Here is a 57,671-nt window from a genome sequence, read left to right as displayed (position 1 = left end):
CCAAGTCCGTTTCGCCGATTTCGGCCTGTCGCCGGCCATCCTGCGCGCGCTGGACGACCAGGGCTATGTGCATCCGACGCCGATCCAGGCGCAAGCGATTCCCGTGCTGCTGCAGGGGCGCGACGTCATGGGCGCGGCCCAGACCGGCACCGGCAAGACCGCCGGCTTCTCGCTGCCGATCATCCAGATGCTGCTGGCCCACGCCAGCGCCAGCACCTCGCCGGCGCGGCATCCGGTGCGCGCGCTGATCCTGACCCCGACCCGCGAACTGGCGGTGCAGGTGGCCGAGAACGTCAAGGCCTACGCCCAGCATACGCCGCTGCGGTCGACCGTGGTGTTCGGCGGCATGGACATGAAGGGCCAGACCATCATCCTCAAGGCCGGCGTCGAGATCGTCATCGCCACCCCGGGCCGTTTGCTGGACCATATCGAACAAAAGAACATCAGCCTCGGCCAGGTGCAGATGCTGGTCATGGATGAAGCCGACCGCATGCTGGACATGGGCTTCCTGCCTGACCTGCAGCGCATCATCAACCTGCTGCCGAAGCAGCGCCAGAACCTGATGTTCTCGGCCACGTTCTCGCCGGAGATCAAGAAGCTGGCCAACACCTTCCTCAACGATCCGATCACGATCGAAGTCGCGCGCAGCAACCAGACCGCCGACAAGGTCACGCAGATCGTCTACAAGGTGGCGGAGAATCAAAAACATGCGCTGACCGCGCACCTGCTGCGCCAGCGCGAGCTGAAGCAGGTGATCATCTTCTCCAACACCAAGATCGGCGCCTCGCGCCTGGCCAAGGGGCTGGAGCAGGAGGGCATGAAGGCGGTCGCGATCCACGGCGACAAGACGCAGCAGGAACGCATGGCCGCACTGGACGCGTTCAAGAAGGGCGAGATCGACATCCTGGTCGCCACCGACGTCGCCGCGCGCGGCCTCGACATCACCGACCTGCCGTGCGTGATCAACTACGACCTGCCGTACAACGCCGAAGATTATGTGCACCGCATCGGCCGCACCGGCCGCGCCGGCGCCTCCGGCGACGCGCTGTCGATCTACTCCGACAAGGACGAGCGGCTGCTGGTCGACATCGAGAAGCTGATCAAGCAAACCATCACCCGTGGCGAGCTGGGCAACTTCAACCCGGCGCCGAGCTTCGCCGACGAGCGCGGCGAACGCCGTCCGCGCCGCACCGAAGACGCGGCGCCCGGCCGCTCCGCGCCGCCGGCCCGTTCCGGCGAACGCGATCGCAGCGAACGCGGCGAACGTCCGCCGCGCGCGGCCGGCGCACCGTCGTCGTACGGCGGCGGCCGTCGCGAAAAAGTCGACCCGTGGTTCCTCAAGCCGTACGAGCCGGCCAAGGCCGCCGCGCCGGCGCCGGCCGCGCTGGGCGCCGCTTCCACCAAGCCGAAGCAGAAAATCGCCTTCCTGCTGGGCGGCGCGCCTAAATCTTGAGTCCGGACGCGGGCCGGACGGTCGACGCCGACCGCCTGCTGTTCCTTGATGGCCTGAGGGCGCTCGCCGCGCTGTGGGTGCTGTTCGGCCACATCTACCTGTTCGCGATCGGCTGGCAAGCCCAGACCGCATGGGCCGCCTTGCCGCTCAACCTGCTGATGTATATGCACCTGGGGGTCGATGCCTTCCTGGTGCTGTCCGGCTATTGCCTGGCGCTGCCGGTGGTCCGCAATGGCGACCGCATCGGCGCCGGCCTGCCATCGTTCTTCGTGGCGCGCGCCTTGCGCATCCTGCCGCCCTACCTGGCCACGCTGTTCCTGATCCTGCTGGTCAACTGCTTCGTGCCGCTGGCGGCCTGGGGACGCAACGACCTGGGCCTGACCGCCACCATCTCCAGCCAGGTCTGGTGGAGCAATCTGCTGCTGCTGCAAGACCTGTACGGCCAGTACAACACCATCAACGGCCCGTTCTGGAGCATCGCCTGCGAATGGCATTTGTATTTCGTCTTCCCCTTGCTGATCTGGCTGCTGCGCCGCTTCGGCCTGGGCGCGCTGATGGCCTTGAGCCTGGCCGCCGCCTGGGGCTTGACGGAGCTGTCGTCGCGCTTCCCTCGGCTGCCGCTGGACGCCTCGGTGCCGCAACCGCCGTTCTTCATCGCGCTGTTCGCGATGGGCATCGCGGCCGCCGCGCTGGCGCATGGTGCGGCGTTCGCCGCGCTGCGCGCGCGCTGCCGGCGCGGCGCCTGGCTGATCGCGGCGCTGTTGCTGGCGCTGCTGGGCGGCGTGCTGCACCACTACCGCATCGTCGATGTGGCGGGGGCGATCCGCTTCGGCCAACATTATCCGCTGATCGATCCGCTGGCCGGCGCCTTCACGGCGGCGCTGCTGGTGGTGCTGAGCGGACTGGCGCCGGGCCGGCGTCCGCGCGCCGTGCTCGAGCGGCGCTGGCTGGTCGGCATCGGCGGCTTCTCGTATTCGCTGTACCTGATCCACGTGCCCATCGTCGCCGCGGTGTACACCGGCCTGCAGCAATTGCCGGCCTACGCCGGCCTGGGCGCGCTGCGGCAATTCGCCGCGCTGGCCTTGCTGGCGGCGCCTGCCTGCATCGCCTCCGCCTACGCCTTCGCCCGCGTGTTCGAGCGCCGCATTCGCTGGCGGCCGGCATCGATGGTGGCGCGGCGGGCCTGAGCCCACATCGGCGCCGGCGATGCTGTATTATGCGATTCGCTAACATTTATTTATTAACCATGAAACTGGCGCCCACCTACCTGCTGCTGGCCCTGATCGCCACGCTGTTCAACATCGCGGTGCAGGATCTGTGCATCCGCGTCTACGACGGCCCCTACGGCGTGCTGCTGGCGGCCTGCGGCGGCACCGGCGCCGGCCTGGTGCTCAAGTATCTGTTGGACAAGCGCTACATCTTCCGCTTCCGCGCCGACAGCGTCAGCCACGAAGGCCGGGTGTTCCTGCTGTACACCGTGGCCGGCCTGGCCACCACCGTGATCTTCTGGAGCTTCGAGTTCGGCTTCGACTACCTGTTCGACAGCCGCACGGCGCGCTACACCGGCGCCGTGCTGGGCCTGGCCATCGGCTATCTGTGCAAATACCAGCTGGACCGGCGTTACGTGTTTCTCGCGGCGGCCTGATGCGCATTCACGGCTGGGGACGCTATCCGGTGGCCGAAGCGCGCGTGCTGGCGCCGGCCACCGCGACGCAACTGGCCGGCGCGCTGGCGGGCGCCGGCGAGCCGCTGATCGCGCGCGGCCTCGGCCGCAGCTACGGCGACAGCGCGCTGGCGCCGCTGGTGCTCGACAGCGCGCCGCGCCACCTGCTGCTGGGCTTTGACGAGCACAGCGGCGTGCTGCGCTGCGAAGCCGGCGCCACGCTGGCCGACCTGATCGCGGTGCTGCTGCCGCGCGGCTGGTTCCCGCCGGTGACGCCGGGCACCCGCTTCGTCACCGTCGGCGGCGCCGTCGCCAGCGACGTGCACGGCAAGAACCACCACATCGACGGCTGCTTCAGCCGGCACGTGCAGGAACTGGAGCTGATGCTGGCCGACGGCCGGGTGCTGCGCTGCTCGCCGCTCGAACATCCGGAACTGTTCCGCGCCACCTGCGGCGGCATGGGCCTGACCGGCGTCATCCTCACCGTCACGCTGCGCATGCGGCGCGTCGCCAGCGCCTATATCGAGCAGACCACCTTGCGCGCCGGTTCGCTGGCCGAGGTGCTGGAACTGTTCGAGCGGCATCGCGGCGCCAGCTATTCGGTGGCCTGGATCGATTGCCTGGCGCGCGGCGCCAGCCTGGGCCGCTCGCTGCTGATGCTGGGCGAGCACGCGGCCGATGGCGGGCTGGCGCCGCTGCCCGGGCGCAGCCGCACGCTGCCGGTCGACCTGCCGCCGCAACTGCTGAACCGTCATTCGATCGGCGCCTTCAACGCGCTGTACTATTACCTGCCGCGCCAGGCGCGCCAGCGGGTGCATTACGCGCCGTACTTCTATCCGCTCGACGGCCTGCTGCACTGGAACCGGCTGTACGGCAAGGCCGGCTTCGTGCAATATCAGTTCGTCATTCCGCGCGCGGCCGGCGCCGCGCCGCTGGCGGCGATCCTGGAACGCATCGCGGCGGCCGGGCGCGGCTCGTTCCTGGCGGTGCTGAAAAGCTTCGGGCCGGCCAACGACAACTACCTGTCCTTCCCGCTCGAAGGCTATACGCTGGCGCTGGACTTCAAGCTGGAGCCCGGCCTGTTCGCCATGCTCGACGAGCTCGACGCCATGGTGCTGGCCGCCGGCGGCCGGCTCTACCTGGCCAAGGACGCGCGCATGAGCGGCGCCACCTTCCAACGCAGCTATCCGCTGCACACCGCATTCCAGCACGTGCGGCGCCAGTACGGCGCCCTGGGGGCGTTCGCCTCCCACCAATCCAACCGACTCGGACTCTGACTTCATGCAAAAAATCCTCATCATCGGCGCCACCTCCGCCATCGCCGAAGCGACCGCGCGCCGCTTCGCCCAGCGCGGCGACAGCCTGTACCTGCTGGCCCGCAACGGCGAGCGGCTGGACGCGCTGCTGGCCGACCTCAAGCTGCGCGGCGCCGCCGCCACCGCCGGCGCGCGCTTCGACGCCAACGACCATGAACGTCACGCCGCCGTCATCGAGCAGGCCGCCGCCGCCATGGGCGGGCTGGACGCGGTGCTAATCGCGCACGGCACGCTGCCCGACCAGCAAGCCTGCCAGGCCGACGCCGCGCTGGCGCTGCGCGAGATCGGCACCAACGCGCTCAGCGTGATCGGCCTGCTGACGCACGTCGCCAACCGCTTCGAGGCGCAGCGCGCCGGCGTCATCGCCGTGATCGGCTCGGTGGCGGGCGATCGCGGCCGCCAGTCCAACTATGTGTACGGCAGCGCCAAGGGCATGCTGGCGATCTTCCTGCAGGGCCTGCGCAACCGGCTGCAAAAAAGCGGCGTGCACGTGCTGACCATCAAGCCCGGCTTCGTCGACACGCCGATGACGGCGGCCTTTCCCAAGGGGCCGCTGTGGGCCACGCCGGAGCAGGTGGCGCAGGCCATCGTCAAGGCCATGGACCAGCGCCGCAACGTGCTGTACACGCCGTTCTTTTGGTGGGGCATCATGGCCATCATCCGCGCCGTCCCCGAGGCCATCTTCAAAAAACTGAGCCTGTGATGCGGCCGGGCATGCAATCGGCGCTGGCCGTGCTGCTGGCGCTGCTGGGTGTCGCCGGCATGACCGTGGTCTATCTGCAACTGGCGGTCGACACCGAATTTTTCTTCAGCTCGGACGCGCTGTACCTGCCGACACTGTACGACAACGTGATCGAGCAGGGCGGCCGGCTGAAGCGCTGGTACCTGACGCCGGCGCCGTACTTCTTCCCGGACTGGCCGCTGTACTTCGGCCTGCGCTGGCTGGCCGGCACCACCTTCCACGCGATGGCGGCGCTGATGGCGGTGCAGGCGCTGGCGTTGTGGGGACTGGCGGCGCTGCTGGCGCGCCGCGCCATGGCGTGGACGCCGGCGCTGGCCGGCGCCACGCTGGCCACGGTCGCGGTATGCGCCGCCGCCGCCGGCGGCGCCTTCCCGTACGCCTACGTCATGCTGGGCTCCTATCACTTCGGCACTTTCCTGCTGGTGCTGGCCGGGTTGCTGATGCTGTTGCCGCTGTTGGCCGAGCGCCCCGTGACGCGCGGCGCGCAGGCCGGACTGGCGCTGCTGGTCGCGGTCACGGTGCTATCGGACCGCCTGTACGGCTTGCAGTTCGTGCTGCCATCGCTGGGTCTGCTGGTGCTGATGCGCGCGCGCGTGCCGCACTGGCGCCGGCTGTGCGCGGCGCTGCTGGCCGGTTGCGTGGCCGGCGTGCTGCTGTACAAATTCAAGCTGCTGGTGCCGAACAGCGTCAGCATGCCGTGGAAGCTGGCGCCGGCGCGGCTGGGCGTCAACCTGGGCGACCTGCTGGCCATGTTCGACACGCTGCGCGCGCAGTGCGCGCCGCTGGCCTGGTATTGCGCGTTGTATTACGCGCTGCTGCTGACGCTGGCGCCGGGTACGCTGCTGAACCGAGGCCGCTGGCGCCTGGCCGGCCTTGAAGCGGCGTGGCTCGGCATGTTCAGCCTGTGCGGCACCGCCGGCCTGCTGCTGGTGATGGCGATCTCGTCGGCGCCGGCCACCACCCGCTACCTGATCCCGGCGGCGCTGCTGCCGCTGGTGCTGGGGCCGCTGCTGCTGGCGGCGCAATGGCCGCGCCGCGCCGCCGCGCACGGCTATCTTCCGCTGACGCTGGCCGCGCTGCTGGCGCTGTGGCCGCTGGCCGGCAAGGTGGCCGCGTCCGGCCCGCTGCGCCAGGCCTACTATCCGGAGACCGTGGCCTGCGTCGACCGGGTGCTGGCGCTGTATTCGCTGCAGCACGGCTACGGTGGTTACTGGGACGCCGGCTGGCTGGCGATGCACAGCCGGCAGCGGCCGACGGTGGCGCCGGTCAAGGCCGACCTGGCGCCGTTGAAGTGGATCACCACCCTGGACAACTTCCGCGACAACTACGATTTCGCGCTGGTGGCCGCCGACGCGGCCGACGGCGAGCGGCCGCAACCGTCCCTCGTCACCGCACGCAGCGGCGCGCCGCAGGCGGCGGTCACCTGCGGACCGTTGCAGGTGCTGGCCTATCCGAGCGGCGGCCTGCGGCTGCAGGGCGGCGCGCCATGACGCCGGCGCGCCCGCTGCGCATCGCCGGCGCCGCGCTGGCGGCGCTATGCCTCGGGCTGACGCTGCTGGCGTCGGCGCTGTGGTATCTGCAGCTGAAGGGCGACCTGGCGCTGCTGTTCCACTCCGACACCGACTTCCTGCCGGCGCTGTACCGCGACCTGGTGGAGCAGGGCGGCAAGCTGTCGCACTGGAACCTGACGCCGGCGCCGTCGTTCTTCCCGGACTGGCCGCTGTTCTTTCTGGCGAACTATGTCGGCGGCGACTTCTTCCATGCGCTGCCGCTGTTCTTCGTGCTGCAAGGCCTGTTGTTGTTCCTGCTGTCGCTGGCGCTGCTGCGCCGTGGCATGGCGACGCACCAGGCGATGGTGGCGGCCGGCTGGGCCTGCGTGCTGCTGTTCAGCTGGGCGATGGACGGCATGGTGCCGTACAACTATTTTTATCTGAGCGGCTTCCATTGCGGCGTGTTCCTGCTGCTGTTGCTGTCGCTGCGCCTGCTCGACCAGGACCACGGCCACGACCGCGCGCGCCGCGTGCACTGGCCGCTGGCGCTGGTGGCGCTGCTGGCCACCGTATCGGACCGGCTGTACCTGCTGCAGTTCGCGCTGCCCGCGCTGGCCACGCTGTGGCTGCTGGACCGGCGCGGCGGCCGGCCGTGGAAGGCGGCGTGCGCCGCCATCGTGCTTGGCGCGCTGGCGGGAATCCTGCTGTACAAGGTCAAGTGGCTGGTGGCGCATCCGCTGCGGCTGCCTTGGGGCGTGTCGCCGGCGGCGCTGGCGCAGAACCTGCCGGCGCTGGCGCAGATGCTGGGCGAATCCTGGCGCGAGTCGCGCGCCGGCACGCTGGGGCTGGCGGCCTACTACACGGCGCTGACGCTGCTGTTGCCGGGCACGCTGCTGGGGCGCGGCTGGCGTATCGCCGATCCGGCGGCGGCGCGCCTGGCGCTGTTCAGCTGGCTGTCGGCCGCCGCCTGCCTGGCGGCGACGCTGGTGTCGACCAATCTGTTCACGGTGCGCTATTTCATTCCGGCCTACGTGTTGCCGTTGCTGGCCGGCCCGGCGCTGCTGTACCTGCTGCTGCCCGAGCGCCGGCGGGTTTGGCTGACGCTGGCGTTGCTGGCGGCCACGGTATGGCCGACGCAGGCGATGCTGCGGCCGGCGCTGCGCGATGTCGCGCTGGTGCAGCCGGCGTATTATCCGCCTGAGGTGGCGTGCATGGACCAGGTGATCGCGCACTACGGCTTGCGGCATGGTGTGGCGAGCTATTGGGACGCCAAGCGGGTCGGCATGTTGAGCCGCCATCGCCCGCAGATCGCGCCGTACGACCAGCAACTGCGGGCGTTCCACTGGATCACCAGCGAGAAGGTGTTCCGCGCCAACTACGACTTCGCGCTGGTGCGCCACGCCGAAGGGCTGGACCTCGACACGCTGATCCGGCTTAACGGCACGCCGGCGGCACGCGTCGATTGCGGCATCTTCGAGGTGGCGGTGTTTCCCGGCGGTGGCTTGCGGCGCGGTTTCATGCCCTGAGCGGCGTCAGGTCGCGGCCCAGAAAATGGCCGCGAACAGCGCGCCGACCACCAGGCTGGCGCGGTCCTTGAGCGCGAACACCACCGGATCGTCATGCATCTGGCCGCGATGGGTCAGCATCCAGGTGCGGGTGACCCAGAACAGCAGCAGCGGGCAGGCCAGCCAGATCAGCTGCGGCTGGCGGTACAGCGACACCGTGGCGCGGTCCTGGGTGTACAGCGCCAGCACCAGCACCGCCAGATAGCCGGACGCCGCGCCCAGCGAGGCGATCATCTCCAGGTCGCCGGGGAAATAGCCGCGGCCGCGCGCCTGGCCCTGGTCGCCGCGATGGCGCGCCTCGCGCAGTTCGGCGTAGCGCTTGACCAGCGCCAGGCTGAGGAACATGAACATCGAGAACGCCAGCATCCAGAACGTCAGCGGCACCGCGAAGGCGGCGGCGCCGGCGATCAGGCGCAGCGTGTACAGCCCCGCCAGCGTGATCGCGTCGAGCGCCATCACCCGCTTCAGCGTCAGCGAATACGCCAGCGTCAGCGCGTAGTAGCCGAGCAGCACGGCGCTGAATTTCCACGGCAGCAGCCACAGCGCGATGGCGAACGCGACCGCCAGCAGCAGCGGCGCCAGCGCCACCCCGGCCAGCAGCGGCAGCGTGCCGGCGGCGAACGGACGCCGCCGCTTGCTGCGATGGTGGCGGTCGTCGCCGACGTCGAGCAGATCGTTGAGCAGATAGACGCTGGAGGCGCACAGGCTGAAGCACAGGAACGCCAGCGCGCCGGCCGCCAGCCTGGCCGGATGGTCGAGCACGTGGGCCGCCAGCAGCGGCAGGAACAGCAGCAGGTTCTTGGCCCACTGGTGGGCGCGCAGCGCCTGGAACAGCGCGCGCAGGCGTGCGCCGCCGGACGGGGGCGGCAATAGCTCGGCGACGTTGCCGTGCGCCTCGGCGCGCCGTTGCAGCGCGGCGCCGGCGTTCACCACGTAGGCGCGGCGCGCCGTGGCCCACACCGCCAGGTCGTCGGCCGAATTGCCGGCATAGTCGTAGCCCTGGTGGCCGTAGCGCTGCAGCAGGCTGTCGCGCTTGCGTCCGGCCGACAGGTTGACGCCGTTCTCGGTGGCCAGCACTTCATCGAATAGTTGCAAATGCGCGGCGACCCGCTCGGCGTACAGCCGGTGGCTGGCGGTGGCCAGCACGATGCGCCGGCCCAGCGCGCGTTCGCGCGCGATCAGCTCCAGCACGCGGCCATCGTAAGGCAGGGCGGCGACGTCGATGTCGGCCGCCTCGGCCAGACGCTGCTTCAGCGCGGCCTTGCCGCCGCCCAGCCAGGCCAGCGGCGCCAGCGCCCGCAACGGCTTGGCGCGGGCGTGGGCCAGCGCCGATTCCACCAGCAGGTCGGAGCGCAGCAGCGTGCCGTCGAGGTCGACGACCAGCGGCACCGGATCCGGCACCGGAGCCGGCTCGATCACAGCGCTGCGCGCAGCGCGTTCAGCACGCGCTCCTGTTCCTCTTCCAGCCCGACCCACAGCGGCAGGCGCAGCAGGCGGTCCGACAGCGTGTTGGTGTGCGTCATGTCGCCGACGTGGCGGCTGTGCTTGACCCCGTACGGCGCGCTGTGCAGCGGCACGTAGTGGAACACGCAGCTGACACCCTGTTGCTTCATGGCGGCGATCACCTTGGTGCGCTGCTCCAGCGAGTCGAGCAGGATGTAGTACATGTGCGCGTTGTGGCTGCAGTCGGCCGGCACCACCGGACAGCGCAGCAGACCGTCGGCCTCCAGCGGCGCCAGCGCCGCGTGATAACGGTCCCACAGCGCCAGCCGGCGCGCGGTGATGTTGTCGGCCTCCTCCATCTGCGCCCACAGGAAGGCGGCGATCACTTCGCCCGGCAGGTAGGACGAGCCGATGTCGACCCAGGTGTACTTGTCGACCTGGCCGCGGAAGAACTGACTGCGGTTGGTGCCCTTTTCGCGGATGATCTCGGCGCGCTCGGCCAGCGCCGGGTCGTTGACCAGCAGCGCGCCGCCTTCGCCGGCGATGATGTTCTTGGTCTCGTGGAAGGAATACGCGCCCATGTGGCCGATGGTGCCCAGCGCCCGGCCCTTGTAGGTCGACATGATGCCCTGCGCCGCGTCCTCGATGACGATCAGCTGGTGGCGCGCGGCGATCTCCATGATGGTGTCCATCTCGCAGGCCACGCCGGCGTAGTGCACCGGCAGGATCACCTTGGTGCGCGGCGTAATCGCGGCTTCGATCTTGCTCTCGTCGATGTTGAGCGTGTCCGGGCGGATGTCGACGAACACCGGCACCGCGCCGCGCATAACGAAGGCGTTGGCGGTGGAGACGAAGGTGTACGACGGCATGATCACCTCGTCGCCCGGCTGCAGCTCGGCCAGCAGCGCCGACATCTCCAGCGCGGCGGTGCAGGAGTGGGTCAGCAGCGCGCGCCGGGTGCCGGTGCTGCGCTCGATCCAGGCGTGACATTTCTTGGTGAACTGGCCGTCGCCGGACAGGTGGCCGTTGGTGTGCGCCTGGGCGATGTACCACAGCTCGCGGCCGGTCATGAAGGGTTTGTTGAACGGAATGGGATTCATGCGGGATCTCCTTAGCCTTGGGCGGCGACGATGGTGCCGATACAGATCAGCGCCACCCCGGCCATGCGGGTGACGGACAGCGGTTCATTGAACAGCCACGCGCTCAGCAGCAGCACGATGACGAAATTCAGCGCCATGAACGGATAGGCGTGGCTCAGTTCGAATTTGGTCATCGCGCCCATCCACGAAATCGAGGCCAGGAAGGCGGCGGCGAAGGCGGCCACGATCCACGGGTTGAGCAGCAGGCGCACCAGGAACATCAGCTTGTCGCCGCCGGCGTCCGGCAGCGCGCCGGCCTTGGCCACCTGCATCTTGATGGCGATCTGGCCGAACACGGTGAGGAAAATGGTCATGGCGATGTACAGGTAATTCATGGTGCGCTCACTTTACGATGCGGTGATAGATATCTTGCGGATGGCGGAACGAGAAGCCCTGGGTGGCGTACAAGTTCAGCACCGCCATGTTGCCGGCCGAGATGGAACTGGTGACCGTCGGGTGGCCGGCGTTGAACAGCTCGACGATCACCTGGCGCCACCAGTACTTGGCCAGGCCGCGGCCGCGGTAGGCCGGCGCCACCGCGTGCAGCACCAGCGCGTTGCCGTGGTAGCCGATGAAGCCGGCCAGCGCGCCCTCGGCGAACAGGCCGTAGACCTGGCCGGCGGCGGCCAGCTGGCGCAGCCAGTTGTCGTAGCGCAGCGTGGCGCCGGCCGGATCGATCTGGAAGTCGCGGTGGAAACGGCCGTGCGCGAAGGCGCCGTGGCAGATCGCCAGCGCGGCGTCGAGCTCGAACTCGCGGCCGATGGCGACGATTTTGGCGGCGGTCGACATATTGTGGCCGTCCAGCGGCTTGAGCGGACGCAGCTGCTCGCGTCCGGCCACGGTTTCCAGCAGCGTGTCGGTGTAGTAGAAGCCGCGCTCGTGCAGCGCGCGCTTGTCGGCCAGCGGATCGAGCTTGATGGTCTGGTGGCCGGGCGTGGCGTCGGCCGCGTCCAGCGCCGCCGTGCTGTATTCGGTCAATTCCCAGGCCGGCATGCCGAAGGCGGCCTGGTCCCATGGCGCGGCCTTCAGCAAATCACTCATCGGCCATCTCCTGCGCGTTCGGCGTCAGCCGGCGCACGATGTACAGCGGACGCTTCTTGGTCTCGTCGAAGGCCTTGCCCAGGTAGACGCCCATGATGCCGAGGATGCCGATGATCAGGCCGCCGATGAAGTACAGCGAGACGATCAGGCTGGACCAGCCGGGAATCGGCGAGCTGTGGATCATGGAACGGATCAGGAGGAAGGCGCCGAAGCCGAGCGACACCGCCGCCATCGACAGGCCCAGCCGCGCCGCGATGCGCAACGGCTTGTCGGAGTAGGCGATGATGGTGTCGGCCGCCAGCTTCCACAGCTTGGCGAAGGTGTAGGTCGACTTGCCTTCGGCGCGCTCGGCGTGCTGCACCTGCAGCCCGGTGGTGGGGAAGCCCATCCACTGCACATGGCCGCCGAAGAAGCGCAGCTGCTCGCGCATGCGGTTGAAGTTCTTCACCACCTGGCGCGACATGATGCGGAAGTTGCCGCTGTCGCCGCTGAAGTCGATGTCGGCCAGATAGCTGAACAGGCGGTAGAACAGCCACGAGGTGAAGCGCTTCAGCGGCGGATCCTGGCGCTGGCCGCGCAGCGCCAGCACCACGTCGTAGCCTTCCTGGGCCTTGTGGTACAGGCGCGGGATTTCCTCCGGCGCGTCCTGCAGGTCGCAGTCCATGACCACCACCCAGTCGCCGCGACACTGGTCGAGGCCGGCGGTGATGCCGTAGTGCTGGCCGAAGTTGCGCGAGAACTGCAGCCCGACCACGCGCGGATCGGCCTCGGCCAGGCGCTCGATCACCTGCCACGAGCGGTCGCCGCCGCAGTCCTCGACCAGCACGATTTCGAAGTTGGTGCTGACCGTCTCCAGCGCGTCGCGCAAGCGGGTGTACAGCTCGTCGAGCATTTTTTCGGCCTTGTAGACCGGGATCACGACCGAGATCAAAGGTGTTGCCTGCATTTCTATTTCTCCTGCGCGGCCGGGGCCGCGGCGATGCTGTTGGGTGGGGTGCGCGCGATGTCGATGCCGCGCAGCGTCAAGCGCCCCTGGCCGCTGCTGAAGACGCGGAACTCGACCGTCGACAGCGGTTGGTCGCTGCGGAAGCGCAGCGCGATGCGTTGCGGGCCGGCGTCGGTGAGCTGGCGGCGCGCCAGGATGGTGACGCCGCCGCCGTCGACGATGTCGACGAAGCCGAAATCATGCACGCCGTCGCCGCCGGCGTCGAGCGCGAACTGGACCGTGTAGTCGCCGCCGTTGAGCGCGCGCATCGGTCCGAAGTGCAGGGCGCCCGATTCGCCGGGCTGTGCGGTCAGCGCGCCCGGCTGCTCCGGCCCGCCCTCGAGCCGGCCGATCAGGTGCATCGATTGCGCGTCGATGCGGTAGTGCACCGGATTGTCGACGGCGAGGTCCCACGACGGCAGGCTGGCGGCCAGGTTGGCCGGGAACACCAGGATGGTGTAGTCCTGGAAGCGCAGGCGGCGCTGCGCGCCGGCGTAGCTGTCGAGCAGCGGCTGGTTCAGCGCCTGCAGTTCATCGTCGCGCAGCATCAGGAAGGTTTCGCCCTGCCAGTACGACGGTTGGTACCAGCGGTTGGAGCTCAGCTTGCGCACCGGCTGCGGCAGGCCGCGCTCGATGCTGACCTGGCGCACCCGCAACGCGCCGCCGCTGAGCACCGACAGCTTGCCGGCGTTCCAGAAGCTGGCGTAGCCGTAGCGCAGGCCCTGCTGTTGCAGGAAATGACTCAGCTGCTGGTCCGGCGTCTGCAGCATCACGCCCTGGCGCGGCAGATGCAGGAAGCTGCTGTAGGGATACAAGTAGGAGGCCGGCGCGCTGGAGGCCAGCAACAGCACACCGGCCAGGCCGGCCGCGCGCAACAGCGGCGGCAGCGCGCGCCGGTCGACCACCACGCCGATCAGGATCAGCAGCATGATCAGCAGCGACGGCACCAGGTAGCGTACGCCGCCGGGCGCATAGCCCATGTCGGCCAGGTCGGTGGTGAGCACGATCAGCAGGTTCAGGCCGAGCGAGACGGCGGCGAACACCACCACCAGCTGGCGCGAGGTGCGGCGCGGCTGGACCGCCTTGTACAGCGCCCACGGCAACATCAGCAACAGCACGAAGGCGCCCACCAGGCGCAGCATCTGGTAGGCGCCGAACAGCGACACCACCGTCGAGTTGGCGCGCGGCACGCCGTCGAACAGGCCGACCACGCCGGCCACCACGCCGGCCCCCTGCTTGCTCATGTGGTCGAAATCCAGCCACTGCATCGCGGTCAGGCCGGCGGTGTTGTGCACCTTCTGCAGCGTGTATTTGCTCAGCAGCACACCGAGCGCGATGCCGGCCACGGTCAGCGCCAGCGCCAGCAGCTGGCGCCGCGACGCCGGACGCCGCTCGCCACGCGCGGCCTGGTATTCCAGCCACTGCTGGCAGGCGCCGGCGCACAACAGCGGCAGGCCGTAGAACAACAGCGCCCGTTGCGGATTGGCCCAGAACACCAGCGCCGTCAGCGCCACGGTGGCGGCGGCCGACAGCAGCAGCCGGCGGCCGCCCTTGGCCTGGCTCAGATGCCAGTAGGCGCAGATCAGGTAGCAGGCCATGTAATACATCGAGCCGTAGGCGGCCTGGCCGTAGATGTGCTCGGCCATGATCAGCGACATGCCCGCCGACAGCACCAGCATGCCCAGCAGCCGCGCCAGCCGGCTTTGCTCCAGCAGCCCGGTCAGCAACCAGGTGCCGTGCAGGATCAGCGCCGCCGACACCAGGTCGGAACCGGCGTGCGCCAGGAAGCCGTTGTGCATGAACAGCAGCAGCGGGAGCACGAAGGTCTGGGTGTAGAACACCCACAAATCGTTGTTGGCGTAGTTCCAGTCGGGCGGGAAGTAACGGCCGGTTTCGATGATTTCCTGCGCCAGCAGGTTCTTGACGGCGGAGTCGGAGTGGAACATCAGCTGGTAGTCCACCAGCAGGTAGAACGCCAGCAATAGAATATTGATGCAGAGGAAAATCGGTAACCAGCGTCTGGTCAGCATCCCAGATTGGAATAGGCGTGGGAGCATAGCAGCGTGTAAATAAAGGTAAAAGTGTCGTTTAGTATATCGGGCTATTGCGAAATCAGCAATGCGGCGCGGCCCGGCCGGGAGTCCGGCGCGGGCGCTAAATTGTGATAATTTGTAAGCCTAGGGTAATTTGACGGTCGCAGCGCGGTACCAGCGGCGGCGCAGCACGCAATCGCCGAGCCGCTCGGCGCTGGTCGCCCAATCCAGATAGGGCATGGCGGCCGACGCCGGCGCCTCGCCGGCCGTGTGCAGGGCCAGCCAGCGCGTCAACGCGGCGGCCAATTCGGCGTCGTCGTCGGCGCTGAAATACCAGACGTGTTCGCCGCCCACTTCGCGGAACACCGGCAGGTCGCGGGCGATCACCGGCAGCCCATGCTGGGCCGCCTCGATCAGCGGCAGGCCGAAACCCTCGCCCATCGACGGCGCCAGCAGCGCGGTGCTGTCCTGGTACAGGCGCAGCAACATTTCGTCGCTGGCGCGCTCCAGCCAGAACAGGCGTTTGCCGGCTTCGGCGTGGGCGCGCAAGGACGGGCCCAGCTGGTCCAGCAGCCAGCCGGCCTTGCCGGCGATGACCAGGTTGACGTCGACGCCGTCGCGCCACAGCCGCTCCAGCGCGCGCAGCGCCTGGGTGTGCATCTTGCGCGGCTCCAGCGTGCCGACCATCAGCAGCGTCGGCCGCTGTCGCAGCAGCGCCAGCAGCGCCAGTTCGTCGGCGCCGATGCCGCCGCTCGGGGCGCTGGCCGCGATGTCCGCGCCCAGGTGGGCGTAGCCGACCTGTAATGGCGCGGTGCGCGTCGGCGGATGCAGGTCCAGCCAGTCGAGCAGTTCGTCGGCGGTGGCGCGCGAGATGCACACCAGGCCGTCCGCCAGCGCGGCGATGGTCTCCAGCCAGGCGCCGAAGGCGGCCGCCACCGGCGCGTGGAACCATTCGGGATGGCGCAGCGGCAGCAGGTCGTACACCACGAAGTGCAGCAGCACGCCGTGCCGCCGCAGGTCGTCGAGCATGGCGCGGTTGCGCACCGCCGCCTCCAGCGTCAGGTCGAGGCCGAGGAAGACGTCGCCCTCGGCCACCCGCAGCGGCTCCTCCTCGCCGGCCGGCGCCGGCTGCTGGCGCGGCGCGCCGTCCTGGTCGCCGCCGGCGACGGCATAGGCGTAGTAGCCGCCGGCGTCGTACACCGGCCGCACCCGGAAGCCGGCCGGCGGCGCCGCCAGCAGCGCGGTCAGAATGCCGCGCGTGACGCGCTGCACGCCGGAGCGGGCGTCGTGCCGGACCAGCTCAGACAGGTCGAGCAGCAGTTGCGGCGTGGCGTCAGGCTGCATGCAGGCTTCCTTCGGCGCCGTCGAACAGGGTGACGCCGCGGTTGTGCAGCGCGGCGGCGGCGGTCGCCGGGGCGCCGCTGCCGGCCGCGCCCAGCACCAGCAGCGCGTCGCGCGGGCTGACGTCGGCCACGGCGTCGGCCAGCGTCAGTTCCTCGCGGCCGATCAGCGCCAGCGTGTAGCGGCGCGCGTAGTGGTAGCCGTCTTCTTCATGACGCACCGGTTCGACCCGGTAGCCTTCGGGCGGCGCGGCCAGCAGCCGCAGCAGCCGGGCGCGTGCCGCCGGGTCGCTCTCGGTGCCGCCGATGTCGACCAGTAGTTGCGGTACGTTGCGCGGCGGCGCGTTGGCCGCCAGGCTGGCCGCCACCTGCACCCAATCCTGTTCGTCCGGCTCGGCCACGGCGGTGATCTCGCCCAGCGCCGCCAGCACCTGTTGGTATTGGGCGCGCGGGCTGTGGCGCGCGAAGTCCTCGATGGCGGCATGGTAGGCGGCGCCGACGGCGGCCGGGTGGTGCACCCGGTGCATGTACTCGGCGCTGTCGGCGATCAGCCGCTCGGCCAGGCCGGCCTCGTCGCGCAGGCGCAGGATCGCGCCGCTCAGTTCGGCGTCGGTGAACTCGTCCGGCAGTTTGATGGCCACGTGGTCGGGAATTTCCACCGCCGAGCCGTGCGCGTTGATGATGGTCGGCAGGCCGTAGGCCAGGCTGTCGAGGATGGTGAGCGAGGTTTCGCCGCGCGAGCGGCTGCGCAGCTGCACGCCGCAATCGGCGGCCGCCAGGTAGGTACGGAAAGTCTCCTGCGAAACGAAACCGGTGATCTTGACGTTGGCGTGGCCGGCCATGCGCGCCGCCAGCGCGTTGCCGAACGGACCGACATGGTTTTCGCCGACGAACACCAGATGGCAGTTCTTGGCCTTGGCCAGGTCCGAGTTCAGCCACGCTTCAAGGATCTTGTCGTTGCACTTGGTGACCGCCAGCAGGCCGAACGAACACACCAGGAAATCGTCGTCGCCCAGGCCCAGCGCGGCGCGCGCGGCGGCGCGGTCGAGCGTGCCCGGTTGCGAGCGCAGCAGCGGGATGTAGCGCCAGTCGCGGTACTGGTCGGCGCCGTACCAGCGCTTGGCCAGTTGCTGCGAATAGCTGGAGTGGACGATCACGCCGGCGGCCTGGTCCAGCACCGGCTTGTTGCACGGGTAGTGGTAATACGAGGCTTCACGGCCCTCGGCCTTTTCATGCATCAGCGCGGCGTAGCCGTGCGATTGATACAGCATGCGGGCGTAGGCGTTGCTTTCGCGGTTCAGCGACGACAGGTAGTGCGCCGCGCCGCTGAGGTAGAAGTCGTGCAGCACCACCACGCCCGGATGGCGCGCCAGCAGGCCGAACATATGGGCGTGGAAGCCGGAGTTGCCGAAGTGGTACAGCACGCGGTCGTAACGCTCGGCGTTGGCGTCGAACCAGGCGCTGTCGCGCACCGGGAAGTTGGCCGCGATCCAGCGCTCGCCGACCTCGTGCTGGTTGACCACCACTTCGATGTCGTAATAGCGCGCCAGTTCCGGCAGCAGCTCGACGCTCTGGTCGGCGATGCCGCTGCGTTCCGGCGGCAGCGGCGACACATAGGCCAGGCGCGGCCGGCGCGTGCCGGGCGTCTGCGTCAGCGTGCCGCCGACGGTCACGGCGACGCGGCGGCTGTCCAGGCGGCGCTGGTGCACCTGCTCGAAGGCGCCCAACGCGGTCTTGGCGCTGGCGTCCCACGAGAACAGCTTGGCCTGCTCCAGGCCGTGCGCGCGCAGCGCAGCGCCGAAGGCCGGCGTGCTCAGCACCTCCTGCATCTTGGCGGTGATCTGCTCGATGTGGTTGGGATCGAACAGCGCGTCGGCGCGGCCGATCACTTCCGGAATGCTGCTGTTGTTGGAGCCGATCACCGGCACGCCGCAGGACATGGCCTCCAGCGCCGGCAGGCCGAAGCCTTCCTGCAGCGACGGGAACACGAACAGCGAGGTCAGGTTGTACAGCGACACCAGCTCGTCGTCGGAGACGAAGCCGGTCAGCACCACATCGCCTTCCGGCACGCCGTGCCTGGCGGCGATCGCCAGCAGCCGCAGCCGGTCCTCCTGCTTGACGCTGCACACCACCGCCAGCTGGTACTGGCGGCGTTGCTCGGCCGGCAGCTTGGCGTAGGCGGCGATCAGGCCGTCGATGTTCTTGCGGTAGTCGATGCCGCCGGTGTACATGATGAACGGGCGGGTCAGCTTGTATTTTCCGCGCAGCGCCAGTTCCGCCTCGGCGCTCATGGCGCGCGGCACGAAGATGGTGTCGACCGCCGACGAGATGTTGACCACTTGCTCGTCCGGCAGCTGCAGCGCCTCCATCGCCTCTTGCCGCGAGTAGCCGGAGATCGCCAGCAGCAGTTCGGCGTTCTTCAGGCTTTGCAGCTTGCGGTAGTACCAGTTGGCGACGTTGGGGTCGGTCAGGTAGGTTTCCTTGCGGATCAGCGGAATCAGGTCGTACAGCGTGACGGCGGTATCGAAGTCGCCGCGGCTGTGCAGCGCCGAGGTGCAAGCGTCCTCGCCCAGGCCTTCGAACAGGCTCGACATGTGCACCACGTCCGGCTTCAGCCCGGCCAGGTAATGCTCGCGCAATTGCTCGGCGGCGCGCACGCGCCAGCTGTTGAGCGGCTGGTGCTCCCAGATCTGCGCCGGCAGCGTGTAGCCGCCGATCTGGCTTTGCGGCAGGAATTCGCCCAGCGTGCGGCGCAGGTCGGCCACGGCGTCCGGGAAGTGGTTGTTGACGGCGACGTGCAGCTCATGGCCGCCGGCCTGGCGCAGCATGCCTTGCAGCAGGGCCATCGAATAGCGGCCGATGCCGCGGTTGGTGCTGGAGCCCTGGCAAGCTTGCAGGTCGATTACGATACGCATAATGGGTCGGTGGTCCGGTCAGGAATGGGGGGACTGGCGGCGGGCGCGGCGCAGGTCGTCGAACACCTGGCGCGCCGCTTCCGGCAGGCCGTCCAGGTTGGTGGGGGCGGGGGGCGGCGCGGCCTCCGGCGACGGCGCGTGGGCGTTGTTGAGTTGGAGCCGCAGCTTGAGCGCGCGCATCACCGGCACCATGAACGGCAGCCGCGAGATGTTCCGGCGCAGGAAGAACGACAGCCTCGGCCGCGCGGTGACATAGCGCAGCGCGGCGCCGGCCAGGCCCTTGACGCGGCGGCGCGTGGCGCGCACCGCGCGGCCCGGCAGCGCGCGCGCGAAGGCGCGCAGGCGCGACAGCGTCAACTTGCCCCAGCGCAGTGGATAGGTCAGGCGCCACGACAGGCTGGCGTAGACGCCGTGCAGCGTCTGCTCCATATACGTGGCGTGCTGGCGCAGCGGCGGCAGCTGGGCTTCGGCGGCGTCGGCGCGCGCACGCTGCTGCTCCGTCTGTTGCTGTTGCTGCTGCAGCGCTTGCTCGCGTTGCTGCAGCGTTTGCTCCAGTTCGTGCCGCTGTTGCTGCAGCACGTGCTCGCGCTCGTGCTGCTGTTGCTGTTGCAGCGGCAGCTCGGCCTCGGCCGCGTAGGCGCGCAGCGCCATCTCCTCCAGTTGCCGCTCGGCGGTGTCGCCGCGCCGCTGTTCGGTTTCGAGGCGGTCGAATTTTTCGCGCCATTCGCGCACGTGGGCCTGGGCCCAGTCGCGCGCGCTCGCCGCTTCCTGTTCGGCGGCGGCGACCGCCTGCCGCCACTTGGCCAGCGGCTGGGCGTAGGGATGGTCTTCGCACAACAGGAACGCGTCGGCCGGATGCGGCGGCAGCGCCAGCGCGGCGGCCAGCGTCGCGTGCTCGGCGGCGACGTAGAACTGGTGCAGGCCGCCGGCGTGCGCCAGGCGGTAGCCCTGCGCCTCCAGCGCCGGCAGCGCCGTCGTGCCGGCGTCGCGCAGCAGGATGATCCACGGCCGACGGCGTTGCAGGTCCAGCCCGTCCAGCGCGGCGCGCTCGCCCAGCTTGAGAAAATGGATTTGCGCCGGCGCGTGTTGCGCGCAGACGGCGTCCAGCGTTTGCAGTTCGACGCTGCGCCGCACTACCTCGCGGCCGGCGGCGCGCCGCTGAAGCGCCAGGTCGGCGTCGAAGGTGCCGTCCTCGCCCTCGATGTCGTACCAGTCGCGCCGGTCCGGCGCGGCGGCGGCCGCCAGCGCCAGGTTGACGTCGGCCGGGCGGGCGATCCGCAGGTCGCGCAGCGGCGCCGGCGCCGGCTCCAGGTTGACGCCGCGCCAACCGTGCTGATAGAACGCCTGGGTGGCGTTGCCCTGCAGCGGCGCGCCGGCGGCGGCGTCGATGTAGAAGCCGCGCTCGACATGGCGCAGCGCGCGCATCAGCAGCACGTCTTCGAAATTGGGGGCGTAGGACGTCAGGCTCATGGTTGCGCAACTCCGTATTCGATCTCGATGTCGGGGTTCAGCCAGGTGCTGCCCTCGAAGTAGGCGTGCTTGAGGTTCATCACCTCGAACACCAGCGCCAGGTCGCGCCATTCGTAGTTCTGGCCCAGGTGGTTGTCGCTGCTGTGCAGCGCGGTCGCCACCGAGTAGCTGCCCGGTCCCAGGTTGAGCGGGAAGCGCCAGTGCGCGCGCAGGCGCTGGCCGGCCTTCAGCCCGCTCATCGGCTTGAGCTTGTGGTAGGTGTTGGTGCCGAAGATGTTCTGGCCCAGCCGGTCCTTGATGCGGAAGCCCAGCGTCAGTTCCGGGATGTCGGCGTGGATGTCGATCTCGACGCACAGGTCGACGTCGCCGCCGACGCCGTGCACCTCGGCCGGCGTGCCGTCGTCCTTCAGCAGCGCCACCGAGCGCACGCTGGCCTCGCCGGTGCCGGAGATGGTCTGCACCTTGCCGTTGTCGAGGGTTTCCTGGCGCACCGAATCGGCGGCGGTTTCACGCTCGGCCAGCATGGCGTTGTACAGGTCCATGATCTCTTCCGGCGTGCCTTCCTTGCTGACGCGGCCCTTGTCGAGCAGGATGGCGCGGTCGCAGATCGACTGGATCGCGCCCTTGTCGTGCGAGACGATCAGCAACGTGGTGCCCTCGGCGCGGAAGGCGCGGATGCGTTCGAAGCTCTTGTGCTGGAAGTAGGCGTCGCCGACCGACAGCGCCTCGTCGACGATCAGCACGTCGGGGCGGCGCGCGGTGGCCACCGCGAACGCCAGCCGCATCTGCATGCCGCTGGAGTACACGCGCACCGGCTGGTCGATGTATTCGCCGATTTCGGCGAACGCTTCGATCTCCGGCATCAGCGTGGTGATGTCGTCGGCGCTCAGGCCGATCAGCTGGCCGGCCATGTAGGCGTTCTGGCGGCCGCTGAAGTCGGGGTGGAAGCCCATGCCCAGCTCCAGCATCGCCGCCACCCGGCCGTGCATGGCGACGCTGCCGACCGACGGCGCGGCGGTGCCGGTGATCAGCTTCAGCAGCGTGCTCTTGCCGGCGCCGTTGATGCCGATGATGCCCAGCGCCTGGCCGGGGCGGACGCTGAAGTTGATGTCCTTCAGCACCCAGATCTGCTGGTGCCTGGGCTTGGACGGCAGCAGCCATTCGAGCAGGCGGGCGCGGTGGGTCGGATAGCGCTTGTAGGCCTTGCCCAGGTTCGTTACGTGTATGCTGCCGTTCACAGTTCGTCCACCATTTCACCCGCGCGGCGGCGGAAAAGTTGCATGCCCAGCAGGCACAGGAGCGCCGCCAGCGCGGCGGCCGGCAGCAGGCTGGCCCAGTTCGGCGCGACCGCCGCCACCAGGATGTCCTGGTAGGCCTGGATCACCGGCGCCATCGGGTTGAAGGCCAGCAGCCGCTGCGCCTCGGGCGGCAGCACCGCGACCGGGTACACCACCGGCGTGAACCAGAACCAGAACTGCAGCGCGATGCTGAAGGCCTGGCCGACGTCGCGGAAAAACACGTTGAGCACGCCGAGGATCATGCCCAGGCCGAGCGCCAGCATGATCTGCAGCGCCAGCACCGGGAACACGGCCAGGAACACCCAGCCGGGGAAGTTGCCGGAGACCAGCAGGAAGGCGGTGAACAGGCCGAAGATGATGCCGAAGTTGACGCCGGCGTTGCACAGCACGATGATCGGCAGGCACAGGCGCGGGAAGTTGATCTTCTTGATCAGGCCGGCGTTGTCGAGGAACACCGTCTGCGCCTTGGTCGTGATTTCCGCGAAGAAATTCCAGGTCAGCACGCCGGCGCACAGGTAGATGCTGTAGGCGAAGGTCGAGCTGACGCCGGGCAGGCGGTTGTGCATCACCTGCGAAAAGATCACGGTGTAGACCACGATCATCGCCAGCGGATTGAGCACGGTCCAGGCGGCGCCGAGGATGGAGTTGCGGTACTTGGACTGGAATTCGCGCTGCACGCTGCCCAGGATGAAGCCGCGGTAGCTGGCGAGGTTGCGCAGGCGGCCCAGGATGATCATGGGCGGGCTCCCGGCGCGCGGTGGTGGGGAATGGCTGGTGTCATAGTGTCGGTGATGATGCGCCGCATCGGCGGCATGGGAAAAAAACGCGCAATTATACCTTGCGCCTCAAGGGCCTTCGACCAGCTTTTGCAGGCCTTGCGGATCGACGATCAGCAGCCCCTTGCTGTCCTTCTGGATGATGCCCTGCTGCACCAGCGCGGTCAGCGCCCGGGTCACCGTCTCGCGGCTGGTGTTGATCATGTTGGCGATGTCCTGGTGGGTCGGCAGGTTCTTCACCATCTCCGGCTGGCCCGGCGCCTCGGACGGCGATTTCATCTGCACCAGGAAGGTGTAGATGCGGCGCGTGGTGTTGTTGATGCTCAGCAGCGAGCGGAATTCGGAGTCGCGCTGGATCTTGGCCGCCAGGTGGCGCAGCATCAGCTTGGCCACCGACGGCGAGTGCGAAAACAGGTGCAGCGCGGCGGGCGCCGGCAGGAACGCCACCAGCACAGGGCTCATCGCCACCACCGAGGCGGTGCGCTGGGAATCGTTGATGACCGCGATCTCGCCGAAGAAGTCGCCCGGCGCCAGCATGCGCAGGCCGATCGCGCGCCCGTCCTCGGTGACGTCGATCACCTGCAGCTGGCCCGACAGCAGAAACAGCAGGCCGTCGCCGGCCGCGCCCTTCTGCAGCACCACGTCGCGCTTGGCGTGCTGGCGGAAACGCAGCTCGGCCTTGAGGCGCTGCACTTCTTCGTCGCTGAGGCCGGCGAGCAGGGGAATGCGCCGCAGGTGCACCTGCACGTTTTGCGCAGACGCCTCGTTGCCGGCGGCGGGGGCCGGAGCCGGCTGTTCGGTGTCGGTCGGGTGGGTCGGGTTGGTCATCGGTACGCCTAAAACGTTACTTATACTTAATTTTGGGGCGGTTGCGGCGAATTGTTGCAGTTTGTTGCAGCTGTCACAGATTGGACCAGCGCCAGCTGAACTGGATCTGGCGCGCATCGTACTGGAAGATCGAGATGTTTTCCCGGTTGCGCACCTCGCGCCATTCCAGTTGCAGGGCCTGGTCGCGTTGCAGCGGATAACTCAGCACCGCGCGCAGCACCAGGTTGTTTTGCCGCCGCGTCAGGTCGATCACGCCCGGCGAGTACGCGTTCTGGCCGCGCCAGCGCTGGCCCACGAACTCCAGCTCGCCCTGCAGCGACGGCAGCAGCATACGCCGGCCGTACAGCCGCGCCGACCAGCCGCTGCGGTCGCCGCCCGGGCGTTCCGCGCTGCCGAGGTCGCGCTGGTAGCCGAGCGCCGCCTGCGCCTGGCTGTTGGCGTTGTGATAGCCCAGCACGTTGCGCAGCTCGTAGGTGGTCGAATCGAAATTGGCCAGCGTCTTGTAGCTGGTGCGCGAGACGCTGCCGAGCAGGCTCAGATCGTAGCCCTTCGGCAGTTTCCACGGCGGCGCCGCGCGCATCTGCAGCTGCGCCTGTTCCTGGTACAGCACGCCGCCGAGGGTCAGCGCGCCGAGCAGGCCGGAGCTGCGCATCTGCCAGTCCGCCAGCCGCCACGGATGCTCGGCGCCGACGAACAGCGATGCCGAATTATAGTCCGACTGGCGGTCGTACTGGCGCAGGTGGACCTGGGCATAGGCCAGGTCGCCGTCGGCGCTGAGGTCGCGCAGGTAGTCGCCGGAGACCACACTGTAGTGGTCGCTGCGCGGCTTGTACTGCGGCAGCAGTTCCAGCGGCACGCCGTTGCTGTCGGTGAAGAAGGGGACGCTGGCGCCCTGGTTGACGTTGCTGTCGTAGCCGCGCGCGGCGTTGACGCCCCACAGCGCCTGCGCCTTCCAGCTGTAGCAGCCCTGCAGCCGCTGCTGGGCGATGATGTCGCGGATGCCCTGCGGCGGCTGGAATTCGCGCTCGATGCGCTGGAACAGCGATTCGGCGTCGGCGTCCTGGCCCAGCGCGCACTGGATCATCGCCAGGTCGAGCCACTCGCCGGCGTGCTGCGGGCCGCGCGCGATCAGGCGTTCCAGCACCAGGCTGGCGTCGGCGCGGCGGCCGTCGGCGATCGACTGCATGGCCGCCATGTACAGGTCCTCGTCGACCGGCGTCTCTTGGGCGACGGCGGCGCTCAGCGCCAGTCCCGCCAGCAGGGCGAACAGGTATTTCTTCACAATACTCCTTGTTGCGGCGCGTGCGCCAGCAGGGTGTACAGGGTAGTCGGATGCTCTTTGCCGCGCAAGGTCAGCGCGCCGATGTTCAGCAGCCGGTGGCGGCGGCACAACGCGGCGGTGCCGGGGCCGACGATCACGTCGTGCGGCAGGTCGCGCGCCGCCGTCTCCAGCCGCGACGCCACGTTGACGCTGTCGCCGACCGCGGTGTAAATGCTGCGCGCGGCCGAGCCGAAATCGCCGGCCATGGCGCGCCCGCTCTCGATGCCGATGCGCACCCGGATCCGCGCCAGGCCGCGGCGCGCGCGCTCGGCGTTGAACACCAGCATCGCCGCCTGGATCGCCTCGGCGGCGTCAAGCGCCTGGTCGGCGTGGTCCGGCACCGGCAGCGGCGCGCCCCAGAACGCCACCAGGCCGTCGCCGGTGAACTTGTCCAGCGTGCCATGCGCGGCCAGCACCGGCCCGGTCAGGCAGTCGAGGAAGGCGCGGGTCAGCTCGGCCGCCTGTTCCAGCGGCAGCGCCGCGACGTGGGTGGTGTAGCCCTGCATGTCGGCGATCAGCGTGGTGACCTCGCAATGGCTGGGTTTGAGCGGATCGACCAGGTTGCTGCGCAACAGCTCGTCGACCACGGCGTCGGCCACGTACTGGCGCAGCGTGTCGAGCAGGCGGCGCGACTGGCGCTGCGACAGCTGCCAGGCGAACGGCACGCCGACCGCCAGCATGAACAGGTTGCCCAGCAGCGGGCCGCTGATGCCGAACAGGGCGTCGTGCGGCGCCATGTGCCAGGCCAGTGTCAGCCACAGCGCCGAGGCGGCGGCCAGCACGGCGACGTTGACCAGCGCCGACTTGCGCGGCAGCGTCCAGGCGCACAAGGCGATGGTGGCGGCGGCGAACAGCACCGCGATCGGGCGGCCCGGCCACGGCGCCGGCGCCAGGCCGGCGCGCGCGTCGAGCTGGGCGGTGAGGGCGGCGGCGTGCACCAGCAGGCCGCTGGTCGAGGCCGACAGCGGCGTGGCGACCCGGTCGGCCAGTCCCAGCGAGGAGGAGCCGATCAGCACCAGCTTGTCGCGCAACAGCTCGTCCGGGGCCGACTGGTCGAGGATCATGCTGGCCGGGATGACCTTGTAAGCGTCCCATTGCAGGCGGTAGGGCAGGCGGCGCAAGCCGCCGCCGTGCTGCATGCCACCGGTCGGGCCGTCGGCGGCGCCGCTGGCGGTCCCGCCGCAACAGTCGAGCAGGGCCAGCGACAGCGTGGGATAGTCGCGGCCGGCGAAGCCGGTTTGCATCGGCAGGCGCCGGATCACACCGTCCGGGTCGGGCACGAAGCCGATGTTGCCGATGTGGGCGGCGCGCGCCAGGCCGGCGTGGTTGGCGATGTAGCCGCTGGCCGCGACCGCGTCGTCGCTGCGGCGCGCCGCGTTGCCGCCGCTGAGCCGGCCGACCCGCAGCGGCATGTTGCCGTTGTAGTCGAAGGCCTGCGGCAGCACCAGCGGGCCGTGCTGGCTCAGCATCGCCAGACGCGCGTCGCCGCCGGCGTCGGCCGGTTCGGGCAACACCAGGTCGAGCGCGACGCCGCGCGCGCCGTACGCGCCCAGCAGCTGTTCGATCATGCTGGCGATGCGCTCGCGCGGCCACGGCCACGGGCCGGCGGCCGCCAGGCTGGTCTCGTCGATGTCGATCACGGCCAGCCGTTGTTCTGTTTGGACGGATGCTTGCCGCCGTATCAACTGGTCGCGCAGCCATTCGTCTGCCCCGGTCCAGGCCAGGCCGCTCTGCGGCCACTGGCCACAGACGGCCAGCAGCAACGCCGCGCACGCGATCACTCGGCGCAGCGCGGCGGGGGAGACGGCTCGTGGCACGAAAAACGACTTCATCGAGGCAAAGACAGCATACGGAATCGAGGATGCGTGTTATGGGTCAGGCGGCGAACATGCCGTGACGCGGTGTGCGGCGAACGGCGGCGGAAGTGTAACAAAAGGTGAGAAACGGTAACAGCGGTGGCTGGTTGGTTGCGTACAGGCTACAGTGTAGCTCAGAGAAATGTGTCTGCGTGAAATTGTGACGGGCATCACAGGAAATATTTGAAGACGCACGCACAATGCGTTAAAAGGAGTAATGGCTATGGGGTCTCAATTTTCGTCGAACAATAAGCTGAGCAACTGGCGTCGCCTGGTCGCGGCTGCGGCATTGCTGGGTTGCGGCGCGTTCGCGCATGCCGGCGAAGCGGGCCGCATCGTCTTCGTCGCCGGCGAAGTGTTCGCCGACAGCCGCCGCGCCGCGCTCAACGACGCGGTGCAGGAAGGCCAGGAGCTGAGCACCGGCAAGGACGGCTATGTCTATCTGAAGACCGTCGACGACGGCCTGCTGATTCTGCGCCCGGCCAGCCGCGCCCGCATCGTCGCCTACCATGTGGATCGCCAGACTCCGTCCAATACCCATGTCAAGCTGGAATTGCTGTCGGGCGTGGCGCGCAGCGTCTCCGGCACCGCCGTCAAGCAAGCGCGCCAGAATTTCCGTTTCAATACCCCGGTCGCGGCGATCGGCGTGCGCGGTACCGACTTCACGGTGTTCACCGACCAGGAAAGCTCCAGTGTAACGGTGCTGTCCGGCGCCATTGTGGTCAGCGGCTTCGGCGGCGCCTGCCTGCCGACCGGCGGCGGCCCATGCGAACACAACGCCAGCCGTGAACTGGCGGCCGGCCAGACGGGCCAGATGTTGCGCGTCAAGCGCGGCGACGCGACCCCGCAACTGTTGAATAGTAATAGCTCGGCGCCCGACGCGGCGTCGCCACCGCGCAGCGATGAGCCTTCCGGCAAGAGCGGCGGCGGCCAGGCGCTGAACGAGCCTGGTTTGGATGCGCAAAAAGCCACGGCGGTGATCCAGCAAGTGCGGAACGTACAGAAAAATGACATATCACCTCCGGCGGTGTCGCCGCCGATAGTCGTGTCGCCGCCGGTGACGCTGCCGCCGCCTGACGTGGTGGTCAGTCCGCCGACGACGCCGACGCTGCCACCGCCGGAAGTGATCATTCCGGCAGCGCCGGCTAGTCAGCTTGTATGGGGGCGCTGGGCTGCATTGGCCGAACAGGCTGCAACCATCGACGCGACGCCGTTGCTGGCGGCGGGCGGTAAGCGGGTGGCATATAACTCTTATTACACGATTGTTCGCACTAAAGGCGCGGATTGGGAAATCCCGCTTCAGGGCTCGGTTGGATTCGTGTTGCGCGACAGCGAAGCGTTCGTGATGAATAGTGCCACGCAGTTGGCCACGGCGGCGACGCTACAGAATGGGCAGTTGCAAGTCGACTTTGACAAGCGCACTTTTAGCACCGGATTCGATTTACTTAGCAGCGGTGAGACATTTAAATTGCAAGCGACAGGTTATGTCGGGACCAAGGGTGATTTAAGTGGCAATAACCAGTTTGTCCGCCCGACCAATATGGCGGTGAGCGGTTCGCTGGGCGCCAGCGATAACGCGGCTTATATATTCTCCTCTCGGCTGGACGACAAGCGCACCGCCAACGGGGTTACCTACTGGACCAAGTAGTAACTCTGCCAATCAGGTCGAAGATAGGAATGCCGCAATCGCGGCATTTTTTTCGCCGGTCCATCGGAGCGCCGCCATATTCTATTTTTGAATATACTAAAATTCTTATTCGCCTTTCGATACAAATATGCTACTGCTTAAATATTAAGCAGTGAGCACTATTGATTTCCCCATAAGCTTCTCCCATAATGCATCTCGGACTTTTATAGGAAAAAACTTATAAAAAAAGGGAGGTTTCGCTGTTTCGTGTGATGACCGTCACATGTTCCTGTTCAACCTTCTGCCATGATGGCTGCCGTAGTACTGCAAGCTGATCCAGCTGATTGCTGCACGGCAGACAATTTATCAATCTTTAGGAGTTTAATTAATGGCTACCATTACCGCTGCAACCGCTACCGAAATCCAAACCCTGTACGTTGCATACTTCAACCGTCCAGCAGATCCACTGGGCTTGCAATCGTGGCTGGCAACCGGCGCATCCGTCGACCAAATCGCCGCCGGATTCTCCGCTTCGGCCGAATACACCACCACCTACGCTGGCAAAACGCCTTTCGATTTGGTTAACTCGATCTACCTGAACCTGTTCGGTCGTCCAGCAGAAGCCGCTGGCCTGACCCACTGGGCGTTGCTGCTGACCTCCGGTGCTGAGACCTTCGCCACCATCGTTGCAACCATCGCTAATTCGGCACAAAACGACGACCTGACCGCGATCAACAATAAAGTAGCCGCTGCTGAAGCATTCACCACCAGCCTGGATACCGCTGCTGACCTGCTGGGTTACGACGGCGCCGCCGCCAACGCAGTTGTCAAAGCTTGGCTGGCTGGCATCACCACCACCGCTTCGTTCACCGCCGCGACCACCCCAGCCGCGCTGCAAACCGTTGCTGACGCAGCTGCTGTAGCTCACACTGGTTCGATCAATCTGCCGACCAACTTCAACCTGACCAACGGTACCGATACCCTGACCGGCACCAGCGGCAACGACATCTTCACCGCTGCTCCAACCGTGTTCATCGATAACACCGGCGCAACCAAAATCGTTGACTCGTTGCAAGTCGTTGACACCATCAACGGCGGCGCCGGTCAAGACATCCTGGCTGTTACCATCGCCAACGCAGCCACCGACGTTACCCCAGCACTGACCAACATTGAGACCATCAATGCTACCTTCACCGCCGCCGGCAAGCTGAATCTGTCGAACGCAACCGGTGTTACCGCTATTAACGTCAAAGGCAGCACCGCTGCTTCGGTCATCAACGGCGTAGGCGCAGTTGGCACTCTGGGCGTATCGAACGTTGCTACTGCTGCTGCTACTGTTAGCTTTGACGGTTCGACCGCTACGACCCTGGGTCTGAACGTTGATACCGTAGGCGCTACCTCGCAAGTCGTTATCGATATCGGCGCAGTCGCTGCTTCGAAAGCCACCACCATCAACATCGCCACCACCGGTTCGAGCTTCGAACTGAAAGACACTGGCGGCACCAACGTTGTGACCGCACTGACCATCGCTGCAACCGGTAAAAACACCGTTAAACTGAGCGACGGCGCAGCGATTGGCACCCTGGCCGTGACCGGCGCTGGTTCGGTTAACGTTTCGTCGGTTGACCTGGTTAAAGTCAACACCCTGACCGTTGGCGACGGCGGCATCACCTTCACCACCGGTGACTCGACCGCTACTTCGTTCACCGCCACCACTGGCGCTGGCGTGGACAAGCTGACCGTTGACGGCGCTGTTGTTAAATCGATCAGCACTGGTGCAGGTAACGACGTAGTGAACATCGGTACTGCTGCTCTGGTTGGCACGGCTACCATTGATCTGGGCGCAGGCGACGACACCATTAACTTCAGCGCTGCTCCAGCGACCGGCGCCACCATCACCGGCGGCGCAGGTAAAGACACCCTGGGTCTGAGCGTTACCAACTACAACACTGTTGCTGGTTATGTTCCTGCTGATCTGGCCAAGATCACCGGCTTCGAAATCCTGAGTGTTACCGATACTGCAATCGCCGACACCACCGTTATCGATCTGTCGAAAATTGCTGGCCTGACCGGCTTCCAGTCGGCTGGCGTAGCTGCTGGCGTGGGTTCCTCTGCTTCCGTGATTAACGTTGGCGCAGCTTCGGACATTATCCTGAAGGGCGACTTGGCCACCAATACCGGCGCGCTGAATGTGACGCTGAAAGATGCAACTGGCGCGGCTGACGTGGTCAACCTGACCATCGACACGCTGATCACCCAGAGCAACAACGGCACCGTCAACACCACTGCGGCAACTGTGACCTCCACGATCTCGGGCGTTGAAACCCTGAACGTGAAGAGCACCGGTACCCTGAGCGCTGACGTTGCTGCTGGCGACAAGACCGACATCGGTGCAAACACCCTGGTTCTGACCGACACCGCACTGGTTAACCTGAACGTGACCGGCGACCAAAGCTTCACTTTCGCTTCGAAAGCTGGCTCGATCAAGCTGGCTTCGGTCGATGCATCGGCTAACACCGGTGGCGCAAGCATCAACGTTTCGGCTGCTGCTATCGATGGCACCGCTTCGGCGATCACCATCAAAGGTTCGCTGACCGCTGCTAACGTTCTGGTTGGTTCGGGCAATGCCGACACCATCACCGGCGGCGCTAAAGGCGACACCATCACCGGCGGCGCTGGCGCCGACCTGCTGAACGGTGGTGCTGGTAACGACACCTTCGTGTACTTGGCTGCTACCGATTCGACTCTGGTCAAGCTGGACATCATCACCGGCTTCGCGGCTAACACCTACGGCAGCGGCACCGATGGCGCAACCGGCGTGAAAGCTGGCGCTGATGCAACCAAGTGGACCGGCGACGTTCTGGACTTCAATGCTGCTACCGCGTTGACCTCGGTTGTTGTTGGCGTGTACACCAATTCGTCCGATGCACAGATCTTCCTGCAGAACAACAATGGTTCGACCAGTGTTGGCGCAGCGCTGGATTCGACCACCGGCAAGCTGTACATCGACTTGGATGCAAACGGCACCGTTGACTCGGTGATCCAGCTGACAGGCGTGACCACGCTGACCGCAGCTGCATTCGTAGTGTAATTAGGCTTTCTGGCGGCAGCGCTTCGCTGCTGTCAGATCTCTAAAACCGCCGTTGTAAAACGGCGGTTTTTTTTCATTACGTAAATTTAATGTGACGTGCATCACATATTTCGTATTATTTGGGCGATAATGTGTGTTCTCGGCGAAAACCAGTCCTCTCCGCCATCAACGTATTTACCTTGCACTGTGATGCATCCATGAAAAATTCCATGAAACCGAAGAACGAGATTGAACTGGCGTTAAGCAAGTTCAAGGGCGCGTTCTTTACCGTCGGCGCCTTCAGCGCAGTCACTAATCTGCTGATGCTGGTCCCGTCTGTGTATATGTTGCAGGTCTACGACCGCGTGCTGCCAAGCCGCAACGAGACCACCCTGCTGATGCTGACCGTGATGATGCTGGGCGCCTATTTGTTGATGAGCATGCTTGAACTTGTGCGCAGTTTCGTGCTGGTGCGTGTGGGAGCCAAGTTCGACATGGAAATGAACAAGCGCGTCTACACCGCCGCGTTCGAACAGAATCTGAAGAAAGGCGGCGGCAACGCTGGCCAGGCGTTGATGGATCTCACCAACATCCGCCAGTTCTTGACCGGTAACGCGCTGTTTGCGTTTTTCGACGCTCCATGGTTCCCTATCTATTTGATAGTTATTTTTCTTTTCGAACCGTCACTCGGCGTGTTCGCGCTATGCGGCACCGCGGTGCTAATCACGCTTGCCTATGTCAACGAGCGGGTCACACACAAGCCTCTGGCTGAAGCAAATACCACAGCAATCGCGTCGACCAATCTGGCAACGAACAACTTGCGTAACGCTGAAGTAATCGAGTCGATGGGCATGCTGCCTAATCTGATGGGGCGCTGGCTCAAACTTCATGGAAACTTCCTGCGTCTTCAGGCGGAAGCGAGCGAGAAGGCTGGCAAGGTCGCTGCTGTGACCAAATTCGTCCAGGTATCGTTGCAATCGCTGGTGCTTGGCTACGGTGCTTTGTTGGCCGTTGAAGGAAAAATTACACCCGGCATGATGATTGCTGCCTCGATCCTGGTCGGTCGTGCTCTGCAGCCGGTTCAGCAGGTTATCGGCGTCTGGAAAACATATAGCAGCACCCGTAGCGCCCACGAACGCTTGACCAAGCTTTTAGCAGATAATCCCGCTCGTTCGGCCGGCATGGAATTGCCCAAGCCGGTCGGTGCCATCACGGTCGAAACTGTTACCGCAGCACCACCTGGGGCGACTGTGCCTGTGCTTCGAGGGTTATCCTTCGCCATTGCGGCAGGGGATGTTTTAGGTGTCGTTGGCCCTAGCGGTTCCGGCAAGTCGACACTGGCGCGGCTGCTGGTCGGTATCTGGCCAGCGGCTGTGGGGAAAGTGCGCTTGGATGGCGCGGATATTTACCAGTGGAACAAAGCCGAACTTGGTCCGCATATTGGCTACCTTCCTCAGGATATCGAATTGTTCGGTGGCACCGTTAGTGAAAATATCGCCCGCTTTGGCGACATTGATGCTGAAAAAGTAGTGCTGGCTGCGAAACGCGCAGGGGTGCATGACATGGTTCTGCAACTGCCCAAAGGCTACGACACAGTACTGGGCGACGGTGGTCTGGGATTGTCGGGCGGTCAGCGCCAACGTCTAGGTTTGGCTCGTACGCTGTACGGCGACCCATCAGTAATCGTGCTCGATGAACCAAATTCGAACTTGGATGATATCGGTGAACACGCTTTGGTCCAAGCAATTATGGATTTGCGCCAACGTGGTAAGACCATTGTATTGGTAACCCATCGCACCAACATTATCGGCGCTACAAACAAACTGCTGGTCCTGCGTGATGGTACTGCTGCAATGTACGGCCCTACCAAAGACGTTTTGGCGGCAATTAATGAATCTAACCAAAAAGCTTTGCAAGCACAGCAGCAAGCCAAGGCGCAGCCACAAGCCGCACCACAGCCACCACAGCCACCGGAGCCACCGCAGCCACAGGCTGCTATGGCAGATACAGAACAGGAGTAATCATGGCAAATATGCTGAGTAAAAACACCACTGCAACGGAAGTGATTGCGCATGATGTCACACCGCTGGAAGTGAAGACTGATTCAAGCGGTTATGCCCGTTTTGGCTGGCTTTTAATATTAGTAGGTGTCGGTGGTTTCGGCCTGTGGGCCTCATTCGCGCCCCTCGACAAGGGGGTGCCGATGCAGGCGACGGTCACCAAGGAGAGTAATCGCCAATCGATCCAGCACTTGTCCGGCGGTACGATCAAAGAGATTCTCGCCCGCGATGGCGATGTCGTCAAAAAAGGCCAAGTGCTGGTGCGCATGAACAATGTCGCGGTCACCAGCCAAGCCGAGACCACGCGTGCTCAGTACATCACTAGCCGCCTTGCGGAAGCACGCTTACTGGCGGAGCGCGACGGTAAGAAGGAGCTGACATTCCCGCCGACGCTTAATGAATTCAAGACTGACCCGCGTGTCATTGACGGGTTTAGTTTGCAGAAGCAGTTGTTCACGTCGCGCCACTCATCGCTGGAGAGTGAGCTTGGTGCTATTGAGGAAAATATCGCCGGCTTAAAGCTGCAAATCAAAGGATTGCAAGAGTCGCGCGACAGTAAGAAGGTTCAGCTCGACATCCTCAAGGAACAACTCGTCAATATGCGCGAGCTCTCCAAAGAGGGCTATGTCGCACGTGCGCGCCTGCTGGACCTGGAGCGTACCTATGCTCAAATCAACGGCCAAATTTCGGAGGACCTCGGTACTATTGGGCGTTCGCAGCGCCAAGTAACCGAGCTGACCCTGCGCCGCATGCAGCGCACCCAAGATTTCCAGAAGGAAGTGCGCTCTCTGCTGGCCGATACGCAGCGCGAAGCGGAAGCGCTCAGTAGCCGTATTACCGGTCAAGATTACGATATGGCCAATGCCGACGTAAAGGCTCCTGTCGACGGCACGGTGGTCGGTCTTGCTGTGTTCACGCCAGGGGGGGTGGTAGGTCCTGGCGCTAAAATGATGGACTTGGTTCCCACCGATGACCCGTTGGTGGTGGAAGGGCAATTGCCCGTCAACTTGATTGATCGCGTTCACACAGGTATGCCGGTTGAACTTATGTTCTCGGCGTTCAACTCCAATCGTACGCCCCACATTCCTGGGGTAGTTACGCAAGTTTCCGCTGACCGAACAGTTGAGGAGCGCACGGGGGCCGCCTTTTATAAAGTACGCGCCAGAGTTACACCTGAAGGGCTGAAAATCATCGAGGCCAAAAAGCTGGGGATTCAGTCTGGCATGCCAGTTGAAATGTTCGTCAAGACGGGTGAGCGTACGCTGATGAGCTATCTGCTCAAGCCTATCTATGACCGCGCGAAGACGTCGTTGTCGGAGGATTGAGCATGAATTTCACTAAGAAGTCAAAGGTGCGTGTCATTGCTCTGGTGGTCGCGGTTGCCAGCACACTGCCGGTCGGCAGTGCTCATGCTCTGACTTTGATGCAGGCATTCCAAGCTGCGCTCGCGAATGACCCTACTTATCAGCAAGCGGAACAGGATGCCATTGGTGGTAAGGAATATAAAGTGCTAGGTCGGGCGGGCCTGTTACCTAACGTACAAGCCAGTTATAGCGCTAACCGCAATCGCGTCGATCTCGAAGCACCGAACTTCTTGGGGCAGAGGACCACCACCCATCCAGAGTACGTCAGCCGTTCGGCTGCGGTTACGCTGCGGCAGACATTATTCAACATGGATGCATGGGCACGTTACAAGCAAGGCATTGCTCAGGTTGGCTATAGCGATGCGAATTTTGCCGGTCGCGGCCAAGACTTGATCACCCGCGTAATCGGCGCTTATATCGATGCATTGTTTGCTAGTGAGCAGGTACGCATTGCAACAGCGCAGCGTGACATGTATGTGGAGCAGAAGTCCGTTAATGATTTGCTGTTCGCTAAAGGCGAGGGCACCAAGACGGACATGCTGGAAACACAATCGCGGTTAGATTTGTCGGAGGCCCAGTTGTTGGAGGCAAGTGACAATCAGCAGACCCAATTGGCAGCGCTGTCGACCATCGTCGGGCAAGAAGTGACGACGCTCGACGAACTGGCGCCCAACTTCCGCATTGCGGAGATGCCAGAAGGCGGCTTCGAAGCTTGGCGTAAGATCGCATTGGAGGAAAATCCTGACCTGCGCGCGCAAAAGTTTGCGATTGAGGCGTCGCGTCAGGAGGTGACCAAGTCGCGCGCCGGTCACCTTCCTCGTCTCGACTTCGTCGCTAGCTACAGCAAAGCCGATGCCGAGACCATCAATACCTACAACCAGAATACGGTTAACCGCACTATTGGTATCCAATTGGTTGTGCCGCTGTATTCAGGTGGTTCGGTCAGCGCGAGCTCGCGTCAGTCGGTGGCGGGGTTAGAGAAAGCTAAGTCCGAACTGCAGGTCCGCACCGATCGTATTTTAATCGACTTGCGTAAACAATATTCCTCGGCGATCAGCAGCGTTGCTAAAATTCGCGCGCTGGAAAAGGCGGTTAGTTCGGGAGAGTTGCTGGTAACTGCGACCGAGCAAAGTATCAAAGGCGGCGTACGCATTAATCTCGATTTGCTGAACGCACGCCAGCAGTTGTATTCCAGCATGCGCGACTTGGCGCAAGCACGCTACACATATTTAGTCGCACGAATGAAATTGCGTGCCGATGCGGGTATCGCCGGCCCGGACGATGTTCAGGAAATGTCGTCATATTTTCGCTAATTTGAATGGCAGCTTTGGCTGCCATTTTCATTCGTTCTGATGGGAAAAGTAATCGTTTTTTACGCGGTAGCCGCCTGTGGTCGACCGTGCGACAGTAACTCACCCCATCGCCGGCCCAGGGAGTTGCTCCAGCTTTCGACGGTTTTGTGGACAGCCCATGCCAGCGCTATGGTGCACGGCAGTGTGATCAGCATCGCCACGCCATACCGGCATCCCTGATCGATCAAAATCTTAAGCGCACAGTAACCGAACAAGGCATGAACGCAATACAGTGGATAGCTTATTGCCGCAAGTAAGTCCAGCAAGCGCAGCGGGCGAAAACGCTCGCGTAGAGCATAGCACAGCGCAAATAAGGCGAATGCGCAGTAGTACCAGACTGTCACCGATGGAAATTGTCCTTGCTGTGGGCCGCTGGCCCAAGTCCAGCTGAATACGCCGATGGTCAACAGCGTTCGTGATACCAGCGCGCGGGTTGAGATCAGTCCACTAGCATGCTGATAAAACACGCAGCCGGCCAACATGAAAACGATATAGTTCAATTCCATCAGAAGCGGGACAGCGAGGGCGACACCTTGAGTGCCGTTCCAAGTGAGGGCAGCTGCGGCGGCCAGAAATCCCAGTAACCAATGCACAGCAGGACGAAACAGCGCGGCACCGCCGAGAGCCATCAGTAGGTAGAATTTGACCTCGATTGCCAGCGTCCAGTTGACCGCGTCCATAGAAGGTAAGCCGGTCAGGTTAAAAACCAGCAGTGCGTTTGCAATCAGCACCTTTAAGTCATAGCTGAACGGCTGCCCCCAATAGCGCGAGCTCAGGTAAATCATCAACGTGCCCAGTCCCAGGCAGCAGGCATAAGTGGGAAAAATTCTCAGCAAGCGATTTACCAAGAAGCCTGCCACACTTAATTTGCGCAAGCTGAATGGGATGACGAAGCCACTGATTAGAAAGAACAGAGCCACACCAAACGGCCCTTGGTATTCGAGTTCAAAAATGTGCACCCAAGGCGCCTTGAAGAGATGCAGATTCGGCGAGAAGGTGCGAGCCGCTAACAGGTCCTGTTCGGCAAAAAAGGTGCCAAAGTAATGGGTCATCACAACTAGCAATGCTGCAATCCCACGCAACTGATTGGCGAATATAAATTTTTTCATAGATGTTGGGTAAGCGCATCGACAAGGCGCCTGCGACAGGGAATTTATGGCGCAAAGCGAGATAATTTAGTACAGTCAACATTGCCATTATAAAGCACGCGCTTTGCTGACCCCCACGTTGTTACCTCGGAAGAAATGCATGCGATCGTTGAATTTGCCGTACAACCCTCGCATTGACCAATTACGTTGGTTGGCTGCGACCATCGTCTTCCTTTACCATTTTTATGTCGAGTATTGTGGTGCCGGCGGTGCTGCATTCGATAGTGTTTGGGCTGGTATCATTACAGAAGGGCATACGGGAGTCGGACTTTTCTTTACGTTGTCGGGGTTTCTGTTTATGCAGATCGCGTTGGCCCACGGACAATTGGAGTACCGTGATTTTGTTCGCAATCGCACGTTACGAATTGTGCCATTGTTTTTCACGATATTTTTACTAGCGACATCCATCGGACGGGATAAATTCCAAGGCCAAGACATTTTTTATCTACTCGCGACTAATCTAGGCAGTTCTCCTACCAGCGTTAGCGTGGTCACGGGCGCAGCATGGTGCATCTCGCTCGAGTTCCTGTTTTATCTTGTGTTTCCATTCTTAAGTCGGTTCGCCATTGAGCAAGGGCCACGTTACCTACTCAAACTGCTAGTCCTGATGATGTTTTTCAAGTTGGTCTCTTACAATGAAAACGAACATAGTACGATCATGTACTTCAGCACCTTCGTAGGACGTTTCGACCAGTTCATCATCGGTATGCTTGCCGCGATGCTGTATCAGCAGCGACAAGTACTGCTGCGGCGACTTAGCCTGTGGTTGGCGCCGTTGGCGCTCATGCTGGCTTGCGCTAATAGCGCTTTGCAAGCGCACCTCGCACCATTCAACGTGCAGCCGAAGTCAATATTCTGGATCAGCTGGTCGATGCAGGAAAGTTTAGTGTGGGCCTGCATGATTGTTGCGTGGGTCAGCTTCCCCCGTCTCTTGCCGGCTTGGCTAGAGTGCATGTTATGCCATGGGGGCAAGATCAGCTTTTCATTCTACTTACTCCACATGGCCGTTATTCATTTCATGTTCCGCGCGGTGGGACCATTGCACATTAGCGGGCAGCCACTGTTCGACACGTTGCTGTTCGGCGTGATGTTGTACGCAGCCACTTGGGCGCTTGGAACGCTTAGCTACCACGTTGTCGAAGAGCCTTTCTTAAACATGCGACGGCGTTACGGCGCGGCGCGGAATGCTTAGGCTTAGCTTTGCCGATTCGCTAAAACAATGGCATACTGCTCTCGCCTTTTTTAACTTAACCCAGGAGAGCAGATGGACTGGACCGCTGGATACGCGTCGGATATTGAATACACGGCAGGATTTTACGCAGAGCAAGGCCCAGGCTACATCAATTTGGTTTGCGCCTTGAATGGCTACGAACCTCCCTCGCTTGGGACGCCATTTACGTATTTTGAATTGGGATTCGGGCGGGGGTTGACTGCAAGCGTGCTTGCCGCCAGCAATCCTAATGGCAGTTTTTACGCAGCGGATTTTAATCCTGCACACGTTGCCGGCGCGAATGCACTTGCTGCATCTGCTCAGCTCAAGAACTTGACATTACTGGAAAATAGTTTTGAAGAACTAGCGAAGGGCAAAGTCGGCGATCTTCCGCAGTTCGATTACATCACTCTTCACGGCATCTACACTTGGGTCACTGCCGAGAATCGCCAACATATCATTGACTTCGTCAATCGTTATCTGAAACCTGGCGGTGCCGTATACGTCAGCTACAATGCCATGCCGGGCTGGGCTAGTGGACAGCCGCTGCAGCGCTTGCTTGTGGAGTATGGTGACGCCTTCCCAAATAAGAGCAATGCGGAAATGGACGGCGCTGCTGCGTTTGTCGAGCGTTTGGTCGAGGCATCATCGGGTTACGTCGAGAACAACCCTTCAATCAAGCCTAGGCTTGACACACTGAAAACCGGCAGTCGAAATTATCTTGTGCATGAGTACATGCACAAGCATTGGCAACCTCTGTACCATGCCGATGTGGCGCGTGATTTTGCCCAGGCCAAAATGGAATTCGCAGGATCGGCTTTACTCCCGATGGCTTATCCCGCTTTGTATTTGTCGCCAGCTCGAAAAGCGGTAATGGAGACTTTCCCAGATTCTGTCATGCAAGAAACGCTGAAGGACTATATCCTGAACACGGGCTTCCGCAAGGACGTATTCGTGCGTGGCTTGCGTAAAATGAGTCCGGTACGCCATGCCGAGGTGCTGGCACAGGTCGGTGTTGCGTTGACCGTGCCACGTAGCGAGGTCAAGTTTGAGATGAAAACCGCGATCGGTACCTTCAACGGCATGTCTGAAGTATACGCCGCAGTTTGCGACGCCTTGGCCGTGCGCCCGCATTTTGTGGGAGAGCTGTTGTCATTGCCGAGCTTGAAAGGACAGAGTGTAGTCAACCTAATACAGGTAGCGGTCTTGCTGACATCCAGCGGTCAAGCGATGACATATCTGACCGGCGTAGGGAAGGCTGAACCAGCCGTCACGCAGAAGATGAATGCGGCACTGGTCAAACAGGTACGCTATAGCGACGAGTATCAAGTATTGTGTTCGCCCTTGACAGGAAACGGCGTCCTTGCAGATCTCTTTGAGCGAGTTGCCTTCGGCTTGCTATCGCAAACAAAAGGTACCGTGACGCTTGACGATTTTACGCGGCAAGTATGGCAGCATGTCAGTGCTTTGGGGCGTCGAATGATGCGGGACGGTGTCGCGCTCGACGACGAGGCAGAGAACCTTACTGAATTGCGTCCGCGTGTCGAAGCTATATTGCGCGACAAACTACCTGTCTGGAAACAGCTAAAGATGCTGTAATAGACTACTGGCGTCGAGGTTGTTAGCTTTATATAATCTGCGCTGATATTTTTGAGGGCGCGATAATGAATGAAGAGCTGGAAGTCACGGTGGACGGGATCAGCTACAAGGTGAGCGAGCTGAGCGCGGAAGCGCAGGGCCAGGTGACCAATCTGCAATTTGTCGATGCGCAGATCGTTGAGCTAAACGCCAAGCTGGCCGTGTACCAGACCGCGCGCAACGCCTACCAGGCGGCGCTGCAGCAGTTGGTGCCGCGCGCGCCGCAGTGACCACGCCTGAGGTTACTCTTTGCCGTAGCAATGCGGGCAGGATTTCTCGTACACGTATTCCGGCGCCAGTTGCTGGCGCGGGGTGACCACGGCGCGGCAGACGAAGCATTGCACGGTCTCGGTCGGTTCCAGTTTCGGATTGAGCGCGGTGCGGTAGTCGAACACGAAGCAGTCGCCGGTGTAGTGCGCGCCGCCGACTTCCTCGAAATACTTGAGGATGCCGCCTTCGAGCTGGTAGACGTTTTCATAGCCGATGTTCTGCATGTGGATCGCGGCCTTTTCGCAGCGGATGCCGCCGGTGCAGAAGGTGACCACGGTCTTGCCGTCGAAGTCGGCCTTGTGCTCGGCGATCACTTGCGGGAATTCGGTGAACTTGGCGATGCGGTAGTCGACGGTGTTGTCGAAGGTGCCGACGTCGACCTCGAAATCGTTGCGGGTGTCGACCATCACCACCGGCTTGCCGGCGTCGTCGACGCCGTTGTCGAGCCAGCGCTTGAGCGTGACGGCGTCGACGAACGGCGCGCGGCCTTCCTCCGGCTTGATCAGCGGCATGCGCATGGTGATGATTTCTTTTTTGATCTTGACCAGCATGCGCTTGTGCGACTGCTCGGCGGAATAGCTTTCCTTCACTTCCAGGTCGGCGAAGCGGACGTCGGCGCGCACCCAGGCCAGGAACTCGTCGATCTTCGCGCGCGGGCCGGACAGGAACATATTGATCCCTTCCGGCGTCAGCAGGATGGTGCCCTTCAGGTCGAGGCGCTTGCAGATGTCCTGGTACAGCGAACGCATCTCTTCGGTGTTGTCGAAGGTGATGAATTTGTAGGCGGCGATGTTGACGTGAGCGGCAGCTGCGGCGGCGATGGCGGCGGCATGCGCTTCAGCTTGTAAAGCAGTATTAGCGTGCATGATGGAGTGGGATCAAAACGGGAAAGCCGACATTATACGCGCGAATGCCGCCACCGCGCGCGGCGCCGTGTGATAATATCGACAACTATCGGTCGCCAAGGGAGTGTCGCCATGCGTAGAATCGCCGCCGCTGCGGGGTGTTTGATGATGCTTGCCGCGCCCTTCGATGCCGCCGCGCGGCAGGAGCATCACCATGCGGCCGAGGCGCTCGGTACGGTCGACTTCGGCACCTCGTGCCAGCCCGCCGTGCGGGCCGACTTCAATCGCGCGGTGGCGTTGATGCACTCGTTCCAGTTCGGTCCGGCGATCGAGGGGTTTCGCGGCGTCCTCGGGCGCGACGCCGATTGTACGATCGCCTATTGGGGCATCGCGCTGAGCAGCTGGAGCAATCCGTTCGCGGGATTCAGGTCGCCCGGCCAGCTGGCGCAGGGCCTGAAGGCGGTCGAGGCGGGGCGGGCCAAGCCGCCGGCGACGGCGCGGGAGCGGGCTTATCTCGATGCGGTGGCGCATCTGTATGTGGACAGCGCGCGCATCGCGCAGGCGACCCGCATGAACGCCTATGAAGCGGCGATGGCCAAGGTGCGCAGCGATTATCCGGACGATGTCGAAGCGCGCATCTTCGACGCGCTGGCGCTGGCGGCGGCCGCCGATCCGGCCGACAAGACCTACGCCAAGCAGCTGCAGGCCGGCGCGATGCTGGAGGCGTTGTTCGTCAAATATCCCGATCATCCTGGCCTGGCGCACTACATCATCCACGCTTACGACGAGCCGGAATTGGCGGCGCGCGCGGCGGAGGCGGCGCATCGCTATGGCGGCATCGCGCCGTCGACGCCGCACGCCCTGCACATGCCGTCGCACACCTTCACCCGCATCGGCGACTGGCAGGCGTCGATCGACACCAATATGGCCTCGGCGACGGCGGCGCGCAAGGCCGGTCAGCCGGCGGACGAGCTGCATGCCAGCGACTACATGGTCTACGCCTATTTGCAGACCGCGCAGGACGACGCGGCGCGCAAGCTGGTGCTGGCTTCGGCCGAGACGTTCAAGCGTTTCGATCCGGCCAATGCGAGCGGGGCGGCGCCGGCTTCGGCGGCGTTCTTCGCCAACGCTGCGATTCCGGCGCGCTACTGTCTTGAGCAGCGCGACTGGGCGGCGGCGATGGCGCTGGTGCCGCGCGCCAGCCCGTTTCCGTTCGCCGACGCGATCACGGTGTTCACCCGGGGCCTGGGCGCGGCGCATCTGAACAATGTGGCGCTGGCGCGGCAGTCGGTGGCCGGGCTGGCGGCGATCCGCGATCGCTTGACGGCGGCCAAGGACGGTTACTGGGCCGACCAGGCCGAGATCCAGCGGCAGGAGGTGGCGGCGCAGCTGGCGGTCGCGGAGGGCGACAACGCGCAGGCGGTGGCGATGCTGAGCCGGGCGGCGGCGATGGAGGACGTGACGGAGCTGGCGTCGATCACGCCGGGGCCGTTCGTGCCGGCGCGGGAGATGCTGGGCGAGCTGTTGCTGGAGATGTCGCAGCCGGGGCAAGCGCTGGCGCAGTTCAAGGCGACGCTGGCCAAGCAGCCCAACCGCTTCTGGTCGGTGTACGGCGCGGCGCGGGCGGCGCAGCGCGCGGGCGACGCCGCGACGGCGCGGGCTTATTTCCAACAACTACTGAGCATCGCCCCGCACGCCGACGAACCCCGCCGCGCGGCGCTGGTCGCGGCCAGCAGCGGCATCGCCGCTCTCACGCCCGGCAAATGATCGCGTGACGAATCAGATTCCTCGGCTTGAGCTCATGCACGGTAAAATAGCCGGATATTGAACCAGCAACGAGCAGCGTATGAACATGGTAGCAAACGAACAAGAAGTGGCGGCCGGCGCCGTGGTCCCTGCGGGTCCGGCCTTCGTCCATCTGCGGGTGCACTCGGAGTATTCGATCGTCGACGGCCTGGTCCGCATCGACGATCTGATCGGCGCCGCCGCCAAGGACAAGCAGGCCGCGCTGGCGGTCACCGATCTGTCCAATATGTTCGGCATGGTCAAGTTCTACAAGTCCGCGCGCGGCAAGGGCATCAAGCCCGTGGTCGGCGTCGATGTCTGGATCACCAACGACGACAACCGCGACAAGCCGTCGCGCCTGATGCTGTTCGCGAAAAACCGCATGGGCTACCTGCAGCTGTGCGAGCTGCTGTCGACCGCCTGGCTGACCAACCAATACAAGGGCCGCGCCGAGATCCGCACCGAGTGGCTGGCCGAGCTGACCCAGAAATCCTACGCGCTGCTGCCCGACGATAATCCGGCCAACGGCCTGATCGCGCTGTCCGGCGCCCACTTCGGCGACGTCGGCATCGCGATCGAGAACGGCAATCCGGCGCTGGCGGAAAAGAACGCGGAGAAGTGGTCGAAGATATTCCCCGGCCATTTCTACATCGAGATCCAGCGCGCCGGCCAGGCCAACCAGGAAGCCCAGGTGCGTCACGCGGTGGCGCTGGCCGCCAAGCTGGGCCTGCCCGTGGTGGCGACCCATCCGGTGCAGTTCATCTCGCCCGACGAATTCATCGCGCACGAAGCCCGCACCTGTATCGCCGAAGGCGAGATGCTGGCCAATAACAAGCGCGTGCGCCGCTTCAACGAGCAGATGCGCTTCATGTCGCAGCAGGAGATGCGCGAGCTGTTCCATGACCTGCCGGCCGCGCTGCAAAACTCGGTGGAGATCGCCAAGCGCTGCAACCTGACGCTGGTGCTGGGCAAACCGCAACTGCCGAACTTCCCGACGCCGCCCGGCATGACCATCGATGAATTCCTGGTGGCCGAGTCCAAGGCCGGCCTGGAGAAGCGCCTGATCGAGCTGTATCCGAACGAGGAGAAGCGCGAGAAGGAACGCCCGCGCTACGAGGCGCGGCTGAAGTTCGAGACCGACACCATCTGCAACATGAAGTTCCCCGGCTACTTCCTGATCGTGGCCGAGTTCATCCAGTGGGCGAAAGAGAACGGCGTGCCGGTCGGTCCGGGCCGGGGCTCGGGCGCGGGTTCGCTGGTGGCGTATTCGCTGCTGATCACCGACCTGGATCCGCTGAAGTACAACCTGCTGTTCGAGCGCTTCCTCAATCCCGAACGCGTCTCGATGCCCGACTTCGATATCGACTTTTGCCAGGAAGGGCGCGACCGCGTCATCCAGCACGTCAAGGATTTGTACGGCAAGGAGGCGGTCTCGCAGATCGCCACCTTCGGTACCATGGCGGCCAAGGGCGCGATCCGCGACGTCGGCCGGGTCATGGACTTCGGCTACAACTTCTGCGACGGCGTGTCGAAGCTGATTCCGTTCAAGCCGGGCAAGCCGGTCTCGATCGCCGAGGCGATCGAGGAAGAGCCGATGCTCAAGGAGCGCCAGCAGAACGAGGAGGAAGTCAGCCAGCTGCTCGACCTGGCGCAGCAGGTCGAAGGCATCACCCGTAACATCGGCATGCACGCCGGCGGCGTGTTGATCGCGCCGGGCAAGCTGACCGACTTCTGCCCGCTGTACACGCAGGGCGGCGACGGCGGCGTGGTGTCGCAGTACGACAAGGACGACGTCGAGGCCGTGGGCCTGGTCAAGTTCGACTTTTTGGGTCTGACGACCCTGACCATCCTCGACCGCGCGGTGCGCTACATCAAGGCGCTCGATCCGAAGGAGTCCGAGTTCGACCTGGCGCGCCTGCCGCTGAACGACCGCCCTTCGTACGAGCTGCTGACCAAGGCCAAGACCGTGGCCGTGTTCCAGCTGGAGTCGCGCGGCATGCAGGGCATGTTGAAGGATGCGCGTCCCGACCGCTTCGAGGACATCATCGCGCTGGTGGCGCTGTACCGTCCGGGCCCGATGGACCTGATCCCGGACTTCTGCAAGCGCAAGCACGGCGAAAAATTCGACTATCCCGATCCGCGCACCGAGTCCATTCTGTCCGAAACCTACGGCATCATGGTGTATCAGGAGCAGGTGATGCAGATGGCGCAGATCGTCGGCGGCTACTCGCTGGGCGGCGCCGACATGCTGCGCCGCGCGATGGGTAAGAAGAAGGCCGAGGAGATGGCGGAGCACCGCGAGATCTTCCGCGCCGGCGCCGCCAAGGACGGCCTGACCGCGCAGAAGGCCGACGAGATTTTCGACTTGATGGAAAAGTTCGCCGGCTACGGCTTCAACAAGTCGCACGCCGCCGCCTACGCGCTGCTGTCGTACCACACCGCCTACCTGAAGGCGCACCATCCGGCCGCGTTCATGGCGGCGAATATGTCGCTGGCGATGGACGACACCGAGAAGGTCAAGATCCTGGTCGAGGACGCGATCGACATCTGCGGCCTGACCATCCTGCCGCCGGACATCAACAAGTCCGACTACCGCTTCACGCCGGACGGCCCGCCGCCGTCGGTCACCAACAAGAAGGTGATGCAGATCCGTTACGGCCTGGGCGCCGTCAAGGGGTCGGGCCAGAACGCGATCGAGGCGATCATCGCCGCGCGCACCGCCGGCGGGCCGTTCGTCAGCCTGTTCGATTTCTGCAAGCGGGTCGACAAGAAGCAGATCAACCGCCGCACCATCGAATCGCTGATCCGCTCGGGCGCCTTCGATTGCCTCGACATCGACCGCGCCATTCTGCTGGCCTCGGTCAGCTTCGCGATGGAGTGCGCCGACCAGGAAGCCAAGGCAGCCAACCAGGTCAGCCTGTTCGGCGGCGACGATTCCGATCTGGTGGCGCCGCCGGAGTACGTCAAGGCGCCGATCTTCACCGACCGGCAGAAGCTGGCCGAGGAAAAGATCGCGCTGGGCTTTTATCTGTCGGGCCACATGTTCGATTCGTATGCGCCGGAGGCGCGCCGCTTCGCCCGCACCAAGCTGTCCGACCTGGAGCCGTCGCGCGATCCGCGCATGCTGTGCGGCGTAATCACCGGCATCCGGCCGCAGATGACGCAACGCGGCAAGATCCTGATCGTCACGCTGGACGACAAGACCGCCGTGGTCGAGGTGACCGTGTATTCCGAGGTGTTCGAAGAGAACAAGAAGATGTTCAAGGAGGACGAGTTCCTGGCCGTGGTCGGCAAGGTGTCCGAGGATCGCTTCTCGGGCGGCTTGCGGATCTCGGCCGAGAAGGTGTTCGACATCACCGCCGCGCGGGTCAGCTACGGCAAGCAGTTCGGGCTGGCGCTGCCGACCACGGTCGACGCGCGCAAGATGGCGGAGGTGTTGATGCCGCACCGTCATGCGGACGGGCTGCCGGTGTCGGCGCGCATCACGCCGCAGGGCGTCGGCTGCACCGTGCAGCTGGGCGAGGCGTGGCGCGTGGCGCCGTCGGATGAGCTGACACTGGCGCTCCAGCAACTGGGCGCCAGGGACATCGCGGTCGAATATTAAAGCTGTTCGTTCACGCCGGTGATGGCGTAACCCTTGGCGCCGATCTGTTCCAGCGGGTGCACGATGTGATAGCGCGGCAGATCGTCGCTGTCGTCGTCGACTTCCACCTTCTGGGCTTCGGGATGCCAGTCGGTGTTGGTGGCTTCTTCTGGGATGGGTTTACCTTCGGGCACGGCCAGATAGCTGTGCTTGCCCTTCGCTTCATCTCGGTAGTAAATATCCACACGCATGGCACTCTCCTTGAACGAAAAGACCATGGTAGCGGATTTTGCTATCCGAGCGCGTACTGCTCGCCGGCCGACTCCTGCACGTCTTGGTACGGCTGTTCCGCCAGCCCCGGCACCGCCGCGAAATGCGGCGCGTGCAGCGCGGCGGCGATGGCGTCCGACACCGCGCTCAGCGTCTCGTGCCGCTTGCGCGCCTCGGAACGCTTCTTCGACGCGATCACCTCCAGGTCCGGCGCGGCGATCGGGCCACACGCCAGCTGGTAATCGCCGTCGGCGCGCGGCTGCGCGTCCATCTCCTGCCACAGCGCGTCGTAGTCCGCGTGCACCTTGCCCTGGCGCGTCGCGCCGCACACCGCGCGGTTGGCGTTGCCGACCAGGCGCAGCTGCACGCAGCCGTGGTCGTGGGCGATCCGGCTCAGCAGCTTGATCATCAGGTTCTTCGGCCGCAGGCCGTGCAGCTCGCGGGTGGCGTCCTTGATCAGTTGCAGGCCGCGTTCGCCGCGCGGACCTTGCATGCAGCCGACCCCCAGCACCATGCCCTGCTCGCCGCCGAAGAAGGAAAACGCGCAGCTGTACACCAGCTCGCCGCCCTGCAGCAGTTGCAGCACCAGTTCGCCTTCCCGCTCCATCGGCTCGATGGCGCGCAGCTGCAGCTGGTAGCACAGGCCGTTCTTGCCGTCGATGGCGCCGAGCGGCACCGGGCCGCGCGCGGCGCGCACCGTCAGCGGCCCCAGGCCGAGGCTGAAGACGTGGCGATAGTGCTCGCGCAGCAATTGCACCCGCTGGGCGCAGCTCATGGTGTTGCTCAGGTAGGGACGGTAAATCTTGTAGATCAGGCGCGGACTGGCCTTGGCCAGGTCGGCGAACAGCGGATGGGAGTTCAGCAGTTGCAGCCAGCTGTCGGTGGCGCGGCCGTGCAGCCGCGAGCGCAGCGTCAGCTTGAGCGTTTCGCGTACCCGTTTCAGGCCGGCGAAACCCGCCGCGCCGGAGCGTATGGTGATTAACTGCGACATCGTGAACTTTCCGAGTTGTGCCCATCAGGCAAGTCGCGATGTTAAGGTCCATGTAACGTAATGTAAATTGGGGTAAAGGCTTACGCTTTTCCCCTAATAATCGCGGGCCGGAATTCGCCACTGTTGTATAGAGGAGATAGTGCAGGCATAAGGGTTGCCCCTAGTGGTAAAAAGAAATGCGCGATGTATTCAGGCAATGCATAATGATACATAACGATACAAAACGAACCGTATGTCCTTATCTCCGCCCCGTTATCTGGTGTTTCCCGCCTTCGTCGCGCTGTACCTGCTGTTCGACTGGGCGACGTATATCGATCCGCTGTACGGGCTGAACATCACGCCGTGGAATCCCGATCCGTCGCTGGGGCTGGTGTTCTGGCTGCGCTACGGCTGGCGCGCCGCCGGGCCGTGGTTCGTGGCGCTGTGCGCCGGCGAGATGCTGGTGCGCGGCATGCCGGCCGGGCCGGGGCTGAGCGTGCTGTTGTCGCTGTGGCTGACGGTCGGCTACGGCCTGACCGGCGCGCTGCTGCGGCGCCGCTTCGGCGTCGACGGCGTCTTCGACAACCGGGCACAGCTGTTCCAATGGGTCGGCATCGTCGCCGCCGGCACGCTGCTCAACGACGTGGTGTACATGTCGCTGCTGTCGCTGGCGGGGCTGATCCCGGCCGGGCAGTGGGGCGCGGTGGTGCTGCGCTTCGGCATCGGCGACATGGTGGGCGTGGTGGTGTCGATGCCGCTGATCTGGATGCTGGCCAGCGCGCGCGGCCGGCAACGCTTGCGCACCACGGTGTGGCGGCTGGAGACGCTGGGCTACCTGGGGCTGGCGATCTGCGTGCTGACGCTGGTGTTCGGCTCGATCGCCACCTCGGAATTCAAGCATTTCTACTTCCTGTTCCTGCCGGTGATCTGGGCCGCGTCGCGGCAAGGACTGTACGGCACGGCGCTGATGGTGTTCGTGCTGCAGGCCGGCATCGGCGCGCTGGTCAAGTGGAACCACGCGGTCGACATCGCGGTGCCGGAACTGCAGATGCTGGACGCGGTGCTGGCGCTGGTCGGCTTTTCAATCGGCATCGTGGTCGACGAGCTGCGCCGGGTGGCCGGCGACCTGAAGCAGTCGCTGCGGCTGGCGGCGGCCGGCGAGATGGCGGCCGCGCTGGCGCACGAGCTGAACCAGCCGCTGACGGCGCTGGGCGCCTACGGCAAGGCCTGCGAGTACCTGGTCGAGCGCGGCGAGGGCGGCGAGATGCTGAAGAGCGCGGTGCAACGCATGATCGCCGAGTCGGGCCGGGCGGCGGAGGTGGTGCGGCGGCTGCGCGATTTCTTCCGCACCGGCGCGATGAAGCTGGAGCCGGTCGACGCCGGGCAGCTGGTGTCGGGCATCAGCCAGCAGTTTTTCAGCCAGCTGCGCGAGCACGGGGTGGAGCTGAAGGTCGAGGACATGCCGCCGCTGGCGATGCTGGCCGACCGGCTGCAGATCGAGCTGGTGCTGCGCAACCTGCTGGCCAACGCGCTGGACGCGGTGCAGGAGCAGCCGGCCGGCGCGCGCCGCATCACGCTGTCGGCGCAGCTGCTCGACAGCAAGCGGCGCGGCAAGCAGGGCCGGGGCGGCTGCCTGCAACTGAGCGTCGAGGACAGCGGCAAGGGCGTGTCGGAGGCGCTGGCGGCGCGCTTGTTCGAACCGTTCGTCTCGTCCAAGGCGAGCGGATTGGGACTGGGCCTGGTGCTGAGCCGGGCGATTATGGAAGCGCACGGCGGCTCGCTCTGGGCCGAGGTGGGCGATCACGGAATTTTCAGAATGGCGTTGCCGCTGGCGCGCTTCGAGGGGCAGGAGAACTATGTTGCAGCATGATTTGACCGTATTCATCGTCGACGACGATCCCGCCGTGCGCGACGCGCTGGGCCTGTTGCTGGGCATCCGCGGCTACCGCACCGCCGTGTTCTCCAGCGGCGAGGCCTTCCTGCAGGGCTGGCAGCCGGCGTGGAGCGGCTGCCTGCTGGTCGACATCCGCATGTCCGGCATGGACGGGCTGACCTTGCAGCGCGAGCTGGGCGAGCGCGGCTGCCGCATCCCGGTGATCGTCATGAGCGGCCACGGCGACGTCGGCACGGCGCGGGCGGCGTTCAAGGCGGACGCGGTGGACTTCCTGGAAAAGCCGTTCGACGACGTCAAGCTGATCGGCGCCATCGACGAAGCCTTGTCGCGCGCGCGCAGCGACTACAGCGAGCAGCAGCGCCGCAACCGCAGCGCCGGCCTGCTGGCCGAGCTGACGCCGCGCGAGCGCGAGGTGATGCAGTTGGTGGTGGTGGGCCGGCACAACCGCGAGATCGGGCCGGCGCTGGGCATCAGCGTGCGCACGGTGGAGGTGCACAAGGCGCGGCTGATGAGCAAGCTGGGGGTCGACAACGTCGCCGACCTGGTGCGCATCAGCATGCAATAAGGCGGGGTCAGTTCCGGCATCGTGCCACGGGCTCAACCGTAGCGGATGCTACGGTTGAGCCCGTGGCACGATGCCGGAACTGACCCCGCCTTGCCAACCGAGGATCACGTCCAGCACCTGCTGCGGCGTGATCGCCAGCATGCACTCGCAGCGCGCCGGATCGGAGCAATGGCCGCAGGCCGTGGCGCTCACCAGATTGGTGGCGCGCTCGCCCAGCGCCGCCCAGCGCGGCGGGTCGATCGGTTTGATCGGCGGGAACAAGCCCACCACCGGCCGCCCCATCGCCGCCGCCAGATGCAGCGGTCCGGTGCCGCTCGCCACCAGGCCGTCGCAGCCGCCCACCAGCGCGGTCAGGCCGGTCAAGTCCAGCTTGCCACACACGTTCTCCACGTGCGGCAGCGCCAGCAGCGCCGGCGCTTGTTGCGCCAGCAGCTCGCCCTCGGCCGCGCTGCCGGTCAGCAGCACCCGCACACCGTCGATCTCGCCCAATAGCTTGGCCAGCGTCAGATAGTGTTGCAGCGGCCATTCGCGGCCGCTGCCGTTGGACTTGGTGTGCAGGATCAGCTTGAAGCCGGGACGCGCCAGTATGGCGTCGGCTTCGGCGTGACGCGGCGCCGTCAGGCCGTACAGCGGCCAGATGTCGCCGCGCGGCGGGATGTGGTCGACACCCAGCGGCACCAGCAGCTTGAAGCCGAGCTGCGCCTCATGCAGCCGCGCGCCGAGCGCGTCGGTACTGGTCAGGTTGACCAGGCGGTTGCAGGTGAACAAGTGGTAGACACGGCGCGTGCTGCCGACCCGGCGCTCGATGCCGGCGCGGCGCGCGGCGTACGCCAGCTCGCGCCGCGGGAACGCGAACAGCACCATGTCGCAATCAATCTTCCGCATGCCACGCGCCAGGTCCGGACCCAGTTCCTCGATGGTCAGCACCCGGTCCACATGGCGGCACTGCTGCACCACGCCGGCGGCGTAGCGGCGGCACAGGAAGACGATCTCGGCCTCCGGGTACAGCTGCTTCAGGTAGCCGGCCAGCGGCAGCGTCAGCACCACGTCGCCGATGTTGTCGGTGCGCGTGATCAGGATGCGGCGCGGCGCCGGCGCGCGGTGGCGCAGCGCCAGGCACATGCCGATCAGGCTGCACACCATCATGACGTAAAACATTTTCGGCATCATCGGCCAGAACATCACCTCGGTCAGGCCGAAGCCGATGAAGGCCGCCACCAGCACCACCCCGGCCAGCGCCAGGCCGTGCTGGCCCTGGTCCGGACGGCGCAGCTCGTTGGTGAAGTAGCGCAGCGGCGCGCCATACATCAGCAGCAGCAGCGCCGCGTCCAGCACGCCGCCGGTGGCCAGCGCGTGCAGCAGGTCGTTGTTGCCGTTGCCGTAGCCCAGCGCCGGCGACGCCGGCAGGCGGCCCGCGGCGGCCAGCGCCTGCAGCGCGGCGGCGAAGTTGTCGCGCCCCACGCCCAGCCACGGATGTTCGGCGAACATCAGCAGCGACGCGCGCCACAGTTCCAGCCGCACCCCCATCGGGCTGGCGACCACGCCGCCGTCCAGGTAGCGCTGGATGTCGGCCAGCGCCAGCGCGGTGCGGTAAGCCATGCCGGTGGCCGGCAGCGCGAACGCCAGCGCCACCAGGGCCAGCATGAGGGCGCACGGCAGCAGCAGCTGTCTGCCGTACAGGCGCCGGCCGTAGCGCAGCAGCGCGATCAGCGCCAGCGGCGGCGCCAGCCAGCCGCCGCTGGCGCCCGACAACACCCAGGCCAGCGCGCCGGCCAGCAGGGCCAGGCCCGGCAGCCAGCGCAGCCGCGCCAGACGCGGATCGCGGAACGCCGACAGGCCGCACACCGCCATCAGGCCCGAGGCCAGCGCCAGGTCGCCGAAGGCGATGTCGTGGTGGGTGAAGCCGACCGCCTGCCGCATGTCGCCGCTGAGCACCTGCCAGGCGGCGATCGCCGCGCCCAGCAGCGTGGTGACGCACAAGCCCAGCCAGAAATACCGGATGCGCGGCCGCAGGCAATACATGACGCCGATGCAGGTCAGGCCGAACAGCAGCCGCGACGGCCCGTCCAGCGCGCGCAGCGGCTGGTGCTCCAGCAGCATGCGCCCCAGCGACACCAGGAAATACAGCAAAAACGCCAGCGTCACGCCGGACAGTTCGCCCCAATGCTGCAAGTGCCCGCGCACCACCGTGCGCAAATAGCGCATGAAAATCAGCAGGATCACGCACTGGACCAGGCCCAGCCCGTCCTTGCTGGTCAGCGCCAGCGCCGGCAGCGCGAACAGCAGGGTCGAGGAGTACGGGCTGCCGCGTTCGGGCATGAACGCCGGGTCGCGGGTCGTCATGGGCTGCACTCCGCGAGTGGACGGCATTGCCGCAGCAATCCCTTGACCGCGCGCACGGTGCGGTCGGCGGCGCGTTGCAGCACGATGGCGCGGTTGCTGTTTTCCTGGTCGCGCGCGTTCTCCCGGTGCCACAGGTGCAGCACTTCGGTGGCGTAGGCGCCGTCCTTGCGCATCACGCCGGCGTTGAACAGCCTGACCACCAGGTCGGAATCCTCATGGCCCCAGCCCAGAAAACTCTCGTCGAAGCCGTTCACCAGCTCCAGGTCGCTGCGCCAGACCGCCAGATTGCAGCTCTTGATGCGGCGCCAGCTGAAGCGCCGGCTGGTGCGGCCCACGTCGGGCAGGGTCAGCAGCAGCGGCAGCACTTTGTTGAGCTCGCCCCTGCCGCGCCACGCCAGCTTGTCCGCCATGCCGAGGCATTGCACGTCCAGATGCCGGCTCAGCACCCGCTGCGTGGCTTGTTCATTGAGCAAGATGCGGCTGCCCTGCACCAGATAGCCGCGTTGCGCCAGCTTGCGGTGCTGGCTGATAAAATTGCGCTGCGGCACGCAGTCGCCGTCAAGGAAGATGATGTAGTCGCCTCGCGCGTCCAAGGTGCCGAGGTTGCGCGCGCGCGCGGCGCGGAAACCGAGGTCTTCCTGCCAGACGTGACGCAGCGGCAGCGGCGAGCGCGCCTGCAGCGCGGCCACCGCCTGCTGTGTGTTGTGGCCGGAGCCGTCATCAGCGATAATGATTTCGAACCTCTGGTCGTCCTGGGCAAAACACGCCTCGACCACGGCGATCAGCGCATCCGGCCGGTTGTAGGTGGTGATGATGACAGAAATATTGGCGGATGACATGTTGCAATAAAAGATAATCGTGAATGAATAATACCCTAGCCAAGTCCCCCGCCAGTACTGTCCTTGTCCACAGCCTGATTTTCCTGCTTCCTTTCCTGGTGTTGATCACCAATTTCGGGGTGGGGCTGTGCAGTTTCGCCTTTTTACTGGCCGCCATCGTCCACCGCCGCGAGGGCTGGCCGGCATTGCTGCGCCATCTTACTGAGATTCGCGGCGTATTGATAGCTTTCGGCGCGGTGCTGCTGCTGGGGCTGGTGGTGCTGGCGCTGCGCGACGACGCCCGCCTGCGCGACGTCGAGAAGCCGATCCGCATGTTCGCCGCCGTCACGGTGACGCTGACGGTGCTGGCCTGCCGGCCCAGCCGCAAGGCGCTGTGGTGGGGCCTGATCGCCGGCACCTGCGCCGGCTGCGTGTTCATCGTCTATCAGCGCTGGGGCATGGGCATCGATCGCCCGGGCGGCTTGATCAATTCCATCACCTTCGGCGACATCATGCTGTGCATGGGCCTGATGTGCCTGGCCGGCATGCTGGATTTCTCCGGCCGCGCCGCGATCTGGCCCGGCATCGGCGCGCTGGCCGGCCTGATCGGCTCGATCGCCACCGGCACCCGCGGCGGCTGGATCGCGGTGCTGTTGTCCAGCCTGCTGCTGCTGCGCCACGGCCACGTGCTGCGCGGCCGCCTGCGCAAGGGTCTGGCGCTGCTGGGTCTGGCCTTGTTGGTGAGCACTTACTTTGTCCCGCAGACGGGCGCCCGCGACCGCATCGACCAGGGCATCAGCGATGTGCGGCAATACCTCGGCGGCGGCGAAACCTACACCAACGTCGGCATCCGCTTCGAGCTGTGGCGCGCGGCGGCGAAGGTGATCCGGCACCACCCGCTGCTGGGCGCCAGCGGACCGACGGTGCGGGCGGAGATGGAGCAGCTGGTGGCGGACGGCCAGGCCCACCCCTACGTGCTGGAGTTCGAGCACTTCCACAACGACATCCTGCAGGCGCTGGTGTTCGGCGGCGTGATCGGGCTGATCGCCTGGAGCCTGACGCTGCTGCTGCCGTTCCTGTTTTTCCTCAAGCAGATGCGGAAGGAAAAATGCGCCCGCAACGCGCCGGCGCTGGCCGGCATGCTGCTGGTGCTGAGTTACTTCAGCTTCGGCCTGACCGAGGTGATCTTCTGGTCGGTGCTGAGTAATATGTTCTACGCGATGATGCTGTTCCTGCTGGCCGGATTGTGCCTGAACGCGAAGGAGGAGCAGCCATGAGCGCACCACGCATCCTGGTGATTTCCCCCAACTGGATCGGCGACGCGGTGATGGCGCAGCCCTTGCTGCAATTGCTGCGCGCGGACCATCCCGACGCCGTGATCGACGTGCTGGCGCCGCCGGCGGTGTCGCCGGTGTGGCGCCACGCGGCGGAGGTGGCCGAGGTGCTGGAGACGCCGTTCCGCCACGGCGCGCTGCAGCTGAAGCAGCGCTGGAAGTACGCGCGCCTGCTGAAGCGGCGCGGCTACGCGGCGGCCTACATCCTGCCCAACACCATCAAGTACGCGCTGATCCCCTGGCTGGCCGGGATCCGGCGCCGCGTCGGCTACAAAGGCGAGAGCCGGCATGGCCTGATCAACATCATGCACCACGACGAAACGCCGCCGCGGCCGATGGTGGCGTTCTACGCGGCGCTGGCGGCGGCGCCGGTGGCGGAGCAGGGCGCCGCCGCGCGCGCCGCGCTGCCGCGTCCCAAACTGGTGGTGAGCGCGGCGCAGATCGCCGCCGTCGGCGAGCGCACCGGCATCGCCGCCGCGCGGCCGCTGGTGGCGTTCGCGCCGGGCGCGGAATTCGGCGGCGCCAAGCGCTGGCCGGCGCGCCACTTCGCCGGCCTGGCGCAGGCGATTTTGGCGCGCGATCCGTCGACCCAGATCGCCTTGCTCGGCTCCCCCAAGGACCAGGAAGCCTGCGCCGAGGTGGCGGCGGCGCTGCCGGCCGGGGCGGCGGTGTTCAATCTCGCCGGCGTCACCAGCCTGGCCGAGGCGTTCGCGCTGATCGCCCGCAGCGCGGCGGTGGTGGCCAACGATTCCGGCCTGCTGCATATCGCCTCGGCGCTGAACCGCCCGGTGGTGGCCTTGTACGGCCCCACCGATCCGGATCACGCGCCGCCGTTTTCCGATCTGGCGGCGTCGATCTCCTTGCGTCTCGACTGCTCGCCGTGCAAGCAGCGCGAGTGCCCGCTGGGGCATCAGGATTGCATGGTCAAGATGACGCCGCAATTGGTGTGGCAAAGCCTGCAACCGATGCTGCCGGTTTTTGCTGTATAAAGCAGTAATCCCTTGTCCCGGCGCTCGCGGCCCACTTCGGCATGACTAAACGATATTCCATCACCTTCTGGGCTACCGTCTTTGTCGGCGCGGTGTGCCTGTCGCTGATCGTGGTCGACGTCTGGCGCAGCATCAACGCGCGCAGCGGCCAGTTGCAGGAAATGGAGCGGCTCAGCTCCAACGTCGCGCGCGCCATGGCGCAGCAGGCCGACGACACCATCAAGGCGGCCGACACCGCGCTGGCCGATATCGTCGAACGCCTGGAGACCGAAGGCAAGGCGCCGCTGCGGCTGGACCGCGTGCACCGGCAGATGCAGGCGCAGGTGGCCAACCTGCCGCAGCTGGTGGGATTGTTCGTCTACGACGAGCAGGGACGGTGGATCGTCAACTCGCGCGAGGTCTCGGGCGAGCAGACCTTCAACAACGCCGACCGCGAATACTTCATCTACCACAGCGCGCACGCGGAGCGCGGCCCGCATGTCGGCGATCCGGTGATCAGCCGCTCCAGCGGCAAGTGGATCATGCCGGTGTCGCGCCGCATCGACAAGCCGGACGGCAGCTTCGGCGGCGTCGCGCTGGCGACGCTGGACATCGATTACTTCCGCCGCTTTTACCAAAGCTTCGACATCGGCAGGCGCGGCGCGGTGGCGCTGATCGCCAACAGCGGCACGCTGATGCTGCGCCAGCCCTACGACGGCAACCGGGTCGGCATGCGGATGAACGACACGCCGCTGTTCCGCGAATACATCGGCCGCAGCGGCGACGCGCGCGTCGGCAGCGCCAACTTCGCCTCGTCCAACGACGGCGAGATGCGGCTCAACAGCTTCCGCCCGCTGGAACACTATCCGCTGTTCGTGACGGCGGCGCTGTCGCGCGAGGAGATGCTGGAGCGCTGGCGGCGCGACACCTTCATGCGCTCGGTCGGGGTGGTGCTGCTGGCGGCGCTGATGGGGTATTTCGGCAAGCGGCTGGTGGGCCAGATCAAGCTGCGCGAGCAGGCCGAGACGGAATTGCGCAAGGCGCGCGACGCGCTGGAAAGCGTCAACCGCACGCTGGAGCGGCAGGCGATGCAGGACGGCCTGACCGGGCTGGCCAACCGGCGCCAGTTCGACGTCACGCTGGGCAATGAGTTCAGCCGCGCCATGCGCCACGAGACCACGCTGGCCTTCATCATGATCGACGTCGACTACTTCAAGCAGTACAACGACGTCTACGGCCACAGCGCCGGCGACGAGGTGCTGCGCGCGGTCAGCAAATTGATCCGCGCGCTGACGCCGAAGCGGCCGGGCGACCTGACCGCGCGCTACGGCGGCGAGGAGATCGGCATCCTGCTGCCCAACACCGACATCGACGGCGCCCACGCGGTGGCGGAGCGCATCCGCCGCGCCATCGAGGAGCTGCGCATGCCGCACAGCGGCAGCAGCTACGGCTTCGTCAGCATCAGCGCCGGCGTAGCGACCATCGCGCCCAAGCGCGGCATGCATTTGGCGCCGGTGCTGGTGGAGGCGGCCGACAAGGCGCTGTACGCCGCCAAGTCGGCGGGCCGCAACCGCGTGTGTCTAGCGGCCCAGGACGCGCCGGCCGGCACGATCGTCGGCTAACAGCGGCGCGGCGCGCGGCCCGCCCGCCGCCGGCGCCGCCAGCATCGCCGCCGTGCGCGCGTCGAGCTTGAACACGCTGACCACCTGCGCCTGACTGGCCGCCTGCTCCTTCAACGATTCCGCCGCCGCCGCGGCCTGCTCCACCAGCGCCGCGTTCTGCTGCGTGACCGTGTCCATCTGGCTGATCGCATGGTTGATCTGTTCGATGCCGGCGATCTGCTCGTCGCTGGCGGAGGTGATGTCGGCCATGATGTCGGTCAC

Annotated in this window: 43 protein-coding genes (2 of these 43 running past the window's edge); 22 read left to right on the top strand and 21 right to left on the bottom strand. The window is 65.2% G+C overall.

The features are described from left to right. The 7 genes in view from GW587_RS20155 to GW587_RS20125 are tightly spaced (at most 59 nt apart) and all read left to right on the top strand, a layout consistent with a single transcriptional unit that may run on beyond the window. On the top strand, positions 1-1,453 hold the 3' portion of the coding sequence (locus tag GW587_RS20155; protein ID WP_166106394.1) for a DEAD/DEAH box helicase. 74 nt of this gene lie to the left of the window's left edge; 1,453 of the gene's 1,527 nt are visible here — the last part of the coding sequence; its start codon lies off the left edge, out of view; its stop codon occupies positions 1,451-1,453. Continuing rightward, positions 1,450-2,640 carry an acyltransferase family protein gene (locus GW587_RS20150; RefSeq protein ID WP_166106393.1) on the top strand — a complete coding sequence of 397 codons (1,191 nt, stop codon included), beginning with the start codon at positions 1,450-1,452 and terminating at the stop codon, positions 2,638-2,640. Before GW587_RS20155 ends, GW587_RS20150 begins: the two co-directional genes overlap by 4 nt. A gap of 59 nt (positions 2,641-2,699) precedes the next feature. Continuing rightward, positions 2,700-3,098 carry a GtrA family protein gene (locus GW587_RS20145; RefSeq protein ID WP_166106392.1) on the top strand — a complete coding sequence of 133 codons (399 nt, stop codon included), beginning with the start codon at positions 2,700-2,702 and terminating at the stop codon, positions 3,096-3,098. Further along, on the top strand, positions 3,098-4,393 hold the full coding sequence (locus tag GW587_RS20140; protein ID WP_166106391.1) for an FAD-binding oxidoreductase: 1,296 nt from the start codon (positions 3,098-3,100) through the stop codon (positions 4,391-4,393). The genes GW587_RS20145 and GW587_RS20140 overlap by 1 nt, the downstream gene beginning before the upstream one ends. Before the next feature lie 4 nt (positions 4,394-4,397). Further along, positions 4,398-5,135 carry an SDR family oxidoreductase gene (locus GW587_RS20135; RefSeq protein WP_166106390.1) on the top strand — a complete coding sequence of 246 codons (738 nt, stop codon included), beginning with the start codon at positions 4,398-4,400 and terminating at the stop codon, positions 5,133-5,135. 11 nt (positions 5,136-5,146) lie between these two features. After that, positions 5,147-6,664 (top strand): hypothetical protein, encoded by a 1,518-nt coding sequence (locus GW587_RS20130; RefSeq protein ID WP_166106389.1) that lies wholly within the window; start codon positions 5,147-5,149, stop codon positions 6,662-6,664. Next, the gene (locus tag GW587_RS20125; protein ID WP_166106388.1) at positions 6,661-8,190 is read left to right on the top strand and encodes a hypothetical protein; all 1,530 of its coding nucleotides are present in this window, start codon (positions 6,661-6,663) and stop codon (positions 8,188-8,190) included. Before GW587_RS20130 ends, GW587_RS20125 begins: the two co-directional genes overlap by 4 nt. Before the next feature lie 6 nt (positions 8,191-8,196). Here GW587_RS20125 and GW587_RS20120 read toward each other — a convergent pair whose 3' ends face one another. From GW587_RS20120 to GW587_RS20055, 14 genes are all read right to left on the bottom strand, one after another. Beyond that, positions 8,197-9,648, bottom strand: coding sequence for a UbiA family prenyltransferase (locus tag GW587_RS20120; RefSeq protein ID WP_371875627.1), 1,452 nt, complete (start codon positions 9,646-9,648; stop codon positions 8,197-8,199). Next, the gene (rffA, locus tag GW587_RS20115; RefSeq protein WP_166106387.1) at positions 9,645-10,772 is read right to left on the bottom strand and encodes a dTDP-4-amino-4,6-dideoxygalactose transaminase; all 1,128 of its coding nucleotides are present in this window, start codon (positions 10,770-10,772) and stop codon (positions 9,645-9,647) included. Before rffA ends, GW587_RS20120 begins: the two co-directional genes overlap by 4 nt. Before the next feature lie 11 nt (positions 10,773-10,783). Next, on the bottom strand, positions 10,784-11,146 hold the full coding sequence (locus GW587_RS20110; protein WP_166106386.1) for a DMT family transporter: 363 nt from the start codon (positions 11,144-11,146) through the stop codon (positions 10,784-10,786). Between the two features lie 7 nt (positions 11,147-11,153). Beyond that, positions 11,154-11,852 (bottom strand): GNAT family N-acetyltransferase, encoded by a 699-nt coding sequence (locus GW587_RS20105; protein ID WP_166106385.1) that lies wholly within the window; start codon positions 11,850-11,852, stop codon positions 11,154-11,156. Then, positions 11,845-12,798 carry a glycosyltransferase family 2 protein gene (locus GW587_RS20100; protein WP_166106384.1) on the bottom strand — a complete coding sequence of 318 codons (954 nt, stop codon included), beginning with the start codon at positions 12,796-12,798 and terminating at the stop codon, positions 11,845-11,847. Before GW587_RS20100 ends, GW587_RS20105 begins: the two co-directional genes overlap by 8 nt. 2 nt (positions 12,799-12,800) lie before the next feature. Beyond that, positions 12,801-14,867, bottom strand: coding sequence for a hypothetical protein (locus tag GW587_RS20095; protein ID WP_166106383.1), 2,067 nt, complete (start codon positions 14,865-14,867; stop codon positions 12,801-12,803). Positions 14,868-15,014: 147 nt separating this feature from the next. Continuing rightward, complete coding sequence (locus GW587_RS20090) at positions 15,015-16,214, bottom strand: glycosyltransferase family 4 protein (RefSeq protein WP_166106382.1); 1,200 nt, start codon at positions 16,212-16,214, stop codon at positions 15,015-15,017. Continuing rightward, positions 16,204-19,125: a glycosyltransferase gene (locus tag GW587_RS20085; RefSeq protein ID WP_166106381.1), complete on the bottom strand. Its 2,922-nt coding sequence runs from the start codon at positions 19,123-19,125 to the stop codon at positions 16,204-16,206. Before GW587_RS20085 ends, GW587_RS20090 begins: the two co-directional genes overlap by 11 nt. Positions 19,126-19,143: 18 nt before the next feature. After that, complete coding sequence (locus GW587_RS20080; RefSeq protein ID WP_166106380.1) at positions 19,144-20,595, bottom strand: FkbM family methyltransferase; 1,452 nt, start codon at positions 20,593-20,595, stop codon at positions 19,144-19,146. After that, positions 20,592-21,833, bottom strand: coding sequence for an ABC transporter ATP-binding protein (locus GW587_RS20075; RefSeq protein WP_166106379.1), 1,242 nt, complete (start codon positions 21,831-21,833; stop codon positions 20,592-20,594). The genes GW587_RS20080 and GW587_RS20075 overlap by 4 nt, the downstream gene beginning before the upstream one ends. Then, complete coding sequence (locus GW587_RS20070; RefSeq protein ID WP_166106378.1) at positions 21,830-22,630, bottom strand: ABC transporter permease; 801 nt, start codon at positions 22,628-22,630, stop codon at positions 21,830-21,832. Before GW587_RS20070 ends, GW587_RS20075 begins: the two co-directional genes overlap by 4 nt. Positions 22,631-22,738: 108 nt before the next feature. Then, on the bottom strand, positions 22,739-23,497 hold the full coding sequence (locus tag GW587_RS20065) for a Crp/Fnr family transcriptional regulator (protein ID WP_166106377.1): 759 nt from the start codon (positions 23,495-23,497) through the stop codon (positions 22,739-22,741). Between the two features lie 73 nt (positions 23,498-23,570). Then, complete coding sequence (locus GW587_RS20060; protein ID WP_166106376.1) at positions 23,571-24,779, bottom strand: tetratricopeptide repeat protein; 1,209 nt, start codon at positions 24,777-24,779, stop codon at positions 23,571-23,573. Further along, entirely contained in the window at positions 24,776-26,635 is a 1,860-nt protein-coding gene (locus GW587_RS20055; protein ID WP_371875626.1) for a CHASE2 domain-containing protein, read from the bottom strand. Before GW587_RS20055 ends, GW587_RS20060 begins: the two co-directional genes overlap by 4 nt. 262 nt (positions 26,636-26,897) lie before the next feature. Between GW587_RS20055 and GW587_RS20050 the strand changes: the two genes are divergently transcribed. From GW587_RS20050 to GW587_RS20030, 5 genes are all read left to right on the top strand, one after another. Beyond that, positions 26,898-28,322, top strand: coding sequence for a FecR family protein (locus tag GW587_RS20050; protein ID WP_166106374.1), 1,425 nt, complete (start codon positions 26,898-26,900; stop codon positions 28,320-28,322). A gap of 367 nt (positions 28,323-28,689) precedes the next feature. After that, on the top strand, positions 28,690-31,392 hold the full coding sequence (locus GW587_RS20045) for a DUF4214 domain-containing protein (protein WP_166106373.1): 2,703 nt from the start codon (positions 28,690-28,692) through the stop codon (positions 31,390-31,392). 197 nt (positions 31,393-31,589) lie between these two features. Next, positions 31,590-33,392, top strand: coding sequence for a type I secretion system permease/ATPase (locus GW587_RS20040; RefSeq protein ID WP_166106372.1), 1,803 nt, complete (start codon positions 31,590-31,592; stop codon positions 33,390-33,392). Positions 33,393-33,394: 2 nt separating this feature from the next. Beyond that, the gene (locus GW587_RS20035) at positions 33,395-34,756 is read left to right on the top strand and encodes an HlyD family type I secretion periplasmic adaptor subunit (RefSeq protein ID WP_166106371.1); all 1,362 of its coding nucleotides are present in this window, start codon (positions 33,395-33,397) and stop codon (positions 34,754-34,756) included. Between the two features lie 2 nt (positions 34,757-34,758). Beyond that, positions 34,759-36,108, top strand: coding sequence for a TolC family outer membrane protein (locus GW587_RS20030; protein ID WP_166106370.1), 1,350 nt, complete (start codon positions 34,759-34,761; stop codon positions 36,106-36,108). Between the two features lie 59 nt (positions 36,109-36,167). On the opposite strand, the gene GW587_RS20025 is transcribed toward GW587_RS20030, so the two are convergent. Further along, complete coding sequence (locus GW587_RS20025) at positions 36,168-37,256, bottom strand: acyltransferase family protein (RefSeq protein WP_166106369.1); 1,089 nt, start codon at positions 37,254-37,256, stop codon at positions 36,168-36,170. A 139-nt stretch (positions 37,257-37,395) separates the two neighbouring features. Between GW587_RS20025 and GW587_RS20020 the strand changes: the two genes are divergently transcribed. The 3 genes from GW587_RS20020 (at position 37,396) to GW587_RS20010 (ending at position 40,373) form a co-directional block, all read left to right on the top strand. Beyond that, positions 37,396-38,487 (top strand): acyltransferase family protein, encoded by a 1,092-nt coding sequence (locus tag GW587_RS20020; protein WP_166106368.1) that lies wholly within the window; start codon positions 37,396-37,398, stop codon positions 38,485-38,487. Positions 38,488-38,559: 72 nt separating this feature from the next. Continuing rightward, the gene (locus tag GW587_RS20015; RefSeq protein WP_166106367.1) at positions 38,560-40,104 is read left to right on the top strand and encodes a class I SAM-dependent methyltransferase; all 1,545 of its coding nucleotides are present in this window, start codon (positions 38,560-38,562) and stop codon (positions 40,102-40,104) included. A 65-nt stretch (positions 40,105-40,169) separates the two neighbouring features. After that, positions 40,170-40,373, top strand: coding sequence for a DUF6447 family protein (locus tag GW587_RS20010; protein WP_166106366.1), 204 nt, complete (start codon positions 40,170-40,172; stop codon positions 40,371-40,373). 12 nt (positions 40,374-40,385) lie between these two features. Here GW587_RS20010 and GW587_RS20005 read toward each other — a convergent pair whose 3' ends face one another. After that, positions 40,386-41,279 (bottom strand): sulfurtransferase, encoded by an 894-nt coding sequence (locus GW587_RS20005; RefSeq protein WP_166106365.1) that lies wholly within the window; start codon positions 41,277-41,279, stop codon positions 40,386-40,388. A 111-nt stretch (positions 41,280-41,390) separates the two neighbouring features. Here GW587_RS20005 and GW587_RS20000 point away from each other — a divergent pair, with 111 nt between their 5' ends. Both GW587_RS20000 and dnaE read left to right on the top strand, forming a co-directional pair. After that, positions 41,391-43,025, top strand: coding sequence for a tetratricopeptide repeat protein (locus tag GW587_RS20000; RefSeq protein ID WP_166106364.1), 1,635 nt, complete (start codon positions 41,391-41,393; stop codon positions 43,023-43,025). 79 nt (positions 43,026-43,104) lie between these two features. Then, positions 43,105-46,647 carry a DNA polymerase III subunit alpha gene (dnaE, locus tag GW587_RS19995; protein ID WP_166106363.1) on the top strand — a complete coding sequence of 1,181 codons (3,543 nt, stop codon included), beginning with the start codon at positions 43,105-43,107 and terminating at the stop codon, positions 46,645-46,647. Here the strand turns inward: dnaE and GW587_RS19990 are convergent. Both GW587_RS19990 and GW587_RS19985 read right to left on the bottom strand, forming a co-directional pair. Continuing rightward, entirely contained in the window at positions 46,644-46,877 is a 234-nt protein-coding gene (locus GW587_RS19990; RefSeq protein ID WP_166106362.1) for a DUF6139 family protein, read from the bottom strand. The genes dnaE and GW587_RS19990 overlap by 4 nt on opposite strands. Before the next feature lie 41 nt (positions 46,878-46,918). Then, entirely contained in the window at positions 46,919-47,887 is a 969-nt protein-coding gene (locus GW587_RS19985; RefSeq protein ID WP_166106361.1) for a VirK/YbjX family protein, read from the bottom strand. Positions 47,888-48,119: 232 nt separating this feature from the next. Between GW587_RS19985 and GW587_RS19980 the strand changes: the two genes are divergently transcribed. Both GW587_RS19980 and GW587_RS19975 read left to right on the top strand, forming a co-directional pair. Continuing rightward, positions 48,120-49,736, top strand: coding sequence for an ATP-binding protein (locus GW587_RS19980; RefSeq protein ID WP_166106360.1), 1,617 nt, complete (start codon positions 48,120-48,122; stop codon positions 49,734-49,736). Further along, the gene (locus GW587_RS19975) at positions 49,723-50,325 is read left to right on the top strand and encodes a response regulator transcription factor (RefSeq protein ID WP_229259561.1); all 603 of its coding nucleotides are present in this window, start codon (positions 49,723-49,725) and stop codon (positions 50,323-50,325) included. The genes GW587_RS19980 and GW587_RS19975 overlap by 14 nt, the downstream gene beginning before the upstream one ends. A gap of 48 nt (positions 50,326-50,373) precedes the next feature. Here the strand turns inward: GW587_RS19975 and GW587_RS19970 are convergent, their stop codons facing one another. Together GW587_RS19970 and GW587_RS19965 are read right to left on the bottom strand one after the other, a co-directional pair. Beyond that, the gene (locus tag GW587_RS19970; RefSeq protein ID WP_229259559.1) at positions 50,374-52,668 is read right to left on the bottom strand and encodes a glycosyltransferase family 9 protein; all 2,295 of its coding nucleotides are present in this window, start codon (positions 52,666-52,668) and stop codon (positions 50,374-50,376) included. Then, the gene (locus GW587_RS19965) at positions 52,665-53,507 is read right to left on the bottom strand and encodes a glycosyltransferase family 2 protein (RefSeq protein WP_166106359.1); all 843 of its coding nucleotides are present in this window, start codon (positions 53,505-53,507) and stop codon (positions 52,665-52,667) included. Before GW587_RS19965 ends, GW587_RS19970 begins: the two co-directional genes overlap by 4 nt. Before the next feature lie 23 nt (positions 53,508-53,530). Here GW587_RS19965 and GW587_RS19960 point away from each other — a divergent pair, with 23 nt between their 5' ends. From GW587_RS19960 to GW587_RS19950, 3 genes are read left to right on the top strand one after another with little or no spacing between them, the layout of a single operon-like run. After that, positions 53,531-54,763, top strand: coding sequence for an O-antigen ligase family protein (locus tag GW587_RS19960; RefSeq protein WP_166106358.1), 1,233 nt, complete (start codon positions 53,531-53,533; stop codon positions 54,761-54,763). Further along, a complete protein-coding gene (gene waaF / locus GW587_RS19955; RefSeq protein ID WP_166106357.1) occupies positions 54,760-55,809 on the top strand; it encodes a lipopolysaccharide heptosyltransferase II in 1,050 nt (349 codons plus the stop codon). Before GW587_RS19960 ends, waaF begins: the two co-directional genes overlap by 4 nt. Before the next feature lie 41 nt (positions 55,810-55,850). Beyond that, positions 55,851-57,410 carry a sensor domain-containing diguanylate cyclase gene (locus GW587_RS19950; RefSeq protein WP_166106356.1) on the top strand — a complete coding sequence of 520 codons (1,560 nt, stop codon included), beginning with the start codon at positions 55,851-55,853 and terminating at the stop codon, positions 57,408-57,410. Here GW587_RS19950 and GW587_RS19945 read toward each other — a convergent pair. Continuing rightward, positions 57,369-57,671: the 3' portion of a methyl-accepting chemotaxis protein gene (locus tag GW587_RS19945; RefSeq protein WP_166106355.1), read on the bottom strand. It continues 1,347 nt past the right edge of the window; only the last 303 of its 1,650 coding nucleotides appear in the window; the start codon falls outside the window, past its right edge; it ends in the stop codon at positions 57,369-57,371. The genes GW587_RS19950 and GW587_RS19945 overlap by 42 nt on opposite strands.

The sequence above is a fragment of the Duganella aceris genome, assembly GCF_011090165.1.
Classification (GTDB): domain Bacteria; phylum Pseudomonadota; class Gammaproteobacteria; order Burkholderiales; family Burkholderiaceae_D; genus Rugamonas; species Rugamonas aceris.
Note: the sequence above shows the minus strand (reverse complement) of the source record. Positions and strands in the feature narration are given on the sequence as shown.

What these genes read in the sequence shown, in the direction of transcription:
- GW587_RS20105 (WP_166106385.1), bottom strand. Translation starts at nt 11,852, where the DNA reads ATGAGTGATTTGCTGAAGGCCGCGCCATGGGACCAGGCCGCCTTCGGC.
- GW587_RS19950 (WP_166106356.1), top strand. Translation starts at nt 55,851, where the DNA reads ATGACTAAACGATATTCCATCACCTTCTGGGCTACCGTCTTTGTCGGC.
- GW587_RS20010 (WP_166106366.1), top strand. Translation starts at nt 40,170, where the DNA reads ATGAATGAAGAGCTGGAAGTCACGGTGGACGGGATCAGCTACAAGGTG.
- GW587_RS20065 (WP_166106377.1), bottom strand. Translation starts at nt 23,497, where the DNA reads ATGACCAACCCGACCCACCCGACCGACACCGAACAGCCGGCTCCGGCC.
- GW587_RS20045 (WP_166106373.1), top strand. Translation starts at nt 28,690, where the DNA reads ATGGCTACCATTACCGCTGCAACCGCTACCGAAATCCAAACCCTGTAC.
- GW587_RS19990 (WP_166106362.1), bottom strand. Translation starts at nt 46,877, where the DNA reads ATGCGTGTGGATATTTACTACCGAGATGAAGCGAAGGGCAAGCACAGC.
- GW587_RS20095 (WP_166106383.1), bottom strand. Translation starts at nt 14,867, where the DNA reads ATGCTGACCAGACGCTGGTTACCGATTTTCCTCTGCATCAATATTCTA.
- GW587_RS20140 (WP_166106391.1), top strand. Translation starts at nt 3,098, where the DNA reads ATGCGCATTCACGGCTGGGGACGCTATCCGGTGGCCGAAGCGCGCGTG.
- GW587_RS20100 (WP_166106384.1), bottom strand. Translation starts at nt 12,798, where the DNA reads ATGCAGGCAACACCTTTGATCTCGGTCGTGATCCCGGTCTACAAGGCC.
- GW587_RS20110 (WP_166106386.1), bottom strand. Translation starts at nt 11,146, where the DNA reads ATGAATTACCTGTACATCGCCATGACCATTTTCCTCACCGTGTTCGGC.
- dnaE (WP_166106363.1), top strand. Translation starts at nt 43,105, where the DNA reads ATGAACATGGTAGCAAACGAACAAGAAGTGGCGGCCGGCGCCGTGGTC.
- GW587_RS20015 (WP_166106367.1), top strand. Translation starts at nt 38,560, where the DNA reads ATGGACTGGACCGCTGGATACGCGTCGGATATTGAATACACGGCAGGA.
- rffA (WP_166106387.1), bottom strand. Translation starts at nt 10,772, where the DNA reads ATGAATCCCATTCCGTTCAACAAACCCTTCATGACCGGCCGCGAGCTG.
- GW587_RS20135 (WP_166106390.1), top strand. Translation starts at nt 4,398, where the DNA reads ATGCAAAAAATCCTCATCATCGGCGCCACCTCCGCCATCGCCGAAGCG.
- GW587_RS20050 (WP_166106374.1), top strand. Translation starts at nt 26,898, where the DNA reads ATGGGGTCTCAATTTTCGTCGAACAATAAGCTGAGCAACTGGCGTCGC.
- GW587_RS20085 (WP_166106381.1), bottom strand. Translation starts at nt 19,125, where the DNA reads ATGCGTATCGTAATCGACCTGCAAGCTTGCCAGGGCTCCAGCACCAAC.
- GW587_RS20070 (WP_166106378.1), bottom strand. Translation starts at nt 22,630, where the DNA reads ATGATCATCCTGGGCCGCCTGCGCAACCTCGCCAGCTACCGCGGCTTC.
- GW587_RS20025 (WP_166106369.1), bottom strand. Translation starts at nt 37,256, where the DNA reads ATGAAAAAATTTATATTCGCCAATCAGTTGCGTGGGATTGCAGCATTG.
- GW587_RS20040 (WP_166106372.1), top strand. Translation starts at nt 31,590, where the DNA reads ATGAAAAATTCCATGAAACCGAAGAACGAGATTGAACTGGCGTTAAGC.
- GW587_RS20030 (WP_166106370.1), top strand. Translation starts at nt 34,759, where the DNA reads ATGAATTTCACTAAGAAGTCAAAGGTGCGTGTCATTGCTCTGGTGGTC.
- GW587_RS20005 (WP_166106365.1), bottom strand. Translation starts at nt 41,279, where the DNA reads ATGCACGCTAATACTGCTTTACAAGCTGAAGCGCATGCCGCCGCCATC.
- GW587_RS20035 (WP_166106371.1), top strand. Translation starts at nt 33,395, where the DNA reads ATGGCAAATATGCTGAGTAAAAACACCACTGCAACGGAAGTGATTGCG.
- GW587_RS20130 (WP_166106389.1), top strand. Translation starts at nt 5,147, where the DNA reads ATGCAATCGGCGCTGGCCGTGCTGCTGGCGCTGCTGGGTGTCGCCGGC.
- GW587_RS19970 (WP_229259559.1), bottom strand. Translation starts at nt 52,668, where the DNA reads ATGACGACCCGCGACCCGGCGTTCATGCCCGAACGCGGCAGCCCGTAC.
- GW587_RS19975 (WP_229259561.1), top strand. Translation starts at nt 49,723, where the DNA reads ATGTTGCAGCATGATTTGACCGTATTCATCGTCGACGACGATCCCGCC.
- GW587_RS20125 (WP_166106388.1), top strand. Translation starts at nt 6,661, where the DNA reads ATGACGCCGGCGCGCCCGCTGCGCATCGCCGGCGCCGCGCTGGCGGCG.
- GW587_RS19965 (WP_166106359.1), bottom strand. Translation starts at nt 53,507, where the DNA reads ATGTCATCCGCCAATATTTCTGTCATCATCACCACCTACAACCGGCCG.
- GW587_RS20000 (WP_166106364.1), top strand. Translation starts at nt 41,391, where the DNA reads ATGCGTAGAATCGCCGCCGCTGCGGGGTGTTTGATGATGCTTGCCGCG.
- GW587_RS20090 (WP_166106382.1), bottom strand. Translation starts at nt 16,214, where the DNA reads ATGCAGCCTGACGCCACGCCGCAACTGCTGCTCGACCTGTCTGAGCTG.
- GW587_RS19980 (WP_166106360.1), top strand. Translation starts at nt 48,120, where the DNA reads ATGTCCTTATCTCCGCCCCGTTATCTGGTGTTTCCCGCCTTCGTCGCG.
- GW587_RS20145 (WP_166106392.1), top strand. Translation starts at nt 2,700, where the DNA reads ATGAAACTGGCGCCCACCTACCTGCTGCTGGCCCTGATCGCCACGCTG.
- waaF (WP_166106357.1), top strand. Translation starts at nt 54,760, where the DNA reads ATGAGCGCACCACGCATCCTGGTGATTTCCCCCAACTGGATCGGCGAC.
- GW587_RS20020 (WP_166106368.1), top strand. Translation starts at nt 37,396, where the DNA reads ATGCGATCGTTGAATTTGCCGTACAACCCTCGCATTGACCAATTACGT.
- GW587_RS19960 (WP_166106358.1), top strand. Translation starts at nt 53,531, where the DNA reads ATGAATAATACCCTAGCCAAGTCCCCCGCCAGTACTGTCCTTGTCCAC.
- GW587_RS20080 (WP_166106380.1), bottom strand. Translation starts at nt 20,595, where the DNA reads ATGAGCCTGACGTCCTACGCCCCCAATTTCGAAGACGTGCTGCTGATG.
- GW587_RS19985 (WP_166106361.1), bottom strand. Translation starts at nt 47,887, where the DNA reads ATGTCGCAGTTAATCACCATACGCTCCGGCGCGGCGGGTTTCGCCGGC.